The 57,099-nt window shown below is 62.6% G+C and carries 54 protein-coding genes and 1 other annotated feature (1 of these 55 only partly in view); of the genes, 30 read left to right on the plus strand and 24 right to left on the minus strand.

The window, feature by feature from the left end; translation table 11 throughout:
• The coding region (locus M3P36_RS05840; RefSeq protein WP_349630544.1) for an EAL domain-containing protein at positions 1-838 on the plus strand (838 nt) is incomplete at its 5' end.
• Positions 839-1,085: 247 nt separating this feature from the next.
• Here M3P36_RS05840 and M3P36_RS05845 read toward each other — a convergent pair.
• Both M3P36_RS05845 and M3P36_RS15315 read right to left on the minus strand, forming a co-directional pair.
• On the minus strand, positions 1,086-2,384 hold the full coding sequence (locus M3P36_RS05845; RefSeq protein ID WP_249702315.1) for an HD-GYP domain-containing protein: 1,299 nt from the start codon (positions 2,382-2,384) through the stop codon (positions 1,086-1,088).
• Between the two features lie 269 nt (positions 2,385-2,653).
• Positions 2,654-3,136 carry a hypothetical protein gene (locus M3P36_RS15315; protein WP_502798364.1) on the minus strand — a complete coding sequence of 161 codons (483 nt, stop codon included), beginning with the start codon at positions 3,134-3,136 and terminating at the stop codon, positions 2,654-2,656.
• Between M3P36_RS15315 and M3P36_RS05855 the strand changes: the two genes are divergently transcribed.
• From M3P36_RS05855 to M3P36_RS05865, 3 genes are all read left to right on the plus strand, one after another.
• Positions 3,126-4,730 (plus strand): sensor domain-containing diguanylate cyclase, encoded by a 1,605-nt coding sequence (locus M3P36_RS05855; protein ID WP_249702316.1) that lies wholly within the window; start codon positions 3,126-3,128, stop codon positions 4,728-4,730. The genes M3P36_RS15315 and M3P36_RS05855 overlap by 11 nt on opposite strands.
• A gap of 262 nt (positions 4,731-4,992) precedes the next feature.
• The gene (locus tag M3P36_RS05860) at positions 4,993-7,776 is read left to right on the plus strand and encodes a bifunctional diguanylate cyclase/phosphodiesterase (RefSeq protein WP_249702317.1); all 2,784 of its coding nucleotides are present in this window, start codon (positions 4,993-4,995) and stop codon (positions 7,774-7,776) included.
• A 72-nt stretch (positions 7,777-7,848) separates the two neighbouring features.
• Entirely contained in the window at positions 7,849-8,460 is a 612-nt protein-coding gene (locus M3P36_RS05865; protein ID WP_349630545.1) for a glutathione S-transferase, read from the plus strand.
• Between the two features lie 945 nt (positions 8,461-9,405).
• Here M3P36_RS05865 and rnk read toward each other — a convergent pair.
• The 3 genes from rnk to gdhA all read right to left on the minus strand — a co-directional run bounded on the left by rnk (position 9,406) and on the right by gdhA (position 12,549).
• The gene (gene rnk / locus M3P36_RS05870) at positions 9,406-9,810 is read right to left on the minus strand and encodes a nucleoside diphosphate kinase regulator (protein ID WP_249702319.1); all 405 of its coding nucleotides are present in this window, start codon (positions 9,808-9,810) and stop codon (positions 9,406-9,408) included.
• A gap of 243 nt (positions 9,811-10,053) precedes the next feature.
• Entirely contained in the window at positions 10,054-11,058 is a 1,005-nt protein-coding gene (locus M3P36_RS05875) for a rod shape-determining protein (protein ID WP_249702320.1), read from the minus strand.
• 141 nt (positions 11,059-11,199) lie between these two features.
• Positions 11,200-12,549, minus strand: coding sequence for an NADP-specific glutamate dehydrogenase (gene gdhA, locus M3P36_RS05880; RefSeq protein ID WP_249702321.1), 1,350 nt, complete (start codon positions 12,547-12,549; stop codon positions 11,200-11,202).
• Here gdhA and M3P36_RS05885 point away from each other — a divergent pair.
• Positions 12,518-12,790 (plus strand): helix-turn-helix domain-containing protein, encoded by a 273-nt coding sequence (locus tag M3P36_RS05885; protein ID WP_249702322.1) that lies wholly within the window; start codon positions 12,518-12,520, stop codon positions 12,788-12,790. The genes gdhA and M3P36_RS05885 overlap by 32 nt on opposite strands.
• 193 nt (positions 12,791-12,983) lie before the next feature.
• On the opposite strand, the gene M3P36_RS05890 is transcribed toward M3P36_RS05885, so the two are convergent.
• The 3 genes from M3P36_RS05890 to M3P36_RS05900 form a co-directional block, all read right to left on the minus strand.
• Positions 12,984-16,223, minus strand: coding sequence for a PAS domain S-box protein (locus tag M3P36_RS05890; protein ID WP_249702323.1), 3,240 nt, complete (start codon positions 16,221-16,223; stop codon positions 12,984-12,986).
• Positions 16,224-16,464: 241 nt separating this feature from the next.
• Positions 16,465-17,316 carry a PRC-barrel domain-containing protein gene (locus tag M3P36_RS05895; protein WP_249702324.1) on the minus strand — a complete coding sequence of 284 codons (852 nt, stop codon included), beginning with the start codon at positions 17,314-17,316 and terminating at the stop codon, positions 16,465-16,467.
• Positions 17,317-17,411: 95 nt separating this feature from the next.
• Positions 17,412-18,623, minus strand: a complete 1,212-nt coding sequence (locus M3P36_RS05900; RefSeq protein ID WP_249702325.1) for a S8 family serine peptidase — start codon at positions 18,621-18,623, stop codon at positions 17,412-17,414.
• Positions 18,624-18,775: 152 nt separating this feature from the next.
• Between M3P36_RS05900 and M3P36_RS05905 the strand changes: the two genes are divergently transcribed.
• Entirely contained in the window at positions 18,776-19,228 is a 453-nt protein-coding gene (locus M3P36_RS05905) for an RNA polymerase sigma factor (protein WP_502798365.1), read from the plus strand.
• Positions 19,225-19,923: an anti-sigma factor family protein gene (locus tag M3P36_RS05910; protein ID WP_249702326.1), complete on the plus strand. Its 699-nt coding sequence runs from the start codon at positions 19,225-19,227 to the stop codon at positions 19,921-19,923. The genes M3P36_RS05905 and M3P36_RS05910 overlap by 4 nt, the downstream gene beginning before the upstream one ends.
• Before the next feature lie 134 nt (positions 19,924-20,057).
• Here M3P36_RS05910 and M3P36_RS05915 read toward each other — a convergent pair whose 3' ends face one another.
• From M3P36_RS05915 to M3P36_RS05925, 3 genes are read right to left on the minus strand one after another with little or no spacing between them, the layout of a single operon-like run.
• The gene (locus M3P36_RS05915) at positions 20,058-20,753 is read right to left on the minus strand and encodes a class I SAM-dependent methyltransferase (protein WP_249702327.1); all 696 of its coding nucleotides are present in this window, start codon (positions 20,751-20,753) and stop codon (positions 20,058-20,060) included.
• Positions 20,750-21,373 (minus strand): DUF1826 domain-containing protein, encoded by a 624-nt coding sequence (locus M3P36_RS05920; RefSeq protein ID WP_249702328.1) that lies wholly within the window; start codon positions 21,371-21,373, stop codon positions 20,750-20,752. Before M3P36_RS05920 ends, M3P36_RS05915 begins: the two co-directional genes overlap by 4 nt.
• Positions 21,373-23,487 carry a TonB-dependent siderophore receptor gene (locus tag M3P36_RS05925; protein ID WP_249702329.1) on the minus strand — a complete coding sequence of 705 codons (2,115 nt, stop codon included), beginning with the start codon at positions 23,485-23,487 and terminating at the stop codon, positions 21,373-21,375. Before M3P36_RS05925 ends, M3P36_RS05920 begins: the two co-directional genes overlap by 1 nt.
• 141 nt (positions 23,488-23,628) lie before the next feature.
• Here M3P36_RS05925 and M3P36_RS05930 point away from each other — a divergent pair, with 141 nt between their 5' ends.
• The 5 genes from M3P36_RS05930 (at position 23,629) to M3P36_RS05950 (ending at position 27,966) form a co-directional block, all read left to right on the plus strand.
• Positions 23,629-24,360: an ABC transporter ATP-binding protein gene (locus M3P36_RS05930; RefSeq protein WP_249702330.1), complete on the plus strand. Its 732-nt coding sequence runs from the start codon at positions 23,629-23,631 to the stop codon at positions 24,358-24,360.
• Positions 24,357-25,802, plus strand: a complete 1,446-nt coding sequence (locus M3P36_RS05935) for an ABC transporter permease (RefSeq protein ID WP_249702331.1) — start codon at positions 24,357-24,359, stop codon at positions 25,800-25,802. The genes M3P36_RS05930 and M3P36_RS05935 overlap by 4 nt, the downstream gene beginning before the upstream one ends.
• Positions 25,802-27,073 (plus strand): DUF3526 domain-containing protein, encoded by a 1,272-nt coding sequence (locus tag M3P36_RS05940; RefSeq protein WP_249702332.1) that lies wholly within the window; start codon positions 25,802-25,804, stop codon positions 27,071-27,073. Before M3P36_RS05935 ends, M3P36_RS05940 begins: the two co-directional genes overlap by 1 nt.
• A gap of 239 nt (positions 27,074-27,312) precedes the next feature.
• Positions 27,313-27,477, plus strand: a complete 165-nt coding sequence (locus M3P36_RS05945; protein WP_249702333.1) for a hypothetical protein — start codon at positions 27,313-27,315, stop codon at positions 27,475-27,477.
• Between the two features lie 15 nt (positions 27,478-27,492).
• Positions 27,493-27,966: a hypothetical protein gene (locus tag M3P36_RS05950; RefSeq protein ID WP_249702334.1), complete on the plus strand. Its 474-nt coding sequence runs from the start codon at positions 27,493-27,495 to the stop codon at positions 27,964-27,966.
• 10 nt (positions 27,967-27,976) lie between these two features.
• On the opposite strand, the gene arsB is transcribed toward M3P36_RS05950, so the two are convergent.
• The 4 genes from arsB to M3P36_RS05970 are packed head-to-tail and all read right to left on the minus strand — an operon-like array spanning position 27,977 to position 30,346.
• The gene (arsB, locus tag M3P36_RS05955; protein WP_249702335.1) at positions 27,977-29,041 is read right to left on the minus strand and encodes an ACR3 family arsenite efflux transporter; all 1,065 of its coding nucleotides are present in this window, start codon (positions 29,039-29,041) and stop codon (positions 27,977-27,979) included.
• Positions 29,042-29,044: 3 nt separating this feature from the next.
• Positions 29,045-29,479 carry an arsenate reductase (glutaredoxin) gene (gene arsC / locus M3P36_RS05960; protein ID WP_249702336.1) on the minus strand — a complete coding sequence of 145 codons (435 nt, stop codon included), beginning with the start codon at positions 29,477-29,479 and terminating at the stop codon, positions 29,045-29,047.
• The gene (locus M3P36_RS05965; protein WP_249702337.1) at positions 29,476-29,991 is read right to left on the minus strand and encodes an arsenate reductase ArsC; all 516 of its coding nucleotides are present in this window, start codon (positions 29,989-29,991) and stop codon (positions 29,476-29,478) included. Before M3P36_RS05965 ends, arsC begins: the two co-directional genes overlap by 4 nt.
• A gap of 10 nt (positions 29,992-30,001) precedes the next feature.
• Entirely contained in the window at positions 30,002-30,346 is a 345-nt protein-coding gene (locus tag M3P36_RS05970; protein ID WP_249702338.1) for an ArsR/SmtB family transcription factor, read from the minus strand.
• 163 nt (positions 30,347-30,509) lie between these two features.
• On the opposite strand from M3P36_RS05970, the gene M3P36_RS05975 reads away from it, so the two are divergent.
• Positions 30,510-31,217, plus strand: coding sequence for a polyamine aminopropyltransferase (locus M3P36_RS05975; protein ID WP_249702339.1), 708 nt, complete (start codon positions 30,510-30,512; stop codon positions 31,215-31,217).
• A 30-nt stretch (positions 31,218-31,247) separates the two neighbouring features.
• Here M3P36_RS05975 and M3P36_RS05980 read toward each other — a convergent pair whose 3' ends face one another.
• The gene (locus M3P36_RS05980; RefSeq protein WP_249702340.1) at positions 31,248-32,099 is read right to left on the minus strand and encodes a universal stress protein; all 852 of its coding nucleotides are present in this window, start codon (positions 32,097-32,099) and stop codon (positions 31,248-31,250) included.
• A 14-nt stretch (positions 32,100-32,113) separates the two neighbouring features.
• Positions 32,114-33,598, minus strand: coding sequence for a SulP family inorganic anion transporter (locus M3P36_RS05985; RefSeq protein ID WP_249702341.1), 1,485 nt, complete (start codon positions 33,596-33,598; stop codon positions 32,114-32,116).
• A gap of 94 nt (positions 33,599-33,692) precedes the next feature.
• Positions 33,693-33,747 (minus strand) — a sequence feature (sul1 is cis-regulatory element that is thought to sense ions involved in sulfur or methionine metabolism; They are found in Alphaproteobacteria).
• 124 nt (positions 33,748-33,871) lie between these two features.
• Here M3P36_RS05985 and M3P36_RS05990 point away from each other — a divergent pair.
• A complete protein-coding gene (locus M3P36_RS05990) occupies positions 33,872-34,801 on the plus strand; it encodes a DUF8021 domain-containing protein (RefSeq protein ID WP_249702342.1) in 930 nt (309 codons plus the stop codon).
• Between the two features lie 20 nt (positions 34,802-34,821).
• Here M3P36_RS05990 and M3P36_RS05995 read toward each other — a convergent pair whose 3' ends face one another.
• Complete coding sequence (locus M3P36_RS05995) at positions 34,822-35,241, minus strand: hypothetical protein (RefSeq protein ID WP_249702343.1); 420 nt, start codon at positions 35,239-35,241, stop codon at positions 34,822-34,824.
• Between the two features lie 59 nt (positions 35,242-35,300).
• Complete coding sequence (locus M3P36_RS06000; RefSeq protein ID WP_249702344.1) at positions 35,301-36,548, minus strand: lipopolysaccharide biosynthesis protein; 1,248 nt, start codon at positions 36,546-36,548, stop codon at positions 35,301-35,303.
• Between the two features lie 83 nt (positions 36,549-36,631).
• Here M3P36_RS06000 and M3P36_RS06005 point away from each other — a divergent pair, with 83 nt between their 5' ends.
• Positions 36,632-37,021, plus strand: a complete 390-nt coding sequence (locus tag M3P36_RS06005; RefSeq protein WP_249702345.1) for a VOC family protein — start codon at positions 36,632-36,634, stop codon at positions 37,019-37,021.
• Between the two features lie 4 nt (positions 37,022-37,025).
• Positions 37,026-38,342, plus strand: a complete 1,317-nt coding sequence (locus tag M3P36_RS06010) for a sulfatase family protein (protein WP_249702346.1) — start codon at positions 37,026-37,028, stop codon at positions 38,340-38,342.
• Positions 38,343-38,449: 107 nt separating this feature from the next.
• On the opposite strand, the gene M3P36_RS06015 is transcribed toward M3P36_RS06010, so the two are convergent.
• From M3P36_RS06015 to M3P36_RS06025, 3 genes are all read right to left on the minus strand, one after another.
• The gene (locus tag M3P36_RS06015) at positions 38,450-39,826 is read right to left on the minus strand and encodes an MFS transporter (RefSeq protein WP_249702347.1); all 1,377 of its coding nucleotides are present in this window, start codon (positions 39,824-39,826) and stop codon (positions 38,450-38,452) included.
• A 761-nt stretch (positions 39,827-40,587) separates the two neighbouring features.
• The gene (locus tag M3P36_RS06020; RefSeq protein ID WP_249702348.1) at positions 40,588-41,967 is read right to left on the minus strand and encodes a class II 3-deoxy-7-phosphoheptulonate synthase; all 1,380 of its coding nucleotides are present in this window, start codon (positions 41,965-41,967) and stop codon (positions 40,588-40,590) included.
• Between the two features lie 122 nt (positions 41,968-42,089).
• Complete coding sequence (locus tag M3P36_RS06025) at positions 42,090-45,047, minus strand: M16 family metallopeptidase (protein ID WP_249702349.1); 2,958 nt, start codon at positions 45,045-45,047, stop codon at positions 42,090-42,092.
• 140 nt (positions 45,048-45,187) lie between these two features.
• On the opposite strand from M3P36_RS06025, the gene M3P36_RS06030 reads away from it, so the two are divergent.
• The 13 genes from M3P36_RS06030 (at position 45,188) to M3P36_RS06090 (ending at position 55,386) form a co-directional block, all read left to right on the plus strand.
• Positions 45,188-45,769 (plus strand): NifU family protein, encoded by a 582-nt coding sequence (locus M3P36_RS06030; protein ID WP_249702350.1) that lies wholly within the window; start codon positions 45,188-45,190, stop codon positions 45,767-45,769.
• A complete protein-coding gene (locus M3P36_RS06035) occupies positions 45,769-46,374 on the plus strand; it encodes a malonic semialdehyde reductase (protein WP_249702351.1) in 606 nt (201 codons plus the stop codon). Before M3P36_RS06030 ends, M3P36_RS06035 begins: the two co-directional genes overlap by 1 nt.
• A 12-nt stretch (positions 46,375-46,386) precedes the next feature.
• Positions 46,387-47,013 carry a tRNA (adenosine(37)-N6)-threonylcarbamoyltransferase complex dimerization subunit type 1 TsaB gene (gene tsaB, locus M3P36_RS06040; RefSeq protein WP_249702352.1) on the plus strand — a complete coding sequence of 209 codons (627 nt, stop codon included), beginning with the start codon at positions 46,387-46,389 and terminating at the stop codon, positions 47,011-47,013.
• Positions 47,010-47,483 (plus strand): GNAT family N-acetyltransferase, encoded by a 474-nt coding sequence (locus M3P36_RS06045; protein ID WP_349630546.1) that lies wholly within the window; start codon positions 47,010-47,012, stop codon positions 47,481-47,483. Before tsaB ends, M3P36_RS06045 begins: the two co-directional genes overlap by 4 nt.
• 162 nt (positions 47,484-47,645) lie before the next feature.
• Positions 47,646-48,083 carry a Ros/MucR family transcriptional regulator gene (locus M3P36_RS06050; RefSeq protein ID WP_249702353.1) on the plus strand — a complete coding sequence of 146 codons (438 nt, stop codon included), beginning with the start codon at positions 47,646-47,648 and terminating at the stop codon, positions 48,081-48,083.
• 114 nt (positions 48,084-48,197) lie between these two features.
• Complete coding sequence (locus M3P36_RS06055; protein ID WP_249702354.1) at positions 48,198-48,623, plus strand: Fur family transcriptional regulator; 426 nt, start codon at positions 48,198-48,200, stop codon at positions 48,621-48,623.
• A gap of 7 nt (positions 48,624-48,630) precedes the next feature.
• Positions 48,631-49,386, plus strand: a complete 756-nt coding sequence (locus M3P36_RS06060) for a lysophospholipid acyltransferase family protein (protein WP_249702355.1) — start codon at positions 48,631-48,633, stop codon at positions 49,384-49,386.
• Positions 49,387-49,398: 12 nt separating this feature from the next.
• Positions 49,399-50,742: a tRNA (N6-isopentenyl adenosine(37)-C2)-methylthiotransferase MiaB gene (gene miaB / locus M3P36_RS06065; RefSeq protein ID WP_249702356.1), complete on the plus strand. Its 1,344-nt coding sequence runs from the start codon at positions 49,399-49,401 to the stop codon at positions 50,740-50,742.
• Positions 50,743-50,853: 111 nt separating this feature from the next.
• Positions 50,854-51,900: a PhoH family protein gene (locus tag M3P36_RS06070; protein ID WP_249702357.1), complete on the plus strand. Its 1,047-nt coding sequence runs from the start codon at positions 50,854-50,856 to the stop codon at positions 51,898-51,900.
• 26 nt (positions 51,901-51,926) lie between these two features.
• Positions 51,927-52,415, plus strand: coding sequence for an rRNA maturation RNase YbeY (ybeY, locus tag M3P36_RS06075; protein ID WP_249702358.1), 489 nt, complete (start codon positions 51,927-51,929; stop codon positions 52,413-52,415).
• A gap of 23 nt (positions 52,416-52,438) precedes the next feature.
• Positions 52,439-53,386 (plus strand): hemolysin family protein, encoded by a 948-nt coding sequence (locus M3P36_RS06080; RefSeq protein WP_249702359.1) that lies wholly within the window; start codon positions 52,439-52,441, stop codon positions 53,384-53,386.
• Between the two features lie 81 nt (positions 53,387-53,467).
• On the plus strand, positions 53,468-54,346 hold the full coding sequence (locus M3P36_RS06085; protein WP_249702360.1) for a LysR family transcriptional regulator: 879 nt from the start codon (positions 53,468-53,470) through the stop codon (positions 54,344-54,346).
• Positions 54,347-54,432: 86 nt separating this feature from the next.
• Positions 54,433-55,386, plus strand: coding sequence for an SgcJ/EcaC family oxidoreductase (locus M3P36_RS06090; protein ID WP_249702361.1), 954 nt, complete (start codon positions 54,433-54,435; stop codon positions 55,384-55,386).
• Positions 55,387-55,398: 12 nt separating this feature from the next.
• Here the strand turns inward: M3P36_RS06090 and M3P36_RS06095 are convergent, their stop codons facing one another.
• Both M3P36_RS06095 and M3P36_RS06100 read right to left on the minus strand, forming a co-directional pair.
• Positions 55,399-55,710 carry a hypothetical protein gene (locus M3P36_RS06095; RefSeq protein ID WP_249702362.1) on the minus strand — a complete coding sequence of 104 codons (312 nt, stop codon included), beginning with the start codon at positions 55,708-55,710 and terminating at the stop codon, positions 55,399-55,401.
• Positions 55,710-56,174 carry a peptidylprolyl isomerase gene (locus M3P36_RS06100; protein WP_249702363.1) on the minus strand — a complete coding sequence of 155 codons (465 nt, stop codon included), beginning with the start codon at positions 56,172-56,174 and terminating at the stop codon, positions 55,710-55,712. Before M3P36_RS06100 ends, M3P36_RS06095 begins: the two co-directional genes overlap by 1 nt.
• Before the next feature lie 113 nt (positions 56,175-56,287).
• On the opposite strand from M3P36_RS06100, the gene mgtE reads away from it, so the two are divergent.
• Positions 56,288-57,099, plus strand: partial view of a magnesium transporter gene (mgtE, locus tag M3P36_RS06105; protein ID WP_249702364.1) — the 5' portion only. 631 nt of this gene lie beyond the right edge of the window; only the first 812 of its 1,443 coding nucleotides appear in the window; it begins with the start codon at positions 56,288-56,290; the stop codon falls past the right edge of the window.

The following is a 57,099-nucleotide window of genomic DNA, read 5'->3' on the forward strand; positions in this document are numbered from 1 at the left end:
GTATCGCCACGTGGCGTGGCCCTCAAGGACTTTAATTCATACCAAGCACAATGGAGCGGAAGGGATTCCATTGATGTCATGTGCTGCCTGTCGAGATGGTGCCGCTTTCGACCTGCCGATTACGATGGCGTTCCAGCCAATCGTCGACATCGAAACCGAGCGGGTGTTCGCTTATGAAGCACTGGTGCGGGGAATGGATGGCCGTGGCGCGGGAGCAATTCTGGCCGAGGTTTCGAGCGATAATCGATACGCTTTCGACCAGCTCTGCCGGAAGACCGCGATTGAGCAAGCGGCGGCATGCGGATTAGCTTCGGCTGGAGCAAACCTGTCTATCAATTTCCTTCCCAACGCGGTTTACGAGCCCAGAGCGTGCATAAGGGTTACGCTGGCCGCCGCGATGCAGACCGGCTTCCCGTTGAACAACATCATCTTCGAATTTACCGAAAGCGAAGAGATCGACGTCAACCACACCCTACATATCCTCAGAACCTATCGCGCAATGGGGTTCAAAACCGCGATCGACGACTTCGGTGCGGGCTTTGCCGGGTTGGGATTGCTGAGCAAATTCCAGCCGGACATCGTCAAGCTGGATATGGAACTCATCCGCGAGATCGACACAAGTCGAGTCAAGCGAACGATCGTCAGCAACACGATCAGGATGCTGCGCGAGCTCGACATAGAGCCTGTGTGCGAGGGAATCGAGACCGCCGGCGAGCATGACGTGCTACGTGATCTCGGGGTGGTCCTGATGCAGGGTTATCTGTTTGCCGAACCAGCTGTATCGGCACTGCCTCCTGTATCATGGAGCCGTTCGATGATACTGGCCCAAAGCGCCTGATCGAGCCATGTCGATAGCCGTCCACCGTATCCAGGGGTCTGAACGTCGGCAATGGGGTCGCTAGCCGAATGGCAAAAAATCGTCGCGATTGGGAAAATCTGCCTTTCAGGTGCCGACCCCGATTGCGAACATCCGGTGCCTTCATTTCTGCGGACGATAGTGGTTTCACCTGTTGAGGGATGGGCTGAATACTCGAGAGACAAGCTGATGCTTCGGCTGCTACTCACACCATTTCCCGGGGCGGCTGTCACTTAGCAAGCTGATGGGCGCCCAGAAAAATCAACTCTCTCAATTGAGCTGCTTCTGGCAGGACCAGTCCAGACAGATCAGCCACACCTATGATCTTATCGTCGACCGAAGAAGACGCGAGATCGACCGTGTGCTCGATTACCCGCTGGTGATTGACGAGTGAGTAGAATACCCTGACCACTGGCGTTGTCATCTGGCTGCTTTTGTGGTCGATCACCATTGCCAGCCGTTTGCTGCGCAGATGGACAAATGATCCGACCGGATAGATGCCGATACATTCGATGAAAGCCCGCAGGATGTCCGGGTCAAATGCGCCGTCCATGTCTTGCAGTCTGACGATTGCGGCCGCCGGATCGAGTCCCCTGCCTTCGTCACTGTCGGTCAACAGATAGTCGAACGTATCGCAAATAGCCGCCATCCGCGCGATCTGGGCAATCTCATGTCCGGGCAAGCCTTGCGGGAAGCCGGTTCCATCCACCCGCTCATGATGTTGTAGGCATGCATCGAGGACAGGTTGGGTGATTCCGCCTGCACGTTCCAGCGCAAAGTGGCCCAAGCCTACATGCCTTCGCCAGATCTGTGGATCGACATTGCGGAAGTCGCCATTGGGCGGCGTCAAATCTTGCGGCAGTTGCATTGTGCCGATATCCAGGAACATTCCGGCTAGGCCTGCATCGCGGATCTGGTTGGGCGTCAGTTTCATCCGCATGGCCAACGATACCATTAGCGCGCTGACAGCCATGGAATGGCGATAAACGAACGCATTGTTCAGTTTGCAGCGCATAAGCCCGCTGAAGGCCTGCCCGTTGCGTTGCACGGAGGCGAAGATATCCTTCACCACCGGTTCTATCGTATGCATGTTAATCGCCTTGCCCAGACGTGCGTCGAGGAAGACTTTGCCAACCTCCATTTGCGCCTTGTCAGCGATGACCTGGGAATTTCCGATCTCGTTTTGCAGGCTGACCGGATCGGTTGATTGCAGATCAATCGGAGTTCGGTTCTTGAGAGACGCAGCACGCGAGGCGCTCTGCTTCACTTCAGGCTCCCTATACCTGGAGATCAAGCTGCCGCGGTCACCAGCCTGCAATTCGCCGGTGGAGGCCGTAGGTTTGAAGTCTTTCCCTTTCGCCGTATTGATAATAACGCTTTCGAGCTCACTCGATTTGAGGTCTTGCAGGACTTGCGGATCGTCCAGCATGAAGCGGAATTTCCAAAATGGATGCTTGAGCCAGCTGCCCTCCATTTTGTGCACGAACATACCCAGTTCTACATCCGAAATCGGGATACGTTTCAACATAGCTTGGTCTCTCGTCGTTGCTTTGAGCATACCCCGGTGAAATATATATCTTAGGATCTGCATTTTCCCGATATACGTGTCACCTCGGGGGAGGTCGCCAGCGCACCTCCTCAAACGGTGCCGTCAGTCGAACCGCAACTTGTCTCCAAATGCCAGATCTCTGCGGTCAGTCGGCCAATCCGGACATCGCGCTGATCGCAGCCTTGCGCAAATCCAACACTCTGATTGATAGGCAGCGTGGATTGCCGATGGTGACCACCACGGCGTTATCACCCTACGAACGCAAGATCCTGCCTCTCGTCTTCCTCGGATTCGATCTCCGGCGTGACAGCCTCAACGGACATTAGCCTCCTTTCTTCAATCTTGAACGGCTGCGCCAGATCGAGATCCGGCTGTGCTAGAAGCAGCAGCGCGAGCTTTTCGGATGGACTTCTCCACCAATAGGCTGATGTGGCGGGGGTGAAATCACCATCAGCTTTCCAACAGCTGGACTTAGTGGCGAGCAGCCTTGTTGCGCATGAGCGCGGATGAAACATTGGGCTGCGCAGCGGAGCTAGTAGGGCGTGGCGAAGCAGGCCCTTGCTGATCCAGTTCGACGGCGAACCCCGCCGAGGTTGCGTAGCCATGGGAGGTGTGCGGACTCGCCCGGTTGAACTCATCCACCCAGCCTTCGTGCGATGCACCGCATTAATACGGGTGGCAAGATGATACTCAATTAACCTGCGCGGGTTATCAAAACTGATGACCATCATTGCCCCTGAAACGGATGAACTGCTCGCCAATCTCGAACATGCGCGGCTTGCGACCTTGGATAGCTTGGGACTGCTGGATACGCCACCTGAACGCGAGTTCGATGCAATCGTCCAACTCGCACAGTCCCTTGTGGGCTGCAAAATCGCTCTAGTCTCTCTCGTCGACAAGCATCGGCAATGGTTCAAGGCCAAGGTCGGTCTCGATGTGGATCAGACCCCGCGCGAACTGGCGTTTTGTGCCCACACGATCGCTTCCGATAGTGTCATGATCATCCCGGATGCCAGCAAAGACAGCCGATTTTCCAGCAATCCCCTGGTTACCGGTGCACCCGACATCCGCTTCTATGCAGGCGTTCCGATACGTGCAGACATGCTTGGCTCTGAGTCATCGCGCGCAGTATTGGGAACTCTATGCGTGATTGATGACGAGCCCCGCGAAATCGATCCCGCTGACTTAAAGCAGCTGGTTCAACTCGCGCAATTGGTCGAAGCACTAATCGCCGCAAGATCGTCTTCCACAGCAGCAGTCCGCTTGGCTGAGGAACGGGGTCGCAACCTTCAGATGTTGAATCGAAAGCACCGTCAGCTTCGGCAAGCAGAGCGCATGGCGAACATGGGATCTTGGCGCCTGACCCTGGCGGATAATCAAACTGAATGGTCCGAGCAGACCTATGCGATTCACGGTCTGCCAGTAGGCAACGGCCAGCCGCTCGTTGCAGCGCTTGACTTCTTCCCCCCCAAAGCACGCATGATAATCACCAATGCACTTGAGCAAACCATACGGAGCGGCGAGCCGTTCGATGTGGAGACAGATTTCAACACTGCCCAGGGACACTATCGACGGGTCAGAAGCATGGGCGAAATTGAGATGGAGAACGGGCAGCCGGTTGCTCTAATCGGTGTATTTCAGGATGTCACCGCTCGTTTCACAATGGAGGAGGCGCTCCGAACCTCCGCGCAAACCGACGATTTGACGCAAATAGCGAATCGCGGGAGATTTAGCGAATTTGCTGACGAACGAATCCGGGACGCCGGATCCTCTAGAGAGCGCTGCGCGATATTACTGCTTGACCTGGACCATTTCAAATCGGTCAATGACAAATTTGGTCACCATGCAGGTGACGACGTTCTTCGAGTGATGGCGTCACGTCTGAAGGCCGAATATCTTAAGGACTGCTTCGCAGCACGGCTTGGAGGGGACGAGTTTGTATTGCTAGTCTCAAACCAACATATCTTAAAAGATATAACAAGCTTCCTTCGTCGGCTTCTATTTGAATTGCAATACTCTGTTTGTTCAAATGGGCTCACAATCAATGTGTCGGCAACGATCGGGGCATGCTGGCTTGGGGGAGAGGCTTCCAATCGCAGCGAGATCCTGCGCCAAGCTGATGCGGCTTTGTATGAGGCCAAATCAAGGCAGCGCGGTTCGGCCATGATCGCCGGCCAAGACGAACTGATCCTTCCGTTTGACGATCGGCTTGGCCGACCGAACTCCGGACCCGCGATTATCCCTTCCCTAGCCCTGCGATCACCCACCCCAACACCTTACATTAAGGCTGTGCCGAAGTTGGTTGGACGTTCCTCCCGCGCCTAGTTGCGCATAAGGTGCGGGCAAATTTTACGCAGCAAAATGTTGGGGTTCGCATGCCTGGCCACCCAATCTAGCTACTAACTGCTCGGAGCTGCGAAACATCAAACGGGCAGCTGCAGAAATGCATGCGCTAAACACAAGGTGTCTAAAATTTGCAATCATTTATTATAAGTAATTTACACAGTCTTGGGTCATTACCCATAGGCAGCGTTTAATTTCTCTTAAGTATGATTTTGGCACAATAGAGCTCAATAGGAGCCGCCCATTGTTCGATATCTTTGCTTGCCTACGAGATGACCACGATCTCCGCCTCGTCGTGCTGGCAGCGATCATTTGTCTACTGTCAACGTCGACTGCGGTGCTGATGGTGCGCCAGACTCCTCGACACGGAATAGCACCACTCCACAAGTGGGCAGCGCTGGGAGGGATCGCAACCGGTTTCGGGATATGGTCGACGCATTTTATTGCCATGCTGGGATACGATCCAGGTGTGGTGATCGGCTACCGGCCCGTTCTGACCTTAGGTTCCCTTGCCATTGTCTTGGCGACGACAACCGGCGCTTTTACATTTCTTGTAAGGAGGCAATCGGTTGCGGCTACGACTGTGGCTGCCGTAGTCACGGGCAGCGGATTTGCGGTCATGCACTATGCGGGGATGGCTGCGCTCGAAATGCCGGCTAGGATAATTTGGGACTGGCGTTATGTCGCGGCTTCAGTGGCCTTGGCGATTGCGCCGCTGATCCCTGCACTACATCTTGCAGCGGGCCGCCGAGATAGGTTGAGCGGGGTTACCAGTGCCATTCTGTTGGCTGGCTCTGTGATCGGCCTGCACTTCACCGGTGTTGCTGCAATCAGTCTCGTCCCCGAACGCATGCCGGAAGGCCTCCTGTTGCTTTCCCCACAAACGATGGCTGGCGTCGTCACCGCGGTTTCTCTGGCGTTGCTTGCTTTATGCATCGCGAGTTGGTGGTTATACCGCCAAACGGCGGCGGTGATCATAGTCAGCGAGCGCCAGTTCTCCGCATTGGTGATGGGCATAACCGACTGTGCCATTTATATGCTGGACAGCAACGGTCGCGTCGCCAACTGGAACATGGGCGCGCAACGCCTCACAGGTTTTGGTGCCGACGAAGTCGTTGGCCGACTAGACCTCTCCCGCTTCTATACCGACGAAGAGCGCGCTGGTGACGGGCCCAAGCGCGCGCTGGCTCATGCAAAAGCTTCGGGCAAATATACGGGGGAAGGCTGGCGATTACGCAAGGATGGATCTCGCTTTTGGGCCCATGTTACGATCGAGCGTGTAGCGGACGAGGAAGGACGCCTGATCGGCTATGCCAAGATCACTCGCGATATGACTCAGTTCAAGGATAATCAGGATCAGATGAACGAAGCGCGCCGTCATTTGGATGCCGCGCTCGAGCATATGCATCAGGGGCTTTGCCTTTTCGACGCCGACGAAAGGTTGATACTTCATAACAGTCGCTTTGCGCAGATATGGAAACTGCCGCCGGACAGTTTTTTACCAGGCATGAGCATGACAGAACTTGCGCGAATATCGCTCGAAGCGCGAACAGGAACTGAAGTGTCCGAGGAACGTCTGGCAGCAGCCTGCGACATGCTTCGCCAAACTCTTGTTGGCGATAATCCTTCCCCGCTAATCCATGAATTCAATGAAAATTTCGCGATTTCGATTTCAAGCAGGTCACTGCCTGACGGCGGCTTGGTGTGCACGCACGAAGACATTACCGAACGCTGTCGATCGGAGGCGCAGATTGCATACTTGGCCCATCATGATGGACTGACTGGCCTCCCCAATCGCAGCAAATTCACCCGCTGGTTGGATCGGGAGATCGAAAATGCCGGCCTCCGCAATCGCCGCGTCGCTTTGGTAGCAATTGATATCGACCGGTTTAAGGAAATCAATGACATCCATGGCCACGGGGCTGGTGACGACGTGCTACGCTCGTTTGCTCTATCTTTAACCGATGCACTGGAGGACGAAGAATGCGCAGCGCGAATTGGCGGCGATGAGTTTGTAGTAGCGAAAATTTTTGACAGCCAGGCGCAGTTGGATGATTTTGTCGCCCGAATTGAAGGATGCTCATCACCCCGACATGGGCATATGCCACTCTTCCAGGTTGCGGCTAGCCTTGGCATTGCAGTTTATCCTGCCGATGCCCAATCGCGCGATGCGTTGCTCAATAACGCCGACCTTGCAATGTATCGTGCCAAAGCAAGTCCAACCGAACAAATATGTTTTTACCAATCGGGGATGGATGAGCACGCAAGATACCGGCGTCAGCTCGCCAACGACCTTCGTCAGGCGATCGACCGATCCGAATTTCATGTTGCCTACCAACCGCAAAAACTGCTGCAATCCGACAAGATTGTCAGTTATGAAGCGCTTCTCCGCTGGACCCATCCTCGACTAGGGTCAATTTCTCCCGATGAATTCATTCCTTTGGCTGAAGAAACCGGCGAGATATTTAGGATCGGCGAATGGGTTTTACGCCAGGCTTGTGCAGAGGCTGCGCAATGGGATGAAGAAATCGGAATCGCCGTCAACCTTTCTTCAGTTCAACTTATGCAGCCAGACCTTCCCGAGACGATTGCGTCGATCCTACTGGAAATGCGGCTGCCGCCGCGCCGTCTGGAGCTTGAAATCACCGAGACAGCCTTCATTACTGACAAAGTGCGTGCGCTCCACATCCTCCGTCGCATCAAGAACCTCGGCATCCGCATCGCTATGGACGATTTCGGAACTGGCTATTCCTCGCTCGACACGCTCCACTCTTTTCCATTCGATAAGATAAAGATCGATAAGTCTTTTCTTTTGGGGGCTGAACAAAGCGGCCAGGCTCGCGCTATCATCCGTGCCATATTGGGGCTGGGTCGCAGTCTTGACATTCCTGTGCTGGCAGAAGGTGTGGAGACAGAGGGCCAGTTGCAGCTCCTTCGCGATGAGGGGTGCGAGGAAGCGCAGGGATACCTGCTTGGAATGCCGTTGATAGCGCCACGCGGACAAGCATGTGCTGCAATTCTTGGGTAAGCATATACGAAAACGACGAGGGGATGAGCATGCGATTTGGTCGGGCGTCCGCGTTCGGCTACGGTGCCCGCAGTGCCGGATAGCCCCATCCTCTACAGCTTTCGTCGCTGTCCCTATGCAATGCGGGCCCGGATGGCGATGCTGGCAAGCGGGATAGCCTATACCCATCGCGAGGTGCTGTTGCGCGATAAGCCGCCCGCCATGCTCGCTGCGTCACCCAAGGGAACAGTTCCGGTGCTCGTGCTGCCGGACGGGACGGTGATTGACGAAAGTATCGACATCATGCGCTGGGCATTGGCGCAGCACGACCCCGAGCTTTGGCTGCCGCACATTGACGCGGGTTTGATCGAGATTTTTGACAGCGCATTCAAACATCATCTCGACCGCTACAAATATGCCAACCGATACGGTGCCGATCCGCTGGTGCATCGCGCAGCGGGACTAGTATTGCTGGCGGACCTGGATGAGCGGCTGGCGGGACAGAACTATCTTGGCGGCGCAACGCGTGGGTTTAGCGATATCGCGCTGTTTCCGTTTGTTAGGCAGTTCGCTGCAGTAGATGCAGACTGGTTCGCAACCCGCGCACCAGTCGCAGTGCGCAAATGGCTGGAGCTTCTGACGGCGTCCGAACTGTTCCAGCGTGCAATGGTCCCTACCGCTCCATGGGCAGAAAAGCTGAACTAACATGCAAAGCGGTAGATGACCGATGAAGTCCCTTGAACGTCAGGCAACCCAGCATCGCTCCCGGAACCTGCCGGTCAGCTACCGACCCAATGGCTGCACTTCCTAAATGCGCCTTCTTTGCCGTCATGACTTGATGACATCTTCGCGCCTCAAAACACTCCCACTTCTCCCGGGCATTTGTAATAGAATTGTTACTCAAACCATGCGTCAGGAGACTGGATATGAAATAAACGGAATGCCCTTGAACGCGACATCGTCGAAAAGGCCATTCCTCACCGCTTCAGCCTGAGTATTTCCTTACTCATGCCCAGAACCAAGATGTCCGGGTTGGCACTGCCTCAGAGGCCAGGATCCCGGATCAGTCTTGCGCTGCCAGTTCCTGCAAATCATCGCTCATGCCCTGCCAGCAGCGACGGCATGCAAGGGGCCGTGGCGGGTCACAGCTGCTCTCCGGATGGATCACACTTTTCCGGTCGAATCAGGCTGGCTGGCGCTTTGCCGGCAGCCGACATGCGAATGCCCCAACCATTCGCATGAGCCGCATCGCAGGCCTCTTTAGCTGTCGCGTAACGCCGCTGCGATTCCTTGAACCGGTCCGGGCTGGCCACGAACGTTCCATCCTTGTGTCGGTGGGGCGTCAGAACCGCACCTCTGTTGGCGCCACGCTTAACTACATACTTCAAGGACATCGCCTTACTCCATCAATAGAAATTGGTGCCGTCTCTCCGAGCTGTCACGCTGGTTCCCACGTTTGGAGGCTTACCCGGTCGGAGAAAGGTGAAAAACGACCACGGTGCCAGCCGGTGCAATCGACCACCCGGCAGGCCGGAACGACTTGCTCCGGCCTGCTGGACAGACCGCCAATCCCACCCGTGCTTGCCTAAACGGCGGTTCACGCATCTGCGCCGAAGGGAAGATCGGGTGCAGCGGAAAAACCGTAGGCTTTCATCCCTGCGTGACCTCGATGATACGCAAGGGCCGCTCTTCGCCAACCCGGTTAGGCCAGGAGATCGCCTGACCGGGGCGCAAGCCGAGTAGTCCAGCTCCGACCAGGGACATGATGGAGATGCGGCCGGCTTCGATATCTGCATCATGCGGATAGACCAGTTGCAATGTCCGTTCGACACCGCTCGCCTCATCGACGAATGTAACGGTAGATTGCATCGCCACCACGTCTGGAGGGAGGCGGGCATCGTCCACCAGTTTGGCACGGCTGATCTCTGCGAGAAGCAGGTCGGCGACTCCCGGCATGTGTTCCTTCCTGTCGAGCACGAGATTGCTGATCCTTTCAGCATCGGTTTCGCGGATTTGGATGGGCGGCCGTGCACGGCCCTTGCGATTGGTAGTCATCTGGAAAACTCCTTCGGCACCGAACAGGCGGTGTAATGCGCAAAAATTGCGCTAGGAAACTTGGAATGTGAAATGGTTGCCCCGGACAGCGCGCCGGTCGAGAAGTCGTTGCCCGGGGCTAGGTGCCTACGAGAAGCGAGTTTCCGTGGCAGCAATAGTGCTGCTGGTTGGCAAGCATGAACATTGTTCGCTGATGGCCCTTATCTGATAGCAAGTCAAAGGCAGGCATCGACGCTGCGCGATTCAGTGCGCAAGTCCTCTTTGAAGCCCCAACGCAACGCAATGCGGATGGTTGTCAGCCACTGACACATTCAGTCCCGTCGCGTCTGCAACAGCCTTGCCGACCAGTCCAATGGCCGCACTGCCGCCGGTTAGGATAATCCCGGAACCGTAAATGTCCCGGCTCAATTCCGGGGTGACCCGCGCCAGCAGAGCGACGACCATGTCGGCGATCTCGGCAATCTGCTTTTCAACCACAGGGGCCAACTCATTGGCAGAAATCGTCATTGCTCCTGGAAGCCCAGTGACAAGGCTCCGCCCCTTGAGCGAAACTTCAACACTTGCGCTCGTCCCGTTCTCCAGAATTCTGACCAGGTCGCATTTGACCTGCTCTGCCGTGTTCGCGCCAACGAGGAACTTGTGCCTGATATGGAGATAATCGGAAATCGCCGCGTCAAGGGCATTCCCGCCCCCGCGAATTGATGCAGCTTCGCACATACCACCGAGCGATATAACGGCGGCTTCAGTGACACCCGCACCGCACTCGATGATCATGCAACCCTGCGGTCGGTCAATCGAAAGCCCAGCACCAATGGCGGCTGCGAGCGGTTCGGCCACCAATTCAACCGATCCCAGTCCAGCATCCTTTGCCGCCGTCAGCAACGCGCCGCGTTCTGCACCAGTCGCGTCAGCCGGTACGCCGATGACGGCGCGGAATGAACGAAGTCGGCGCTGGCCGACACTCGATCGCACGGCGTAAGCCAGGTAATCGCGAGCCGCTGCAATATCGCTGAGGACCCCGCGATGAAGGGGCCGGACAATCCTCAGTGCACCTGAAGTCCGGTTGACCATGGATCTGACCGTCGTTCCGGCAGCAATGAGCTCGCCCCCTGATATGTCACCCGCGAAACAGCAGAGTGATGGCTCGTCAAACAGCACCCCGCCACCTGACGTCACCACACGGGTATTCGCTGTTCCGAAATCAATCGCCAGATCGGCTTTGCCGACCCCCATCAATAATCTTCTCATGGCGGTCCGGTAGCAGGCGTTGTTTGGGATGTCTCCTGTACCCGGTAAGGGAGCTACACCCGCCGCAACTAGTCGCGCGAAGATAGCTCAAGGGAATCCCGAAACGCATCGCCAGCGCGGTCTGCCCGTCCGATCCAGAACCTATATGACCCCAAAGGCTGTCATGGCGGCAGCTACACGCTCAAACCCCACGATGTTGGCACCCAGGACGTAATCACCTGGCGCGCCATACTCCTCGGCAGTTTCGGCACAGTTGTCATGAATGTTGCGCATGATTCCGGCGAGGCGTTCCTCAGTCTTCTCGAAGCTCCAGCTATCGCGTGAAGCGTTCTGCTGCATTTCCAAAGCCGATGTCGCAACGCCGCCGGCATTTGCTGCCTTGCCCGGTCCGAACAGTACGCCTGCTCCCTGGAATATTCGTACCGCCTCTGGCGTACACGGCATGTTCGCGCCTTCCCCGACCGCTATCACGCCGTTCTTGACCAGCGTGCTTGCATCCTTGCCGGTCAGTTCGTTTTGAGTTGCCGAGGGCATGGCTACTTCGCAGGGAACATCCCAGATCGACCCGTCTTCGACATACCGGGCACCCGCGCCCTTCATTTGCACATATTGGGAAATGCGCTCTCGACGCACTTGCTTGATTTCCTTCAGAAGTTCGAGGTCTATGCCATCCTCATCAATAATATAGCCGCTGGAATCAGAGCAAGCGATGACGATGCCGCCGAACTGCCGGATCTTCTCGATTGTATAGGTCGCCACGTTGCCGGACCCCGATACGACGCATTTGCGGCCTTCGAAATCCATGCTCCTTGTGGCGAGCATGCTGGAAACGAAATAGGTGGCGCCGAAGCCGGTGGCTTCAGTGCGGGCACGCGAGCCGCCGTAGACCAGTCCTTTCCCAGTCAGTACCCCGGCCTCGTAACGGTTGGTCAAGCGTTTGAATTGGCCGAAGAGATACCCGATTTCTCGCCCGCCTACGCCAATGTCGCCAGCGGGCACGTCGGTATACTCACCCAAATGACGTTGCAGCTCGGTCATGAACGACTGGCAAAAGCGCATGATCTCGCCTTCCGAGCGCCCTCTCGGATTGAAGTCCGAACCGCCCTTGCCGCCACCGATTGGCAAGCCAGTCAGTGCATTTTTGAAGATCTGCTCAAAGCCCAAGAACTTGATGATACCCAGGTTCACCGAAGGGTGAAAACGCAAGCCGCCTTTGTAGGGGCCAAGGGCCGAATTGAACTGGACGCGAAAGCCCCGGTTGATCTGTACCTGCCCGGCATCATCGACCCACGGCACGCGAAAAATGATCTGGCGCTCAGGCTCGCACAGTCGCTCAATAAGGGCGTGATCGGCATAATGGGGCTTCTTGGCAATCACACGGCCAAGACTTTCCATTACCTCAATGACGGCCTGATGGAACTCCAGTTCGCCTGCATTGCGGCGCAGCACCTCGGCAAGGATGGGTTCGAGCTTCTCATCGATTTTCGTCATTGAGGTTTCCTGGATCCTGCGCGGCGATCATAATCGGTGCGAGATTTGCGCGAGAGAGTGCCCGCCACTGATATTCGGCAGGGGCCTAGCGTACTCGGCGGGATGGGCAACCCCACTTGAAACCATAGATGCATCGCAGGTGCGTTCTCTGCGCGACCAAGGACTCGGAGGGACCGAGATCGCGAGCAAGCTCGGGATTGCGCGTGCGAGCGTCTATCGCATTCTTGCGAGCGTGTCATAGCCGAGCCACGGCTCGATTTGCATATATGACTGAGGAGTTGGAAGTCCTAGACGGCACCGAGACCTTTCACCCGGGTATTGCCTATCAGGCGAGAATTTTGGGTATGTGCCATCCAAAGCAGAAGTGCACTCCAATCGGCAGGGGGCTGGAATCAGAAATCGCGACAGGTGGGAATCCCTGTCGTCTACACGTTCTATAGAGAACTCAAAGCCCGCTCGATGTCGGCGATCTCGAACGGCTTGACCAGCCATTCGACGTCCAGGCCAAGTTCGGGCGCTTCTCCCAGGGAAGAAGGCGAATTGCCCGAAGCAATCACGATCCTTATTGCGGGCCACCGCTCCCTGACCTGTTCGGCCAGTTCCAGCCCGGATCGGTCTGGAAGCCCGACATCGGAAATCAATACGTCGATTACGTTGGATTCCAGGATTTCCAGCGCTTCCCCAGCGGAGCCCGCCTCAAAAACAGTGTGCCCGAGATCAGTCACCATGTCGCAGGCGGCCAGGCGGATCAGAATCTCGTCCTCGACCAGCAGCACCGTCAGCCCCTTCGTCCCGGTAACCGGCACTTCGATCCCGGATACAGGCTCGTTCCCAGAGGTGCTTCCCTTCTCAAGGCAGGCCCGGACCCGGTGAGCGAGCGTTTCGCGCGTGTAGGGCTTGCTGAGGAAGTCCACGTCATCGTCCAGGCGTCCCCCATGGACGATGGAGTTTTCGGTGTAGCCCGACGTGAAGAGCACGGCCAATCCGGGAATGCGCTCCTGTGCCCGGCGCGCCATGTCCCGGCTTTGCAGCGGACCTGGCATGACCACGTCGGTAAAAATCATGTCGATGGGAATGCCACTTTCGACGATTGCCAAACCGCTGGCCGCATCGGTGGCTCGCAGGACCCGGTAGCCCAGCTCGGACAGGAGCTCGACAACCGTGGCGCGCACGTCATCGTCATCCTCGACCACCAGTATCGTTTCCGACCCTCCCCTGACCGGACCCTCCAGTGTGCTCGCCTTGGCCGCCTCGTCCTGCCTGGTACGGGGCAGGTAGATACGGATCGTGGTTCCCTGGCCAAGTTCGCTGTACACCCGGGTATGGCCATTGGACTGCTTTATCAGCCCATAGACCATGCTCAATCCGAGGCCGGTGCCTTTGCCCACCGGCTTGGTGGTAAAGAACGGCTCGAACACCTGATCAATGATGTCAGGGGGAATCCCGCATCCGGTATCGGTTACTGCCAACATCACGTAATGGCCTGGCTGAACTTCCGGATGCTGGCGGGCATAGAGATCGTCGAGACTGGCGTTGCCCACCTCGATTGTCAGCTTGCCATTACCGTTCATCGCATCGCGCGCATTAATCGCCAGATTGAGCAGGGCATTTTCCACCTGGGTCTTGTCGACGAGCGTATTCCATAGCCCACCGGAAGCCACGGTCTCGACCTCGATCCCTTCGCCCAGTGTCCGTCTGAGAAGATCATCCATTCCGTGAACAAGGCGCCCCAGGTTGACGGGTTCGGGTGCGAGCGGCTGTTTGCGGCCGAATGCCAGAAGCTGCGATGCCAGTTTGGCCCCCCGGGAAACCCCCGCGATCGCATTCTGGGCGCGCTGCTCGGCACGGACATTGCCGGATACATCGCGCAATAGCAGATGGAGATTGCCGCCGATAACCTGCAACAGATTGTTGAAATCGTGCGCGACGCCGCCCGTCAGCTTGCCCATCGCCTCCATCTTCTGCGCCTGTCGCAGTTGCGCTTCGATAGCTTCGCGTTCGCTGATCGATTCATCGATCCGCTTCTGCAGTGCATTGTTGAAATCGGCCATCGCCTCGCGCGCAAGAATATCGTTGGTGATATCGCGCGCTTCGACAACAGTTCCGACCGATTTGCCATGGTCATCGCGTATAGGACTTGCGGTGTAGGCTACCGGATAAAAAGTGCCGTCCTTGTGGACGAACATTTCCTCGCCCTGCACCTGGTTCTCTTCGGGGAAAGCGCGATCGATCGCGCACTCGTGCAACGGAAATGGTCGGCCATCGGGATAGGAATGGTGGATCACATCGTGGAGCGGGCGACCCAGCGTCTCCTCGAAGCGATAGCCTGTCAGCCGCTCCGCCGCCGGGTTCATGTAAACGCACTCCTGACGCTGATCCATCAGGAAAACCGCCATCTTCGTGTTGGTCAGCACCGTGTCGAGCCGCTGCGACACCTCGGTAAGAGCGCGCAAGGCCGCATCCCGCGCGGTGGTGTCTTCGATGGCGGCAAAAAAGACCGGTCGCGCTTCGTCTTCCAGGAGCTGGAGGGTAACCGAGACGTTGTAATCGGTCCCATCCTTGCGCCGATGGACGGTCTCGAAGTTGCGGACCGTCTCCCTGCCCGACCTGAGGGATTCGACGACCTCCATGAAGCTCTCGGTCGTCATGTTCGGCTTGATTTGCAGGGGGGTCATGTCCTGCAGTTCAGCCATAGTATAGCCGAGATTTTCCCGTGCCCCGCGGTTGACGAGGATGAATTTCAAGGTCTGGGCATCGAACACGAATGTCTCGCTGGCGGCATCTTCGACGATGCGACCAAGTCGCTCATTGGCCGAAGCCGTCAGGACGCGCTGCAACTCCGCGGATGCACGCCCCGCGAACAGTTCAAGGGTTTCTTCCGGGTGGAGGGCAGGGGACAGGGGTTTGTCGTCGAGCACGGCCAGCAGGCCCAGGCTTCGCCCGTCACTTCCCCGCAGCGGGACGCCGAGATAGCTCTGGGCGCCCATATCGGCCAGAAGTGCATCATCAGGAAATAGGCTCGCGACATCGTTGGGATAGAAGCAGATCGTATCGCCAAGCACGTTCGCACACGGGGTTCCGCACAGGTCGTATTCGAAAGGATCCCCCTGGCGTCCGTCGCTCCAGCAGGACAGAACGCGCGCCCGCCCGCGGTCCTGGGGGTGGAGATCACACAACAGGACCCAACGCACGTCGAGCGCCTGTGCCAGGGCTTCGACCACGGCATCCATGAATTCGCGGCCGACGAGCCGTGAACACTCGATAAGCTTCTGCCGGGCGATTTCGTTGCGTTTGCGGGCGGAAATGTCCCGCGCGATCTTCGATGCACCGACGATTGTCCCCGCTGCATCCTTGATCGGAGAGACGGTGATAGAGATGTCGAGGCTGTGCCCGTCCTTGTGAACCCTTCGTGTCTCGAAGTGACTGACTCTCTCGCCCGAGCTTATCCTGCGGAGGATATCGACTTCTTCCTGAAGCCGATCCTCGGGCAGGATCCGGGTTATCGACTGCCCCGTCATCTCGCTGGCCTCGAAACCGAACAGCTTGGTTGCGCCGAAATTCCAGCTGGTGACTATTCCATCAAGTGTCAGGCTGATGATGGCATCTTCGCAATGTTGGACAATGGCCGCAAAACGATAGTCTCCGGTACTCGCAAAATCCGACACTCGATTCATGATGCAGCCCCATCCCATTCCGCGCCATCGCGCGGCTCCCCACCTCCACAAGAATTCCCGAAAGACGGATAAGTTCCGTCACCGTGATGCCCCCGGCCATCAGGCGCATTTTGCGCCATCTGCGGCCTTGAGGCTGCGCGTTACGGGCCAGTGCTGGCGCGGGGTGGAAAGAAAGAGGGAGACCGGCATGGCCTCCCTCTCTCGATCGGATGCTATATGAAGAGCACCCACAGTCTCGCAGTCAGTCCACCTGGCCGCTGCCATCAAGGGCGAACAATGCCGACCCATTTCCGCGGAGGTCGGCTGCTGGCATAGCGACCTCGCGATCGCCTTGTTCGACGATCACCTCGCTAATCCTGCCGTTCGCATCTGCGATCACCTGACTGACCTCGCCGAGCTTTTCACCACCAGGTACAAGCACGTCCATGCCCGGCTGGACGGCAAAGGCGCCGTCTCCCGATGCAGCTGCACTACCCGCAGTTGCGAGCATGGCGTCGGCCAGGCTGCCACCCGCGCTGCCGGTTGCAGCACCATTTCCGCTGGCCGATCCGCCGAGACTGCCGGTAAGCCGCAGCGACGAACTGGCTGCCTCACCTGCCGTCGCTTGTCCCTGGCTCGCCAGGCCGGTCGCAGCAGACTGCGTGGCTTGGGCAGCACTGCTTGCCTGGGACGCTCCCTGCCCTGCGAGGCCGCGCACGGCATCGGTGCCGACAAGTTGCGCACTGGCATTGCCTTCTCCCCCAGCGCTGCCCGATGCCGACGCATCGCCGGTGAGCGGAGCAATGGGGTTGTCAACGACCTGCCCTATGCCGGCCGACCCGCGTGCATCGGCGCGACGATTGGCGTCCACGCGACCGGACCGGCGATCAACCCGCTGTTCGCCGGAAGTTGAAGCGGCGGAATCGAGCGTTCCGCGGGTGGAACTGCGCGTGCGTTCGAGCGTGCCGCCGACATCGGGGAAGCTGCCCGAAGCACCGCCACCGATCGTGCCGCCCACGACACCACCGAGACCCCCGGACCCGCCGAGCAGCTGGGCCTGTGCCGGGGTTGCAAACAGGGCGACCGACGAAACCGCAATCAGAAACTTTTTCATGATCTTCATCCTTTCAATGGGGCGGGCGCCTGTGCTGGCCCGCATGAAAGGGAAACGGATGGCCGGGACGGCTTAATTCATGCGCATCGGTTTTTTTAAGATTTGCCACAGCCGCCGCAAATCAGACCACGACCAAAGACTTCATCGTGACCGGGCTCGCCCAGATCCTCTGCCTCGGCATCCAGGGCGATGCGCCAGTTCGCGCCCCGCTCCATCGCGGCAGCAATCCGGGCGGCCACCAGGGGAGTGGCATAGGAGGTACCGCGCAGGCGGACGCGGCTGCCGCGCACATTGCGGCCAGACAGGTCTGCACCGGGAGCGGAGTAATCGAGGTGGAGCGCACGGCCAGCCTCGATCAGCGCCCGCTTGCGGCCATCGACTCCGGTCACGGCGACCACTCCTTCGTAGGACGCGGGGTAGGCAGGCGGGGCAGCCGGTCCGTCGTTCCCCACGGCGGCGACAACCACGGCGCCCCTGCTGCGAGCCGCGCCGATCGCGCGTTCGACCACGGGGTTCCGCGGACCCACCAGACTGATCGTCACGACCCTGCTGCCGTCCTCCACCAACCAGCCAAGCCCGCGCGCGATGGCCAGTGCACCGCCACCTGCCGGATCGGTCCCGTAAACATCGGCAACCCTGATGTCGCGGACGCCCGTCTGCATCAACAGGTGGGCGATGGATGTACCATGATCGCTCGGCGCGGGCGCTCCGCGCGCGAAGCCGCGCATTGCGAACTCGCCAATCCTGGCGGACGGGGCCCCGTCAATCATGCCGACTGGAACGCGCGTTGCGGTCGATGCCGTTCTGGCCTGGACGGAAGCCTGCGCCGCAAGTGGCCCGGCGTTTGTCCCGCTCTGGAAATGGATGTTGTCCGGCGCAACCGTGGCGGACGGCGCAAGGGCGGCGACCACGCCCTGGGCCTCTGCCAGGCTCATGCGCGCAGGCACCGCAAGGCGGGAGACGATAAAGCCCAGACCCGCGATATCTTCCTGCGCCAGGAGCGCAAAGCCCTGCTGCTCCAGCACCCGGGCCGCTTCGGGGGTGAGGTCCATCAGCAGCAATTCGCCCCGGCGCGCTGGCTGTCCCGTCCGGTCCACTTCTACAAATTCGCTGTTCTGGCGCAGGAACCTGAATAGTGTCCGTTCGCGGTCACGCAGCAGGTCGCGGGCAATACGAGAGGTGTCGCGCTCGATCCTGCCCAGGGTCCGGTCCAGCGGATCGAGGACCTGACCCGTATCGGGCAGGCCCAGGCCGGGCAGGCCGATTTGTGCCGATGCCGGACCTGTGGCGATCGGGAGAACCGCCATCAGCGCGAAGAGGATCAGCAAGCTGCGCATTGTCATCTTTCGAATAGTTGACCTAAGCATGGATGAAACGGCGATGGCCAGTCGTTTAATCCGTGAAAGCCGGGAAAGGCACAAAACTGAACCCAACTTTCGAACAGCAGGCACTGACCTTGTTGCCCAAACTGCGACGCTTCGCAGTCGGTCTGGCCGGACACCCGGCCGATGGCGACGATCTGTGCCAGATGACAATCGAACGGGCGCTGGCCAAACGCGACAAGTGGCAGGATGGCACGCGGCTCGACAGCTGGATGTACAGGATCATGCGGAATATCTGGATCGACGAACAGCGGGCGCGCACGCGGCGGGCAAAAACCTTCGTGGGGGAAGACGCCGGGTTTGCGGTGGGCTCCGATGGCGGACAGGAAGCGCAGGTCGAACTCGGCAATATCGATCGTGCCCTGGCAACCCTGCCCCCGGAACAGCGCGAAGCCGTGCTGTTGGTCATGGTGGAGGGGTTTTCCTATCGCGAGGCGGCCGAAATCGTCGGCTGTCCGGTGGGCACGCTGAATTCCCGGCTGGTGCGCGGCCGTGACGCGCTGATGGCCTTGCTGGAGCCGGACAGATGACCATTACCGACGAGGAACTGGCTGCCTTTGCGGATGGGGAGCTTTCTGGCGAGGAGGCTGAGCGCGTGGCCGCCGCCGTGAGAAATTCGCCGGAGGTCTCAGCAAAGCTGGAACAGCACCGCGCCCTCCGCGCCAACCTGGCGGCCCACTTCGCCCCGATCCTCGACCAGGAGGTGCCCGGTAGACTGAGCGACCTGCTCAAACCGCAGGCCAATGTCGTCGACCTCTCGTCGGCCCGCGAGACTTCAGTTCAGAAGCGGAGCGTGGCACGATGGGGCTGGATTGCCGGGCCGGCGCTTGCGGCATCGCTCGCCATTGTCCTGCTGTTTCCGCGCGAAAGCGACCTGCCGGGTGACTACGCCGACCAGCAACTTGCCGCGGTGCTGGAACAGCAACTGGTGGCCGAGCAGGATGCAGCCGCAGAAACGCGCATCCTGCTCAGTTTCGAACGTGAAGACGGAAACCTTTGCCGCGCGTTTGCCAGTTCAGCCATGAGCGGCATCGCCTGCAAGGACGAGCACGGGTGGGCTTTTGTAGAGCAGATGGAAGGTATCGCGCCGACGGTTCCGGGATATAGGCAGGCAGGAAATGCCCAGTCAGAGCTGATGGCTGTGGCACAGGAAATGGCCACCAAAGGCGCACTCGACCAGGACGGCGAACGCGCTGCCCGAAGCAGGGATTGGCAAGCGCCTTAGCGTTCCTTCGCTGCTAATGCACCCGCCTGGATTGACTGGCGCGCTCTGCTGCGGACCTTCACTCGACCATCAATATGCAGAGCGAGAAGGGTGGGCCAAGGCAGGAGTTGGAAGGAGGATCAGCGCGGCAATCGTCAGACGGCGCATGTGGTTGCTTCCCAGCCGTGGATCCACAGGCCACGATAGAACAGGCCATCCAAGCGGAAGCCAGCCTGCACCAGCAATTCCGCTTCGCGCTCAGGGGTGAGAATGTGAATGCCGGTGCGGTTGACCGAAACCGCAGTGTCGATCACCTCCGGCTCTGCCCCACGCAGGCGGGCGTGTTCGGCGAAGCGGGCAAAGTCACGCTCGATCCGTGCGGGCTCACTCGCCGCGTGGATCATCAGGAACGGTGCGCCGGTCTTCAGCCGCTGACGGATGGCGCGCAATTGCTCCAGGCGCGAACCGTCATCCGGCACGAACGACAGGCACAGGAAGGCCGTTGCCGCGTCGAACGGACCTTCGGGCGCATCGGCGGCAGTGCCCTGGACCAGTGACCATTGTGCCTCCCCTGCCTCGGCATCGAGACGCGCCGAGGCGAGATCAAGCATCGCTTGCGAGGGATCGACGCCGGTGAAGCGCCATCCTTGAAATTGCCGGGCGAAGCGGGCGATCTCGATCCCGCCGCCCGCGCCGATGACAAGCAGCGATGCCTGCGTGCCAATGCGTTCGGACAGGACGGCTGCTGCCATGGCGTGGCTCGCCTCGTATCCCGGCACAAACAGCGGAGGAAACTCGTCATACCGGCGCACATGCTCGGGCATGTGGTCGAAATCGTAGGATGTGGTCACGGTTTTGTCGGTTCCGCCTGATGCTGCCCGCGAAGCAGCGCGGCGAGTTCCGGTTTCAGGGGCGTGTCGATCACCAGCACAAGGCGGGCCACATCCATATCGGCGGCTGGCGGCGAGCGGTGAAGGCAAAACGCGTGTGCGGGATCGAAGGAGCGTCCCTTGAACAGCGCTACCCAGCCGGTGGGGATGCGCTGCAGGTTGCGCTCTTCGGGTTCCATGTCGCGCGGGATGTAGTCGGTGCCAGGGCCGCAATAGGTGGTGATCAGCCGCACATCGGTGTTGTCCGAATGGATCTTGCGACAGGCATTGCTGACAACCCCTTCCAGCCGGATGCGGACCGTGGGGACCGCCATCAGGGCGGCGAAGCGGTTGGCCAGCCGCTGGATGTCTTGCCGCAGCTGCAGAGGCAGGTCGCCAAGCCCTGCTACTGCCTCGGCCACGGCGCCCTCGGCACGGAGCTCGAACGGGGCGGTGCTCGCCAGGCCTTCTGACAACGCTTCCAACCCAGCCAGGTCGCGCGGTTCGAGCACAAGCGGACAATCGGCATCACGGATCGCCTCCCAGTCCGCGGGCGGCGAAACAATAGTTTCGGATGCGAGGTGTCGGGGCAGCGACGCCATCAGAACCCCGCCCTGATGCCAATCGAAGCCGTGCGCGGCGCACCGGGCTGGACCCACAGGCTGGCGAAGCTGTTGGCATACCATTCCTCGTTGAAGAGGTTGCGGACCTCGCCAAACAGTTCGAGGTTTTCCGACGGCTGCCAGCTCGCGAAGGCGCGGACCAGGGTATAGGCGGGCAGGTCGAAAGTGGTAGCCGTCTCGCCCAGGCGCTTGCCGACATGCTGCACGCCGCTGCCAAGGCGAAGGGTGCTGTCCCCCAGCATGAATTCGCGTGCCAGTTGCAGGTTTAAGCTGTGGCGCGGGATGTTGATCAGCCGGTCGCCGCGATTGATCTGCAGCGAGAAGTTGGGATCGAGCACGTCGGCGCGGGCTTCGGCATCGACATAGGCATAGGACAGCAGCACTTCGACGCCGCCAATCTCGCCGTTCACATCGACCTCGAACCCGCGGCTGCCGGCCTTGCCGATCGGCAGCGCGAAGCCGGGATTGGCCGGGTCGGAGGCGAGCACGTTGGACTTGGTGAGGTCGAACAGTGCAACGGTGCCGGTCAGCCTGTCTGCCAGATCGAACTTCGCGCCCACTTCCATCGAGCGGCTGATTTCGGGATCGAACAGCTGGCCTGCCGCATCAGCGCCGAGGTTCGAGCGGAAGCCTTCGCCATAGGCGGCATAGAGCGACAGGGCCGGTGCGGCTTCCCACACGATCCCGGCCTGCGGATTGATGCGACTGCTCGACCGGGTCTGGAGGGCCCCGCTGGTGCGGTTGAGCGAAGTGACGGTGACATCGTCATAGCGTGCACCAAGACGGATCTGCACAGTGTCGGACAGCGAGATCTGGTCCTGCACGTAAAAGCCAACCGCCTCCTGCGTATCGAGCCGGTTGGTCTGCGGCCCCGGCGTCGGCGAGGGGAAGCGGCCATAGACCGGGTTCAGAATGTCGATCACATTGGCTGCCGCATCGGACGGGTTGCCGCTGACAGCCGGCGGGCGGAAGCGCAGGAACAGCTGGCTGTGCTCGAACCGGTCGAAGTCGCCGCCAACCAGCAGCCGGTGGCGCATGGAGCCCAGCTCGAAATCCCCTGCGAGTTCGGCGCGGACGACGTAGTGTTCCGCTTCGTAGCTGCGGTAACGGCGCTGGCGCGACAGCGAACGGCCATCGACGAACAGCTTCTGGCGCGAGCCGGCCAGTTCGGGCTCGGTCGAAAAGCCTTCGAGCGAGGTCTCGCGATAGCTGCCGCCCACGAGCAGGCTCCAGTCGGCGCTGAATTCATGCTGCAACTGCACCTGGTGGCCAGTGGCATCAGCCTCGATCGGGCCATCCCCCGGTTCGCCCAGGAAGGTATTGCGGGCGATCAGGTCGAGCTGTCCGCCCGGTGCCACGATCCCGCGATCGAACGGCACGTCCTGCCGGATCAGCTCAAGTTCGTAGGTCAGGGTGGTATCTTCGCCCAGCCTCACGCCGACAGACGGCGTCATCCCCCAGCGCTCGCTCTCGATGGTTTCGCGGAAGCTTTCGGCATTCTCGTAGAAGCCGGTGACGCGCACGGCGAAGGCTTGGCCCAGCGCCAGGTTCAGGTCGCCGTCGGTGCGGAAGCTGTCGAAGCTGCCATAGCTGGCGGAGAACTCGCCCGCAGTCTCGCCGAACAACGCGCGCTTGGTGACGATATTGACCGTGCCCCCCGGCTCGCCCCGGCCGAACAGTGCGGCGTTCGGGCCCTTCAGCACCTCGATCCGCTCAATGCCGGAAACATCGCGCGGACCGCCGAAGCCGCGGCCGCCGTTGAAGCCATTGACAAGATAGCCGCTCGGCAGGTTCTCATCGCCCGAGAAGCCGCGCACGGCAAAGGCATCCCACAGGCCGCCGAAGTTGTTCTGCCGCGAAACCGAGGCCGTCAAGTCGAGCGCATCGGTCAGCCGGGTGATGTTGTTGTCCTGCAAGGTCGCGGCCTCGATTACGGCAATCGAGCGGGGAACCTCCCGCTCCGCGAAGTCGCCCGAATAGGCCTGCCGGATGGTGGTGACCAGGATTGTATCCTCTCCAAGCTCCTCCTGCGCCAGCGCGGGCTGGGCAACGGCGAGGAAGCTGGCGGCGAGCAATGCGGAGCGGATATTCATCTGTGTTGGACCCCCTGACCCGATTTTCGTGATATATTATATCATCGGTTGACGGGGCCAATGCCGCACTGCAATAGACATGTCAATATAACAGTATAACATTACATTTTTCGCCTGCTTGGTGGCTGGAGACCTGCATTTATGAACGAACAAGCTGGGCCCGGACCCGTGATCGAGATTCGCGATCTGGAGGTATCACGCGGCGGCTCGCGCGTGCTCGACAGACTGTCGCTGTCAGTGGCGGCAGGAGAAACCTATGCCCTGCTGGGCGGCAACGGTTCGGGCAAGTCTACCACCCTTGCAACCTTGCTGGGCCTGCTCCGGCCGGACGGCGGACATATCAATGTGGCTGGTGCCGACCCTGCTGCCGAACCCGAAGCGGCCCGCCGGCAGATCGCCTACCTGCCCGAGAACGTGGCGCTTTATGAACAGCTGTCGGCCTATGAGAACATTGCCTATTTCATGGCGCTGGCCGGGGCCGAGCCGGACGCCATGCGGATGGACGAGGCGCTCGACGCGGCAGGCCTCCAGCCTGAAGCGCGCGAGCGGCGGGTGGGTTCCTATTCCAAGGGGATGCGCCAGAAGGTCGCCATCGCCATGGCCGTGCTGCGGGACGTTCCCGTCCTGCTGCTCGACGAGCCGACCAGCGGCCTCGATCCGCGCGCCACGGCCGATTTCAACCAGCTCGTCACCCGGCTGAAGCAACGCGGCACGGGGATCCTGATGGTGACGCACGACCTTTTGGGTGCAGCCGATTGCGCCGACCGGATCGGATTCCTCGCCCAGGGCCGGATTGTCGAGGAAATCGTGCCCAGTGCAGGGATGGACGTCCTTGCACTGCACCACCGCTATACCGAGGCAGCCGCAGCATGAGCATTGTTCGCCGGATCGCCGCCAACGATATCGTGCAGATGCGCCGCAGCCGGGTGGCGCTGGTTTCGCTGCTCATCCTGCTTGCGCTGTCGATCGTGGCGGCGCTCACCTCCATCGCCCACCGCGATGCGAGCGACGAGCTGCGTGCCCGTTTCCAGGCCCAGGCCGATGTCGAGTTCGAGGGCCAGCCAGCGCGCCACCCGCACCGCATGGTCCACTATGGCCATTTCGTATTCCGCCCCCTGCCCCCGCTCGCCGCTTTCGACCCGGGCGTGGACAGCTTTACCGGCAACACGATCTTCCTTGAAGGGCACCGCCAGAACAGCGCCAATTTCGGCGATGTGCGCCAGTCCTCGCTACTCGCCCGGTTCGGCCAGTTGACCCCGGCCTTCGTGTTGCAGGTGTTGGCGCCGCTGGTGCTGGTGTTCATCGGCTTTGGCGCCATCGCCCGCGAGCGCGAGCAAGGAACCCTGCGCGTGCTTGCCGCCCATGGGGTGAGCGCACGGGCCATGCTGGGCGGCAAGGCGGCGGCTCTGGGCGTCGTCGCGGCGATCATGCTCGCCCCGGCGGCGCTGGCGATGGCCTGGCTGGTGGCGGCGGGCGGCGCACCGATCCTGCCCGCCCTGGCCCTGCTGGCTGCCTATGCCGCCTATCTTGCGCTGTGGGTTCTGGCCGTCGTGACCGTGTCGAGCCTGTTTTCCAATGCCCGGTCATCGCTGGTGGCCCTGCTGGGCCTGTGGACCCTGACCACGATCCTGCTGCCGCGCATCGCGCCTGACATCGCGCTTGCCGCCAACCCGCTGCCTACCCGGCTGGAAACCGACATCGCGATCCAGCGCGACGTGCGCGCCACCGGCGACAGCCACAATCCCGACGATCCCTATTACGCCGACTTCAGGGCTGGCGTGCTGGAGCAATATGGCGTGGACGATGTGGCGGACCTGCCGGTCAATTACAGCGGCCTCCAAGCCATGGTGAGCGAAGAGCTGACGTCCAGCATGTTCGACCGTTATGCCGAACGCCAATTCGCGCAGCAGCGCCAACAGGGCAACACCGCTCTTGCTTTCGGCCTGCTCAGCCCGGCCATCGCCATGCGCGACCTGTCTATGGCTGCCGCCGGAACCGACCTTGAGGGTCATCGCCGGTTCCTGACCCAGGCTGAAGCCTATCGTTTCGGGATCGTCCAGCAACTCAACCAATTGCAGGCCGAAGCGCTGACCTATGCCGACGATCGCAGCCGCAACACCGATCCCGAGGCCGCACAGCGTGTCAGGATCGATCCGTCGCACTGGCACGACGTGCCCGAGTTTTCCTATCGCAGCGCCACGACGGCCGAAAAGCTGACAGCCGCCGCGCCCGGCTTGTTGCTGGTTCTGGCATGGCTGCTGGCCATGGTGGCGGCCTTCCGTATCGCCGCCCGTCGCCTGGGGAGGGCCCTGTAATGGCAATATGGCTCCACGAACTGAAGCTGTTCCTGCGCCAGCGCATGGCACTGCCACTGCTGCTGCTGACCCTGGCAGTAGCCAGCTCCGCAGTAGTGGCAGGCGTAGCCGAGGTATCGCGCCAGCATGACGTGATCGAGCGCATCCAGCCGCAGCAGGCCGAAGACGAGGCTGCCGTCGCGGCCTTCGTCACCGTCAGCGGTGATCCCGGCAGCGCGGCCTATTACACCTTCCACGCCACCTGGGACGAGCCCTCCCCGCTCGCCTTTGCCGCTCTCGGCCAGCGCGACGTGGCACCCTATGTGCTGCGGGTGCGGGCGCTGTCGCTCGAAAGCCAGATCCACGAAGGCGAGAACTACAATGCCGAGACTGCCTTGCCCGGCCGGTTCGACTGGGCCTTCGTGCTGATCTACCTCGCGCCGCTGTTCCTCATCGCCCTGCTCCATGACCTGCGTTCGGGCGAGCGGGAGGCGGGGCGCATGGCGATGATCCAATCGATGGTCCGCAGCGAACGCTCCTTGTGGCTGCGCCGCGTGGCATGGCGGGTTGGCCTGACTTACCTGGCCCTGAGCACTCCGTTCGCGATCGGGGCCGCGATCATGGCGGCGCCGGCAAGCGAGGTGCTGGCCATGCTCGGTCTCGCCGCACTCTATGTGCTGTTCTGGGCCGTGCTTGCCCTGCTGGTGGCGCGGCTGAAGTTCGGCTCGGTCACCAATGCCGCGAGCCTGGCTGCGACATGGCTGGTGTTGACTCTGGTCCTGCCGGGGCTGGCCCTGCTGGCAATCAACGCAGCAATCCCGGTGCGGCAGGGGGTCGAACTGACCCTTGCCCAGCGCGAACTGGTCCACGCCGGTTGGGACCGGCCGAAGGAGGAAACCATGCAGGATTTCTTCCAGGTCCATCCGGAATGGCGCGATACGCCGCCCGTCGGGCTCGGCTTCCACTACAAATGGTATTATGCCTTCCAGCACATGGGCGATGTTGGCGTCGCCGAGCAGACCACAGCTTACCGCGCCGGTCTGGAGGCGCGCGACGGCTGGACGCGGCGGATCGGATACCTGCTCCCCGCCGTGGGCGTGCAGGTCGGCCTGCACCGCCTGGCCGAGACCGACTTAGCCGCGCAAATGGCCTATCAGGATCGTATCCGAGCGTTCCATGATCGCCTACGAACCTTCTATTACCCATACGTCTTCAACGACGTGACCTTCACGATGGACGATTTTGCCCGGGCACCGCGCTGGGGGCAGACGACGACAGGTGATCCTTCGTGATGTGTTGCGGCAATAACGCCAGCTTGTAGGGCGCTTTGCTCGCAGAGAGCCGCCATCCTTCTTTCGGCAACGCGCCTGGCGCATTGTCTCGCACTGCTACTTTTGCGGGCGCCGATACCGCCATCGTCGGTCCGGATTGACCTAACCAGGAGAACCGTTGGCGAACAGAAGGCGTGCTTGACAGTCGCATGAACAAGTCTACATTGCTAATGCGAGGCGTTCGCATCAATGGAGGCAGCATGGCCTATCGTAATCCCGTCGGACCGGAACCGCGCGGCAATTGCAGCCGCTGGCTGCCCGATCCGCAGCAGGGCGGCATCTATGCCTGGCCCGAGTGCGCCACCCTGGCGCGCGCCTTTGCCCGATGCGCCGCCACTCCGCCCGCGTCACCGCCAGCCCGCTAGAACAGGACGAACCCGATGTATGATTTTCTCGACCGGCCGGTGGCCTCGCTCAACGTGGGTGGCCGCGTGCTGGTCTGGGCCACGCGCCAGTGGGTGTTGTCGGCTGCGGCGGGGCGCTGTCCATGCAGCGATGTCGGCCCGGCCTTCCATCACTGGGGCCTGCTTGCCGGGCTGTCGCAGTTCCAGTTGATGATGGTGAAGCTGGCCCGCCATTCGCGCGAGAAGATGACCTTCTGCGATCCCGCCTGCACCTGCATCGGCGAGAGCGAGGCCCTGCTGCTAGAGTTGTTCTGCACCATGCGCGAGCGCGGCGATGCGGCTTTCCGCCAGACCGCCGCGCTGGTCGTTCATGACCGCGCCGTGACAGCGCTTGCCACCGCCGTGGCCGCGCTGGGCCGGGCGCTGGAGAGCCGCGAGATCTATCCCGAACGGGTCCAGCGGGATGACGTGTTGCGCGATGCGTGGCGGGGAAAAAGCACCGGAGGCTGATGCTCCGCTGCTAGATCGCCGCACCACCCGGAAAGCGGCTACGCGTGCGGTTGGCAAAGGCGACCAGTGACAGCATCACCGGCACTTCCACCAGCACGCCCACCACTGTCGCCAGGGCCGCCCCGCTCGACAGGCCGAACAGGCCGATCGCCACGGCCACGGCCAGCTCGAAGAAGTTCGACGTGCCGATCATGGCGCAGGGCGCGGCGATGTTGTGCGGGACTTTCCAGGCAAAGGCCCAGGCATAGGCAATGGCGAAAATGCCATAGGACTGGATGATGATGGGAATGGCGATCAGGCCGATCAGCAGCGGGTTGGCGGTGATGACTTCGGCCTGGAAGGCAAACAGCAGCACCACCGTCGCCAGCAGGCCGATGACCGACCATGGTTTTAGCCGCGCGGTGAACGCATCGACGGCGGCCTCGTCCCCGCCATGCGCGGCAATCACCCGGTTGCGGGTCAGGGCGCCTGCGACCAGCGGGATCACCACATAGAGCCCGACCGACAGCAGCAGCGTTTCCCATGGCACCACAATGTCGGTCACGCCCAGCAGCAGCGCAACGATGGGCGCAAAGGCCACGATCATGATCAGGTCGTTCACCGATACCTGCACCAGCGTATAGGCCGGATCGCCCCGGGTCATCTGCGACCAGACGAAGACCATCGCAGTGCACGGGGCCGCGCCCAAGAGGATCAGCCCGGCGATATATTGCTGCGCGTCGTCGGCGGGCAGGAACCCGGCATAGATGTAATCGAAGAACAATACGGCGATGGCGGCCATGGTGAAGGGCTTGACCAGCCAGTTGATCACCAGGGTGATGACCAGTCCCCTGGGCTTGCGGCCAATGTCCTTGATGCTGGCGAAATCGACGCCGACCATCATCGGAAAGATCATCGCCCAGATCAGCACGGCTACCACCAGGTTGACCGAGGCGAACTCCAGCCCGGCCAGCAGGCCCACCGATCCCGGCGCCATATTGCCCAGCACCATGCCGACCACGATGGCCAATGCCACCCACAGCGACAGCCAGCGTTCGAACAGGCCGAGAGGTGACTTGGCGGTTTCATGTGTCATCGCTCAGCCTTCCTGCTTAACGCGGTTTCCAGCTGCATCGATCACCTGCTCGCCATCTTCCTTGGCAAAAGCGGCGCGCTGGCCTGCGGGGATGAGGCCCAGCACTTCTTCCGACGGGCGGCACAGCTTCACGCCAAGTGGCGAGACGACCAGCGGGCGGTTGATCAGCACCGGGTGCGCCATCATCGCGTCGATCAGTTCCGCATCGGTCAGGTCGGCATTGTCGAGGCCCAGCTCGGCATAGGGCGTGCCCTTTTCGCGTAGCAGGGCGCGCGGGGTAATCCCGGCGCGGGCGATCAGGCTTTCCAGCATTGCGCGCGACGGCGGGGTCTTGAGGTATTCCACCACATGCGGCTCGATCCCGGCATTGCGGATCATCGCCAGCGCATTGCGCGAGGTGCCGCAGTCCGGATTGTGATAGATCACAATGTCGGTCATTCACTCGCCCCCTTGCTGGCGCCTTCGGACTGCCCGATGGCTGTCAGCTTCTGGCGCATGGCCAGTTCGTCAATGCTGGCGTGGGGCAGCATGAGGAACAGTTCGATCCGCTTGGTCAGATAGCCCAGGGCATCGATAAAGGCCTTGCGCTGGCCCTCGCCTTCCACCGCCGCAGGATCTTCAAGCCCCCAGTGCGCGGTGAGCGGCTTGCCCGGCCAGACGGGGCAGGTTTCGCCTGCGGCATTGTCGCACACGGTGAAGATGAAATCGAACTGCGGTGCGCCCGGTCCGGTAAACTCGTGCCAGTTCTTGGAATAAAGGCCGTCGGTCGGATAGCCGAAGTCCGTCAGCACTTCGAGCGACATGGGGTGAACCTCGCCCTTGGGCTGGCTGCCAGCGCTGAAGGCCCGGAAGCGCCCGGCACCCAACTTGTTCATCACCGCCTCGCCCAGCACCGAACGGGCAGAATTGCCGGTGCAAAGGAACAGCACGTTGTAGCTTGTGTCGGTCATTGAAAAGCCCTCAACCGTTGCAGGTGATTTCGCCGAGCAGGTCGGCGCACATTTCGGGGGCGCCCTGGCAGCAGTCCTGCATAAGGAAGGCGAGCAGGCGGCGCATGGCGGCATAGTCGGTGCGGTAGCGGATCAGGCGGCTTTCGCGAGTCGATTGCACCAGCCCGGCGCGTTCCAGCGTCGCCAGGTGGTGCGACATGGTGGACGGCGGCACTCCGGCTTCTTCCGCGATCGCCCCGGCGACCAGACCATCCGGCCCCGCCGTCACCAGCATGCGGAATACTGACAGGCGGGTGTCATGCGCCAGGGCTCCAAGGGAATCGACAGCCCAGTTCTGTGCATCGGGTCCGCTCATGGTCCGTCCTTCCGGGGCTCTCGATTAGTCGCACTCCCCGCAGTGTCAATCGACATTTCGAGAATTATGGAAATCATGCCCGCCTGCATAGAGCAATCGCCCGCCCGCCCTTTTTTGCAGCAAGCCTGTTCCATTGCCGCTAGACCTTCAGCCCATGAACCCGATGTTTGAAGAGATCGCCTGGGAACAGACCCCCATCGGGGAACTGATCCTGCGTCGCCGCCGGTTGCAGGCGGATGGCGAGGATATCTGGGAAATCAAGCTGAACGACGGCTACCTGATGTCCAGCCAGTTCGTGGACGGGGAGATCGCCCTGGCCGAGATGGCCCTGGCGCTGGCCGGGGGAGATGCCCTCGACGTGGTGGTTGGCGGCCTGGGCCTTGGCTATACCGCCGAGGCAGTCCTGCGTGATCCGCGGGTGGGACAGCTTGTCGTGATAGAGCTGATCCCCGAGGTTATCGCCTGGCACCACCAGCGCCTCCTGCCGCTGGGCGAGGCAGTGGCGGGCGATCCGCGCTGCACCTTGCGGCAGGGCGATTTCTTCGCTCTTGCGGTCCGGCCTGGCGGATTCCACGAAGCCGATCCCGACAGGCTGCACGATGCGATCCTGATCGACATCGACCATTCCACCACCCATTTCATCGACGATGCGAGCGCGGGCTTTTACAGCGAGGCCGCGATTGCGGCGCTGGTGGCAAAGCTGAAGCCGGGCGGAATCTTCGCGCTGTGGTCAACCGATGCCGAGGATCCGGCCTTTGTCGCCGCGCTGCGCAGGATCCTGCACGAGGTGCAGGTGGAGCGGGTGGAATTCGATACCCCCTACCGCGAGAGTCCGGCGTTCAACCTGATCTACCTTGGGCGCAAGCCCTGAACCGCTGACCGGTCCACCCGATCTGACAACCTACCGCACAAGCAGGACCGGCACCCGCACCGTGCGGATCATCGTGGTGGTGGTGCTGCCCACGATCAGGGTGCGGATCGGCGAGTGGCCATAGGCGCCCATGACCAACATGGCTCCCGGCGTCTGTTCGACCACTCGTGCGATCACCGCTTCGGGCTTGCCGCGTTCGAGCGTGGTGGTGACTTCCCGCTCTACACCGAGGCGGGCAGCAGCGTCGTCCAGCGCCCGGCGATGCGCCTCGTTTTCGGTATCGGCCATCACGATAGTGACCGGCAACCCGTTGAACAGCGGCGATTCGACCAGCCGCACCAGGGCGCGTTCGGCGGCCGGACTGGCATCATAGGCGAAAACCAGCGCCTGCGGTTCGACATAGCTGCGCGAGGCGACGAGTACCGGCCTGGTGCTGGCCCGCACGACCCGTTCGATCTTCGATCCGATATGACCAGTGGCAAATTCGTGGCTCGCCCCGCGCTTGCCGATGACGACCACGCGCGCCCCTTCCTCGCGTTCGAGGATCGTCTCGACGATACCGCCATGGCGATGCAACGTGCGCACATCGAAGGCTCCGCCATCCCGCAGGCGCTGTTCGCCAGCCTCCAGCAGCAGCCGCCCACGCTCCACCTTCAATTTCGCGTCTGCCGCTTCCAGTTGCACCAGTTCCTGCATCAGGCTGGTCTTGACCCCCAGTCCGATCGCGCCCGACAGGTCACCGCGCGCGGCCACCGCATCGCTGCGCTGGACCACGTGGAGCAGTTCGACCGGCATCTGCAACCGGCGCGATGCCCAGGCGGAGAGGTCGCATACGCTGTCGGCGTAGCTCGATGCGTCGATGCACGCGAGGACGTGTTCCATTGTCATGCTCCCTCTCAATGTCCGCCGAGACCGGCTTCGGCACCCGGTTTGTCATGCGTGGCGAAGCGATCGACCATCGCCGCGCTGGCTTCGTTGAGCCCGATCACTTCCACTTCAGTACCTTCGCGGCGGAACTTGAGGATCGCCTTGTCGAGCGTGCCCACCGCCGAGATGTCCCAGAAGTGGGATTGTGACACGTCGATCACGACCCGGTCCAGCACTTCGCGGAAATCGAATGCATCAACGAAGCTGTCGGACGAGGCGAAGAACACCTGGCCCGAGATCCGGTAGGTCCGGGTCCGTCCATCGACAGCCAGCTCCGATTCCACGGTGAACAGGCGCTTGACCTTGCTGGCAAAGAACAGGCCCGACAGGACGACGCCCGCCAGCACGCCCTGTGCCAGATCGTGCGTCCAGACCACGATAACCACGGTCACCACCATCACCACCGACGACTGCCAAGGGTGGTGGCGGATGTCGCGGATCGATCGCCAGGAGAAGGTGCCGATCGACACCATGATCATCACCGCCACCAGTGCAGCCATCGGAATGATCGCCACCAGCGGCCCCAGCACCAGGATCAGGAACAGCAGGAAGGCGCCCGCCACGAAAGTGGACAGGCGCGTTTCGCCGCCGGACTTCACGTTGATGACCGACTGGCCGATCATCGCGCAGCCGCCCATGCCGCCAAGGAAGCCGGTGAAGAAGTTGGCAATGCCCTGCCCCTTCATCTCGCGCTGCTTGTTCGACGGGGTATCGGTCAGGTCGTCAACGATCTGCGCTGTCAGCATCGATTCCAGCAGGCCGACTGCCGCCATGGTCAGCGAGAACGGCAGGATGATCTGCAGAGTTTCCAGCGTGAACGGCACGTCGGGAATCAGCCATGCGGGCAGGGTGCTTGGCAGTTCGCCCATGTCGCCCACCGTCCGCACATCGAACCCGGTGTAGAAGACCAGCGCGGTCAGGATCGCGATGGCGACCAGTGGGGACGGGATGGCCCTGGTCAGGCGGGGGAACAGGTAGATCACGGCAAGACCACCCGCCACCAGGGCATAGGTCATCATCGGCACGCCGATCAGTTCGGGCAATTGCGCCATGAAGATCAGGATCGCCAAGGCGTTGACGAACCCGGTGATGACCGAGCGCGAGACATATTGCATCAAAAGGTGCAGCCGCAGGTACCCGGCGCCGATCTGGATAACGCCCATCAGGATCGTGGCGGCGAACAGGTAATCGAGGCCATAGTCGCGCACCAAGGGGATCACCAGCACGGCCACGGCCGCCGTGGCGGCCGAGATCATCCCCCGCCTGCCGCCGACCAGCGAAATGATCACCGCGATCGAGAACGAGGCATAAAGGCCCACGCGCGGATCGACGCCCGCGATGATTGAAAAGCCGATTGCCTCCGGAATCAGCGCCAGCGCAACGACGATCCCGGCCAGGATATCGCCCTTGGGATTGGCCAGCCATTCCCGCTTGATGGTTTCGAGATTGAACATGAGTGATCTTGTGACCTGCCGATGCCAGACTGCCCGCGTAACGCCTGTCCGATGGAGGGGACTGCGTATCGGGCGGTGTAAATCAGTAGCGAAAGGTTATCCCGGGGATAGGCGCCGGGCCGAGCCACCCGGGAAGTCCCGGGTCCGGCGAAGTGGCGTGCTCCTAAGCGAATGCATGCAATGCTGCAAGTGCGAAGGCAAGTCAGGGGTGGCGCGGTCCTGTCTATACACTTCGCCATTCACGGCTAAACTCCGGCGCAGGGAGAAAAAACCATGAGATTCGTGCTGGCTTTGAGCCTTGTCCTATCACTGCCCGCTGCCGCCACCACCGCTGCACAGGCGCAGTCCGCCACCGCGGCAACGTCCTGCGATCGCGAATGCCTGCGCGGCAAGGTGACCGAGGTGCTCGATGTCCTGATCAAGGACGATGTCACCGCGCTCGATGTCGCCCCCACCCTGCGGGTCACCGAAGACGCGGTCGAAAAGCCACTAGCCCAGCTCGGGCTGGTGCGGTCCGTCACCCGGTTGCGCGGCTACCGGCAGGACATCATCGATGTTGCCGCCGGGGTTGCCGTGTCAGGCGTGATGGTCGAGGAATCGGGAGCGCCAGTGATCCTGGTCGTGCGGGTCAAGGTGGACGGGGAGCAGCGGCTGGAGGAGATCGAGCTGGTGGCCACCCGCGGGCGGGCCGACGGCATGCTCTATTCGATCGATACCTACAGCGGCGTGCCCACCGCCGCGCTCAACTATGCGCCGCGTGCAGAACAGCTCGGTACGCGTGACGAGATGGTGGCCATTGCCATGCTCTACCCGCTTGGGCTGAGCAATGCCGAGACCTTCAACGACGTGGGCACGCCCTTTGCGCCAGAAGCCTACCGGATCGAGAACGGCGCCTACATGGCGGGTCCGGGCTGCACGATCATTCCGGGCTGCGCGGATATCGGCAACCAGTCGCTGGCGGTGTTCAACCAGCTTGGCCGGGTGACCATCCGCGACATCGTGGTGGACGAACGCATGGGCATCGTGATCATGCGGCTGTCATGGAACCAGAGCGGCGCGCCGGATTCCAATCGGCTGACCGCCTGGGAGATGTTCAAGATCCATGACGGCCAGATCCACGCGGTCGAAGCTTACATGAAGCTGTTCCCGCCGGAGTTGGATCTTGGCGGCTGGCCGATCGCACCGGGGATTACCCAGCCCTGACCGGCCAGCCCTGAGCGAGGTTACTCGAAAGAATCGACCGGGCGCACGGTGGACATCTCGCCGCCGACGCCCCTGACCTGCATCGTGCCATCCTCGTCCACGTTGGTGGCTTCGAAGCACTGGTGCTCCTCGACACCCTCGGTGACAAAGCAGTTCTGCCCGTCCTGGGCAAAGATGGTGCCGCCGGTGGCGTTGCCGTCGGCCGAAACCATGGCCCAGGTCATCCCCGGAAGGATGGTAAGCTGGTTCACCACGCCATCGGCGCTGACGACCTCGTAATTGCCGGGCGCGACGGCCTCGAAACCGGCATCGGCTTCGGGGTCGATGCCTTCCGCCGACACGCTGTTGGCATCGGCCACATCGACCTCGCCCGTGTCTGCCGCATCGTTGCTGCAAGCGGCGAGTGCGCAAATCGCTACCAGTGCTGTGAAAGTCCGCATGATCCATCCCCTATTGTTGCTGTAGCCGGATCAACGGTCGTGCGCTCGATGCGTTCCTGTCAGGTAGCTTGGCTCTGCCCCCGTTCCAGCCGCCGGTTGACGAAGAAAAGCCCGGTCACCGTTGCCACGCTGGCCCCCAGCACGGCCATGCCGGCCGCAGCCGCGCCGTGATCGTCAACCAGGAACACCAGTGCCAGCAGGGCCAGGCCGGTTGGCACGGCGCGCAGGACGAAATTGGTCAGGGCCCGCCCGCGCGCCACCAGCAGGGCTTCCAGGCTGGCACCGCCGAGTTCGATCGCGGCGGCAGCGGATAGCAGGATCATCGGCGTATAGGCGGGCAGGAACTCATCCCCGGCGATCACTCCGATCACCCAGCGCCCCGCAACCAGTGCCAGGACCACCGCAGCCATGCCGGTGGCGACCGCAATTCGCCCGATACGCGCGGCGATGGCCTTGGCCGCCGCGGGTGAGCGGACCAGTTCGGGATAGACCGCCTTGAGCAGCGCCTGGGCCAGTTTGAGCACGCCTTCGCCCAGTTGCGATGCCACGCGGTAAAGCCCCGCCAGCGCTGCCCCGCCGAGCGAGCCGAGTACCAGCACCAGCACCTGGCGCGACGTGATCGACAGCATCCCCGACAGGGTAGTGCCCGTAACGAAGCGCCACACACCCGGCTCGCTGGCAGGCACCCGCCGCAGGCTCATGTGGCGCCAGTAGAGCGGCTGGCTCTTGCGTGCGAAATACCAGTAGGTCGCCGTTGTCGCCACTTCGCCCAGCGCCCAGACCAGCAGGAAGGCGGGGATCGACGGGGCCAGCAGCGCCACCAGCCCCGCCCCCGTCACCCGCACCACACTGGTAACCGAATCCGCCGTGGCAGCCCGGGCATAGCGATCGTGCAGGCGCAGGATACCCGTCGGCGTGGAACGCAGGGTCAGCAGCAGTACCAGGGCATAGGCAAAGGCCGTCAGCCTCAGTTCGGGCGGCAGCGGCAACCACGATCCCGCCAGCCACAGGATCAGCGCGGCAGCGACAGCGCCCACCGCCATGCTGGTCATATCCAGCGCCAGGGCAAAGCCGGTGGCATCGCCCAGGGTCTCTTTCGACTGGCCCCAGCGCACCACCACCTGCCACGACTGGAACGACACGAAGCCGACCAGCGCCTGGGCAAAGGTCACCACCAGGATGAACTGGCCGAAGCCCGCCAGTCCCAGCGACCGGGTGGCAAGCGCGAGGTAGGCCAGGCTTAGCACCGCGTTGACGCCGCGCGCGCCCATCAGCCATCCGGTATTGGTCAGCGCGCGCTTGATCATGGTTCGCAGCCCCTGCCCCAGAAAGCGCACGATTGCAAAAGTGGAGTGCGGCTGTAGCACTGAGAACCACAAAGGGAGAGACCATGGCCGACAGTTCCATCCGCTTCAGCTTCGTCAAATTGCAGGTCGAGGACATGGGCGAAGCCCTCGCCTTCTGGCAAAACGCATTCGGCTTCACCATTCGTGGCACCTATGACGAGCCGACCTTCTTCGAGCAGATATTGTCCCTGCCGGGAGAGGATGGCGGGTTGAGTCTGATGCTGGTCCAGCCCAAGCCCGTCGGCCACCTGGCAGCGGGCACGGCCCACGGCCCCATCGGCTTCCAGTGCAGCGATATCGTCACCGCGCTGGAAAATGCGCTGGCGGCGGGCGCGACAAAGACGATGGACATTACCGAGGTGGCTCCGGGCGTGAAGGTCTGCCTGTTCGTCACCCCGCAGGGTCACGAAGTGGAACTGGTCCAGGCGGGCTGATCGGGTGGCACAGCGTCCCAACGTGGTCTTCATCATGGCCGACGATCTCGGCTGGGCGGACCTGTCGTGCTATGGGCGGGAGGACTATGCGACGCCGGCCATAGACGGGCTGGCGGAACAGGGCATACGCTTCACCCACGCCTATGCCAATTCCGCCGTCTGCACGGCCACACGGGTGGCGCTTATGACCGGGCGCTACCAGTACCGCCTGCCCATCGGGCTGGAAGAGCCGCTGCAGGGCCGCGCCGTGGGCCTGCCGCCGGAGCATCCCACCCTGCCCTCGCTACTGCGCCACGCCGGATATCGCACGGCGCTGGTCGGCAAGTGGCACCTTGGCGACCTGCCCACCTTCTGCCCGCTCAAGTCCGGCTTCGACAGCTTCTGGGGCATCCGCGGCGGCGGGGTGGATTACTTTACTCACGAACTGAACGGCACGGGCGACCTGTGGGATGGCGAAAGCAACATCCGCGAGATCGGCTACCTGACCGACCTTCTGGGCGAGAGGGCCGTGGCGGTGCTGGAAGACTTCGCGGCGGGCGACGCGCCGTTCTTCCTCAACCTCAATTTCACCGCCCCGCACTGGCCCTGGGAGGGGCCGGACGATGCAGCGGAGAGCGCCCGCCTCAAGGCTGTTACCGACAATGAAATGCCGATCCAGCATTGGGACGGTGGCGACATGGCCACCTATGCCGCGATGATGGTCAATATGGACCAGAACGTGGGGCGCGTGCTCGATGCGCTCGACCGGCTGGGGCTGGCGGACAACACGATTGTCGTCTTCACCAGCGACAACGGGGGCGAGCGGTTCTCCAAGATGTGGCCGTTCTCGGGCCGCAAGACCGAACTGCTCGAAGGCGGGCTGCGGGTGCCGTGCCTGGTCCGCTGGCCGGGCGTGGCCGAGCCCGGCTATGTCAGCGATGCCCAGGTGATGACGATGGACTGGCTGCCCACCTTCCTCGCCGTCGCCGGAACCGCGCCCGATGCGGGCTATCCCTCCGATGGCGTGGATATTGCCCCGGCCATCGCGGGCGGGGCGCTGACGGATCGCACGCTGTTCTGGCGCTTTGCCAACCATGACCAGAAAGCCGCACGGCTGGGGCAGCACAAGTACCTGGAAATCGGCCCCAACGCCTTCCTGTTCGACATCGTGGCCGACCCGATGGAGGCGGCGAACCTGAAAGCCCGCCGCTCCAGGGTTTTCGCTGACCTGCGCGCGCGGTGGCAGGCGTGGAACGCCGATATGCTGACGCCCGATCCACTCGCCGGGCGACACGGCTTTTCGGCCGACAAACTGGCGGCCTATTACGGGCTGGATAGCTAGGCTCTTACGCAACCTCCGTTCGCATCGAGCGAAGTCGAGAGACCAGTGCGCGGCATCTCGACTTCGCTCGATGCGAACGGGGTTTGCGCAATTTTGCGGGTTAGAGGTTAACCCCTATCCGGCGCATCCATCGCCGCGCCGCCGATGCGGCCCTTGTTGGCAATCCCGAGCACGGTAATCAGCACGGCAATGATCAGTGCCGGAAGCGCCGCGATCAGCATGATGGTCTGCAGGTCCAGCGCATAGACCAGTGCCAGCCCGCCCAGCCAGGTGAACACGATCCCGCCGAACCGCCCGACCGCGCCTGCCCAGCCGATCCCGCTGCTGCGCATTTCCGGCGGATAGCCCAGCGTGGCGAGGTTGTTGATCCCGGTCTGTCCGCCCACCTGGCAGAAGTTCCACACGATCAGCGCCGTCACCAGCATGATCGCCGCGCCCGGCGGGACATAGCCGATCGACACGATCGCAATGGCATCGAGCACGAAATAGCCCGCGATGATCCAGTAGGGGTTCATCCGGTCCATCAGCCAGCCCATCGCCAGCGTGCCCGCAGCCCCGCCGAAATAGCCGTAGATCATGTAGAGCGCGAAAGTCTCGATCGGCAGGTCGGCCAGTTCGAACATGAAGGCCGCCAGCCAGCTCGACAGCAGGGCGATATTGCCCAGCGAGAAGAAGCAGATGCACCACAACAGAGCCGTCTGCACGCGGAAGCGCTTGCCGAACATGGCGAGGGGTCCGGCCTTCTCGACCTCGGCCTGGTCGCCCATCGCGAACACCTCGTCACCCTTCAGCACCAGGTTCCTGTCCATCCGCCGCAGCACGCGGGGGATTTCGGGATCCTTGGCATCGCGGTTGACGCGGAAGGATACGCTTTCGGGGATCAGCAGCAGCAGCAGGATGGCCGCCAGCGGCACCACGCCGCCGGCAATGAAGAAGCCTTCCCAGCCGATCTCCTCCAGCCACCACGCGGTCATCGCCCCGCTGGCGAGGTTGCCGCCGGAAAAGCACACCAGCGCAATCGACATGAACAGCGCGCGGCGGCGGCGCGGGGTCGCCTCGCTCAGCAGGGCAAGGCCCACCGGCAGCATGGCGGAAAAGAAGATGCCCGATATGCCGCGCAACCAGGCGAGCATCTGGAAACTGGTGGCAAAGGCCGCCCACAGGCTCAACGATCCGAACACCAGCAGGCACATGGCCAGCACCGGCTTGCGCCCGATCTTGTCGGCCAGCGGCGGCATGATGATCGCGCCCACCAGCATGCCGATCTGGGCATATGTAAGCACCGGCTGCATATCGACCGAGGCCCCGCCCAGCCCCACGGCAATGGCGGGCACGATCTTGCCGACGAAATACATGTCGAACCCGTCGAGGAACAGCACGATGGACACGATCACCAGAGTCATGATCTCGCGCCGCCCGATGGCCCGCTCGTCGATAAAGGCAGCAACGTCAAAACGCGGCGCCGAAGCGGTGGCAGCTGCCATGCATCCCCTCCCAAGGATCTGTTATTGGGCTGCGAGAGTGGCGGGTGCCGGGGGCCGCGTCAATGCGCTGGTTTGGGTGGGGTGTGGAGGCTGGCGTATGGGGGGAACGGGTGGGCTTTGCGCGAGGTGCTCGGCCCACAAGTTATCGCTTGAGTGCTCGAGAGTTGCCTGGCAGCAAACGACCCCAATTTGGACGTCACTTACCGCATCAAATTTCCCAACGATCCATTTCAAAACCAGCCGAATTGACTTCACTGTTGGAAATGAGAACATTGATCGATATGAGCCGTTAACATCACTCTTGGTTGTTCAGAAACCTCTTGGTTCAGTTCGGTTTAGCTTGCGTCGCTTCTGCGTTGTTAGTGCTCGAGAGCGTGAACTCCTTCGGCATAGCAATCGCAGTCGGGATTCTACTATTCGTGCGAGCTATCAGGAATTCCCAAGATAACATCGGCCTTATCTGGCGAATTGCGCTTTTGTTCTGGTCCACATTCGGTTTCTTTGTGACTGCGATCTTCGCAATGTCATTAGGTCATCGCAACTCCTGCACCTCCAAGTTCGGAGCTGATTATTGTGGCAATAGTACGTTGGCGCCATTGCAATGGAACAACCCGCGCCGCCCATTGGTGATGCCGGATAGCTAACCAATTGGGAGACCAAAGTGAGTGAGCTCGCTTTAGTCGCAAACCACCCTCATTCAGGAGGTATCGCACCTCATCGCCGAAACCTGAAAGCAGACTTGGGGAGGACCACCCAACTCCTCAGGCCGCGTCGGCGCGCCGCTCGGACAGTTCCAGGTTCAGCATTTCAGCCAGCGTGAACGCGATCTCCAGCGACTGCGCCGCGTTCAAACGCGGGTCGCAGTGGGTGTGATAGCGGTCGGCGAGGCCGGCATCGGTGATCGCCACGGCGCCGCCGGTGCATTCGGTCACGTCCTGCCCGGTCATTTCCAGGTGGATACCGCCAGCGTGGGTGCCTTCGGCGCGGTGGACGGCGAAGAAGCCCTTGATCTCGGCCATGATCCGGTCGAAGGGCCGCGTCTTGTAGCCACTATCGCTCTTGATGACGTTGCCGTGCATCGGGTCGCAGCTCCACACCACCGGATGCCCCGCACGCTCGACAGCGCGGATCAGCGGCGGCAGGCCGGCTTCCACCTTGTCGTGCCCGAAGCGGGCAATCAGCGTCATCCGCCCGGCTTCATGCGCGGGGTTGAGTGTGTCGAGCATGCGCAGCAGCGCGTCCGGCTCCAGGCTGGGGCCGCACTTCATGCCGATGGGGTTGTTGATGCCGCGCATGAATTCGACATGGGCCGAATCCGCAAAGCGCGTGCGGTCGCCGATCCACAGCATGTGGGCCGAACAATCGTACCAGTCGCCAGTCAGCGAATCCTGCCGGGTCATGGCTTCCTCGTAAGGCAGCAGCAGGGCTTCGTGGCTGGTGTAGAGGCTGGCCATCTTGAGCTGCGGCTGGTCCTCGATATCGATCCCGCAGGCTTCCATGAAGTCGAGCGATTCGCCGATCCGGTCGGCGATCGACTTGTACTGGTCGGCCCAGGCGCTGCGGCCCATGAAATCCAGCGTCCACTGGTGGACCTGGCGCAGGTTGGCGTAGCCGCCCGTGGTGAAGGCGCGCAGCAGGTTGAGCGTGGCCGCCGCCTGGCTGTAGGCGCGGATCATCCGCTGCGGATCGTTGCGGCGGCTGTCGGGATTGAAGTCGATCCCGTTGATGTTGTCGCCATAGTAGCTGGGCAGTTCCACCCCGCCGATCGTCTCGGTCGCGGCGCTGCGCGGCTTGGCGAACTGGCCCGCCATGCGCGCCACCTTCACCACCGGCATCTTGCTGGCATAGGTGAGGACAGCCGCCATCTGCAGGATTACGCGCAGCGTGTCGCGGATGTTGTTCGGCGTGAATTCGGCGAAGCTTTCGGCACAGTCGCCGCCCTGCAGCAAGAAGGCATTGCCCGCCGCCACATCGCCCAGCTTGGATTTCAGCGCCCGCGCCTCGCCCGCAAAGACCAGCGGCGGGAACCCAGCGAGCACGCGCTCGGCCTCGGCCAGCTCGGCCGTGTCTTCATAGTGGGGCAGGTGCTTTGCGACGAAGGCATCCTGCTTCCAGCTATCGGGGTTCCATTTGTGTGCCACTTTATGCGTTCCAATAATGCCCCGCAGTTCCGGCAAAGCCGGTTCCCGCGATGGTAGTGCTAGGGGAAAGTGGCCTCTAGTCGCGACTCGTCAAGGGCGCAAAGGTTACTTTGGTTATGGTTTCACCGGCCACTTGGGACATTCGCTGAACCTGCCACGTCTGCAGGACGCGGCAGGACCACAACCTTGTAGCCATCGTGCGCTGTCAGGTAGCGCTGCGCCAGTGCCTGCATTTCCTCTGCCGTGGTGAGGATATAGTCCGCCGCCAGCGTCGGCAGGTGCGCCACCCGGTATGGATCGAACGCCGAACCCTCTATTTCGTTGAGCCAGAAGCCGTGCCCGGTCTGCGCGCGGAAGATATAGTTGCGCATGGGCTCGATCACACGGTCCAGTTCGTCCCGGGTCGGGCCGTTGGCGGCAAGATCGGCGACGATCTCGTCCACGATGGTGTAGAACGCGGGAATGTCCTGCGGGGCCATCTGCACCAGCGCCAGCACATAGCCGCCGCCTTCCATGTCGAGCGGCCAGTTGGATATCGCCGTGGGCGTGTAGGACGATCCGCCGGTTTCGCGCAGCCCGTCGAGCAGGCGGTTGCCGACCAGTTGCGACAGCACTTCCAGCTTGCGGGCTTGCGGCAGCCCGGCCGATCCGCCGCCGGTGGGCCAGGCGATCAGGGCCGCGCCCTGGTCCGCGTCGCCGCCGTGATAGAGTTCGACCGGCACTTGATTGGCCGCAGCAAAGCCTGGCGGATCGAGCACGGGCAGTTCATCACCGCGCGGGTCGAGCGCGCCGAAGGTACGGCCCAGTGCCTCGATCGTGGCGGCAGGGTCGATATCGCCGAACACGGCCACTTCAATCGGTCCTTCGGCCAGCATACGGCTCCACACCCGGCGGAATTCGCTGGCAGTTGCGGCGCGCAGCACATCGGGCGTGGCGCTGCGGAAGCGCGGATCGCCATCGCGCAGCAGCGTTTGCAACTCGCGGCCCAGCACGCTCATCGGATCTCCGTCTTGTGAATCGTAGCTCAAGAGCGCGCTCGCCTTGGCGCGCTCCACCGGAGCGACGTCCCACCGCGGATTGTCGAGCTTGGCGGCAAACAGGTAGAGCTGGTCTTCCAGATCCTCGGCGCGGGTGATGCCTTCGAAGGTGAAAATCCCCTCCTCGATACCGAAGCCGAACGACAGCTTGCGGCCCGCGCCGATGCGGTCGAGCTCGTTCTGGCCGAGCGGACCTAGGCCAGAATTGACCAGCGCGCGCTGGCCCAGTTCGGCATAGACCGCCTCCTCGGAGGTAAAGCCCGCGCGGCCATGTCCGAAGCGCACCCGCACGGTTACGCGGCCCGGCTCGTTATCGCCGCTGGGCCGCATCAGGGCGCGCACGCCGTTGGGAAAAACGATCCGCTCGGTCGAGCTAACCAGCCCCGGCCCCAGCGGCTCGCGCAGCATGGGCAGGCTGGGAGTGCCGATCGGCGGCAGATCGGCGAAACTCACCGCCGGGCCGTCGTTGCGCGCCAGCATCGCCGTTTCCACCGGGGCGAGCAGGGCATCGCGCAGGTCTGCCGGAGTGGCCTCGCCCACCTGCGGGGTCAGCAGCACGCCGCGCACTACATCGCCGGTGAACAGTTGCCGGGTGTGCTGCAGCAGCAGTTCTGGGGTGAGCCGGTCGGTCATCGAGCGGAACACCGAGAGGAAAGTCTCGGGCGCTGCCACGGCCTCGCGGATATCGACCGCGCCGACCAGGTTGTCGGCCAGCCGCGATCCGGCCTGGATCCGTTCCTGCCCGACCATGTCCACGAAAGCCACATCGAGCTGGGCCACGGCCTGATCGATCTCGGACTGGGCCGGTGGGGTCTCCAGCGCATCGGCGATCACCGCGCGCACTTCGGCCAGGGCGGTCTTCCAGTCGTCGGTCAGGGGCGTGACCGAAATGAAGGTGGCATCGGCCGAACGGCTGGTCTTGTCCTGCTGCACCTGGGCGTAGAGATAGCTCGATCCGGCGCGGGCCTGTTCTTCCAGCCGCCGGTTGACGATCGCCTGGGCGATGGAATCGGCCATCAGGCCGCGGTTGTATTCAAGGTTGTCCAGCACCTCGACCCACGGGCGCATTACGGCAAAGGTGAGCGAGCGCGGCTGGCCCGCTTCCACGATCACGGCAGTCTCGCCCACAGGGTTGGCCGGATCGGTCCCCGCCGGTGCCACAGGCTGGCCGAAATCGGGTTCGGGCGTCACTTCGCCCGGCACTTCCCAGTCACCGAAATGCCGCTCCACCATTGCCGCGAGCACTTGCGGGCTGGCATCGCCAACCATGACGACCACGGTGTTCTGCGGGCGATACCAGCGCTGGTGGAAAGCGCGGACGCTTTCTGCCGAAGCGCCTTGCAGGGCTTCAACCGTACCCATCGGCGCGCGCTGGGCGAGCAACTGGCCGGAATAGAGCAGTTCGCGCATGGCCACGGCGATGCGCAGGTCCGCCCCCAGCCGCTCGCGCCGCTCGGCCAGCACTACCGGCACGTCGGCCGCGAGGTTTTCCGCCGACAGGGTGGGTTCCTGGATCATGCCGGCAAACAGCATCATCGACTGTTCCAGCCGGTCGCGGAAGGCGTTGGGCAGGTCGAGCTGGTAAACCGTCTGGGTAGGCGTGGTGACGGCATTGGTATCGAACCCCAATGACGCGCCCCAGCGCTGGAAATGCGGGATGGCCTCGCCCGGGCCGAAATGGCGCGACTGGCGGAAGGTTAGGTGTTCGACCAGGTGGGCATAGCCCAGCTCGCTATCGCTTTCGTGGAGCGATCCGGCATCGATCCGCACGCGGATCGACACCTGGCACGGCGGCACTTCGTTCTGCCGCACGGCATAGCGCACCCCGTTGGGCAGTTCGCCCATCAGCCATTGGCTATCGATCGGAATATCCGTGCCGCGATAGATCCACGGATCGTCGGGCATGGCAAAGGCGGGCACATCGGCAGCGCTTGCCACACCGATGGAGCAATCCTCCTGTGCCAGCAGCGGGGCCGGAGCGAGCAGGACGAAGGGCAACAGTGCACGCGCAAGGAATCGCGGCAGCGGGGAATGGAAGGTCATGGGCGCACTATAGGCCAGCCAAGGGATGAAGGCTTGGTGAATATGCGCCCCAGTCCGTCAAAGCCCCCCCCAAGCGGGACTTGTCGGTACGACAGTTTTGCCGCCTTGTGATGCATCGGCGAGGCTCCTACATCGGGACCATGTTCATAGAAACCGAAACCACCCCGAACCCCGCCACGCTGAAATTCCTGCCCGGCCAGCAGGTCATGCCGTCTGGCACCCGCGACTTCGCCTCGCCCGAAGATGCCGAGGCCTCGCCGCTGGCCCAGGCGCTGTTCGACACCGGCGAGGTGAGCGGCGTGTTCTTCGGCTCCAGCTTCGTGTCGGTCACTGCCGCACCGGGCGTCAACTGGAGCGACCTGAAACCGCAGGTCGTGGCCGTGCTGCTCGACCATTTCGTGTCGCAGGCTCCGCTGTTCAACGCACCCAGCGCCGGCGGCATCGCCGTTCCGGCGGAAGAAGACGCGCTGCTCTATGCCGACGATCCGGCCCAGGCCGACGTGGTCGAACAGATCAAGGAACTGCTCGAAACCCGCGTCCGCCCGGCCGTTGCCAGCGACGGGGGCGATATCCGCTACCGGGGCTTCCACGAAGGCGTGGTCTATCTGCAGATGCAGGGCGCCTGTTCGGGCTGCCCCAGCTCTACCGCCACGCTCAAGCAGGGGATCGAAGGGTTGCTGAAGCATTATGTCCCCGAGGTGAGCGAAGTAAGGGCCGCCTGATGGCCGCCCCGCTCGACAATCACGCGCTCGACCAGTTGTTCCGCGAAGCGCAGACCCATCAGTGGTTCGATGGCCGTCCGGTCAGTGTGGAGCAGATCCATGCCATCTGGGACCTGTTGAAGATGGGTCCCACCTCGATGAACCAGCAGCCGGTGCGGATCGTCTGGTGCCACAGCCAGGAAGCCAAGGACCGGCTGGCCGCCCATGCCGCCAAGGGCAATGTGGACAAGGTGAAGAACGCGCCGGTCTGCGCCATCGTGGCAATGGACACCGAATTCCACGAACACATGGCCGAGCTGTTCCCCCATGGCGACGGCAAGGCCGCGTTCGGCGGGACCGAGCCTGCCCGCGTGGAAGCGCGCCGCACCAGCGCCTTCCGCAACGGCACCTTGCAAGGCGCCTACCTGATCCTGGCGGCGCGCGCGCTGGGCCTCGATTGCGGGCCGATGTCGGGGTTCAACAATGCCGCGGTCGATGCCGATTTCCTGGCCGACCAGCCGAGCTGGAAAAGCAACTTCATCTGCTCGATCGGTTATGGTGATCGGGCCAAGGCGCATCCGCGCCTGCCCCGCCCGTCCTTCGACCAGTTCAACCGCCTGCTCTGAGCACCCGCTTCCATGCGCATTCTCGCCATCGAAAGCGCGACCGAGGCCTGCTCGGTGGCCCTGTTCGACAATGGCAGCCTGCTCGGGCATTTCCACGAAGTGCTGGGCCGCGGCCATGCCGAACACCTTGTCCCGGCGATTGCCGCCCTGCCCGGCAAGGGCCGCGCCGACCGGATAGTCGTCTCGCTTGGTCCCGGCAGCTTCACCGGCGTGCGCATCGGGCTGGCAGCGGCGCGCGCCCTGGGGCTGGCGTGGACCTGCGAAGTGCTGGGCTATCCCACGCTGGCGCTGGTCGCCACCATGGCCCGCGCCGCGCATCCGGGCGAGCCCGTTACCGTGTGCATGACCGGAGGGCACGGAGAATGGTTCGTGCAGCCGTTCGGCCCATCGGGCATGCCTGATGGCCCATGGGCATCCGTGACACCGCAGGCGGCCCTGGCTTCCGATGACAACCGCCTTATCGCGGGTAACAAAGCACGCGAGCTGGCGGAACTGGGGGATGGCAACAAGGTTGCGCTCGACCTGCTGCCCGATGCGCGCCACGCCCTGTCCCTCCCCCCTGCCCTGTTCACGGCGGACCTTGCGCCGATCTATGGCCGGGCGCCCGATGCGAAATTGCCGGGCGGATTGGCGGCGTGATCGCCGTCCCGTTCGATCCGGTCGATGCCATAATGGCGGTAATGCATGCCGCTTTCGATCCGGCCTATGGCGAGGCATGGAACCGTCGCCAGATCGGCGATACGCTCGTGCAGGAAACCAGCCATTTCCTTCTGTTCGATGCCGATGGACGCGTGCCTGCCAGCGTGGAACAGACCGCCGGGTTCACCCTCAGCCGCAAGGTGCTGGAAGAAGAAGAAGAACTGCTGCTGATCGCTGTCGTCCCGCAGGCGCGCGGGCGCGGAGTAGGCAGCGCTTTGCTGCGGCAGTTCATCGAAACGGCAACGGCGCGCGGCTCCAACCGGTTGTTTCTGGAAATGCGGGCAGGCAATCCGGCGCAGGCGCTCTACCTGCGGCACGGGTTCGCACCGGTCGGTCGGCGGATAAACTACTACCGCACGGGAACCAACGGCCCCTGCGACGCTATTACCTATGCCAGGTCGGCCAGTTAGAGTAAATTTGGAGGAAATTTCCTTCGTTCGTGCTTCTACTGCCCTTGCATTGTGAAATTCGCTGGTGCAGTGCCGTAAACGGTACCGACTCCAACAGCTCTTTGCCGAACGGGTTTGTGCCCAAAAAACAACGTCGCAGAACAGATTTATTCCGAGGTAACAATGGAAAACCTTCAAAACGACATGAACGAAATGCTGATCACGCTGACAGCGGATATCGTTACCGCACATGTCGCCAATAACGATGTCGCCGTGGCCGATGTGGCTTCGCTCATCTCCAACGTACACGCCGCTCTTGCCGCACTGGGCAATGAAGCGCCCGCGCCAGCCCGGCCCGAACCGGCGGTTTCGATCCGCGCTTCGATCAAGCCGGAATACATCGTTTGCCTCGAAGACGGCAAAAAGATGAAGATGCTCAAGCGCCACCTGATGACGTCCTATGGCCTTACGCCCGAACAGTATCGCGAGCGTTGGGGCCTGCCGGCCGACTATCCCATGGTCGCGCCCGACTATGCTGAAAAGCGCCGCGAACTGGCCAAGAAGATCGGCCTCGGCCGCCAGCCGGGCCAGCGCCGTGGACGCCGGAAAAAGGTCGTCTAAGCAATAGACCAGACAGGGCTTTGGCCCAAGCCGGTTGAAAATGCGCCCCGCCCCTTTCATAGTGGCGGGGCGTGTTGCATAACGACGCCTGAAACAGGGCGCAGGATCAAACTATTGTCTAACTCCAGGATTGACCTCGAAGCATTGTGTGCCGAACGCGGGCTGCGCATTACCGAGCAGCGCCGCGTGATCGCGCGCGTCTTGTCCGACAGCCAGGACCACCCCGATGTGGAAGCGCTGCACGCCCGCGCTGCGGCTATCGATTCCAAGATCTCGATTGCCACGGTCTATCGCACCGTGCGCCTGTTCGAGGAGGCGGGCATTCTCGACCGGCACGATTTCGGTGATGGCCGCGCGCGCTATGAAGCTGCGCCCGAAGCCCATCACGATCACCTGATCGATGTGGAATCGGGCAAGGTCCTCGAATTCGTCGATCCCGAACTTGAAGCCCTGCAAAAAGTCATCGCCGAAAAGCTGGGCTACCGGCTGGTCGATCACCGGATGGAGCTGTACGGCGTCCGCATCGACCGGGAGGACTGAGCAGCAGGTGTCGGGCGATCGGCTCGGCTGGCGCTGGCTGCTCGTCTATGGGCGGGTGTCCCTGTGGGTGCTGCTGTTTGCGCTGGTCATTGTCCCCCACCTGTTACTGAGCCTGCTGGGCCGGCGCGACCTGTTGCCGCCCCTGTTTCTGGGCGCACTGGCCCGCATTGCCGGGGTCCGCACGCGCGTGGTGGGCAAGCCGCTGCCCCATGCCCTGTTGCTGGGCAATCACCTGAGCTGGATCGACGTGCTGGTGCTGGCAGGCGCCAGCCGCACCGCCTTTGTCGCCCATGCCGGGCTGTCGGACCACCTGGCGCTCGAATGGCTGTGCCTGCAGAACGACACGCTGTTCGTCACCCGCGACCAGCGCGGGACCGTGGCGGCGCAAGTGGGCATGGTGGTGGAACGGCTGGGCAGGCGGCGGCTGACGATCTTTCCCGAGGCAACCACCGGCGATGGCCGCACCCTGCTGCCCTTCCGCTCCAGCCTGCTGAGCGCGGTGGAGCGCCTGCCGCACGATATCACCGTCCAGCCCTTCGCGCTCGATTTCGAGGATGCGAAGGCCATTGCCTGGGTAGGCGATGAGCCGGGCCTGACCAATTTCCGCAAGATCATGGCCCGCACCAAGCCGATCCTGCTGACGATCCGCTTCCTCGAACCGCTGAACGGCGCGGAGCTGACCAATCGCAAGACGATGGCGGCGGCGGCCCAAGGCCGCATCGCCGCCGCGCTGGGTCTGGAAATCAGTGCGCCGCTGGCGTAAGGGGCGCGCTCCATGACGAACCCCGCTTCCCCCAAGACCTACAGGGTCAAGAGCTTCGGCTGCCAGATGAACGTCTATGATGGCGAGCGCATGGCCGAACTGCTGGCCCAGCAGGGCATCGCCCCTGCGCCCGAAGGCGAGGAGGCGGACCTGGTGGTGCTCAACACCTGCCACATCCGCGAGAAGGCGGCTGAGAAGGTCTATTCCGACATCGGCCGGCTGGTGAAGGCGGGCCGCGCGGCGGGCAGGGAACCGATGATCGCGGTGGCCGGCTGCGTCGCCCAGGCCGAGGGCGAGGAGATCATGGCGCGGGCTCCTTCCGTGTCGATGGTCGTCGGCCCGCAGGCCTATCACCGCCTGCCCGACATGATCGAACGCGCCAGCCGGGGCGAGCACGCAACCGATACCGATATGCCCGAGGACGCCAAGTTTGCCGCCCTGCCCAAGCGGCGCAAGGTGGGCCCGAGCGCCTTCCTCACCATCCAGGAAGGGTGCGACAAGTTCTGTACCTATTGCGTGGTACCCTATACCCGAGGCGCGGAAATATCGCGTCCATTCAGCGATTTGCTGCGCGAAGCGGAGACACTGGTTGCAGCAGGCGCGGTCGAGATCACGCTGCTGGGGCAGAACGTCAACGCCTGGACCGGGACCGACGATGCAGGCCGGGACATCGGGTTCGACGGGCTGGTGAAAGCCGTTGCCAAACTGCCCGAATTGCAGCGCATCCGCTATACCACCAGCCACCCGATGGACGTGACCGATGGCATGATTGCCATGCATGGCGAGGTCGACAAGCTGATGCCCTACCTCCACCTGCCGGTGCAGAGCGGGTCCAACCGGGTGCTCAAAGCCATGAACCGGAGCCACGATGCGGCAGGCTATCTCAAGCTGCTCGACCGCTTCCGCGCCGTGCGGCCCGATCTTGCTCTGTCGGGCGATTTCATCGTCGGCTTCCCGGGCGAGACCGAGGCAGAATTTGCCGAGACCCTGGCGCTGGTGGACGCAGTGAAATATGCCGCCGCCTTCAGCTTCAAGTACAGCCCCCGCCCCGGCACCCCTGCCGCATCGATGGACGGACAGGTGGCGCAGGAAGTGATGGAAGACCGCCTCGCCCGCCTGCAGGCCTCGCTCAACCGCGACCAGCTCGCCTTCAACCAGGCCACCGTGGGCCGCACCTGCGAGGTGCTGGTGGAACGCAAGGGCAAGCTGCCCGGCCAGTGGCTCGGCAAGTCGCCCTGGCTTCAATCGGTGTGGTTCGCAGGCGATGTGGTGATCGGCGACATTGTGCGGGTGGAACTGGCCGAGGCAGGTCCGAACTCGCTCGAAGGACGGCTGCTGGAACGCGCGACAGCCTGAACGGCCGTTTGTGGCAAACGGGTTACTTTCCACCGCAGACTGCGCCAAGCCATCTTGCCAGCGGGCGGGTGCGGCCTACCTTGGTGTCACCTGACCACCCGAAAGGAATCGATGGCCCGCAAGACTCCCAGCGCCGACAGGACGAGCGCCTTCGTCCATCCCGAAGACCGCCGCGATCATGCGCGTCGCGCCAGGGTGGAGGTGGAGTTCGAGGAGCAGACGATGCTCGGCGCACTGTTCGGTGAATTCGACGCCAACCTGGTGCTGCTGGAGAACCGGCTAGGCGTTTATATCGGAGCGCGCGGCAACCGGCTGGTGATCGAAGGGGCAGAGGATGACGTCGCCCGGGCCCGCGAAGTCCTGCAGAAGCTGCACCAGCGGCTGCAAACCGGGCAGGAAGTGGACAGCGGCCTGATCGAATCGCTGATCACCATGACCAACGAACCGGTGTTCGATGGCATCATCCCCGAAGGCAGCGCCGCCCTGCCTCCGATCATGATCCGCACCCGCAAGAAGACCATCGCCCCGCGCACCGCGATGCAGGCCGATTACATGCGCCAGCTTGCCAGCCGCGAGATGATCTTTGCGCTTGGTCCGGCAGGCACCGGCAAGACCTACCTCGCCGTGGCCCAGGCGGTCAGCCAGCTCATCACCGGCAGCGTGCAGCGGCTGATCCTCAGCCGTCCGGCGGTGGAGGCGGGCGAGAAGCTGGGCTTCCTGCCGGGTGACATGAAGGAGAAGGTCGATCCCTATCTCCGTCCGCTGTATGATGCCTTGTTCGACTGCATGCCGCCCGAACAGGTGGAACGGCGGCTGGCTTCGGGCGAAATCGAGATCGCGCCCATCGCCTTCATGCGCGGCCGCACCCTGGCCGATGCCTTCGTGATCCTGGACGAGGCGCAGAACACCACGCGCGAGCAGATGAAGATGTTCCTCACCCGCTTCGGCCAGAACAGCCGCATGGTGATCTGCGGCGATCCCAAGCAGGTCGACATCCCCGGCGGCGTAGGCATGAGCGGCCTCGCCGATGCGGTGGCCCGGCTTGAAGGCGTCGAAGGCATCGGCGTGACCCGCTTCACCGTGGCCGACGTGGTCCGCCACCCGATCGTGGGGCGCATCGTGGAGGCTTATGAAGGCGAAGGGCGGGCTATACCCTGAGCCTGTTTCACGGCTAGGGGCCGCTGATGAACCTCGACATCGCCATCGAAAGCCCCTGGCCCGACAGCTTCGACTGGGAGGCGCTGGCGGCTCGTGCTGCCACTGCCGCTGCGCAAGTTGTGACCGAACTGGCCAATGGGCGCCTCGAAGCCAGCCTGCTGTTTACCAGCGACGCCGAAATCCACGCGCTCAACCGCGAATGGCGGGACCGCGACAAGCCGACCAACGTGCTGTCGTTCCCCATGCTCGAACGCGACGAGCTGCTATGCCTGGCCACCGATGGCCCGCCCGAAATGCTGGGCGACATTGCGCTGGCCCATCAAACCTGCGCCCGTGAAGCGGCGGAAAAGGGCGTGTCGCTGGAACACCACGCCGCCCACCTGATCGTCCACGGACTGCTCCACCTGGCCGGGCACGACCACGAGATATCCCCCGCCGATGCCGAGGCGATGGAGGCGCTGGAAGTAAAGGCGCTTGCGCTGATGGGGGTACAGGACCCATATGGCGACGATTGACAACATGAGGAATCACAAGGGCGATGCCCGACAATAGCAGAAGTGACGACACCCAACCGGGAGACGCGGACAGTAGCAGCAATGGTGGCGGCCTGTGGAGCGCCATCCGGTCGCTGTTCGAGGAAAACGAAGGCCCGTCCCTGCGCGAGCAGCTGGAAGAGGCAATCGACGAGCACGAGGACGAGAAGGCATCGGGTGACAAGCCCGAGAAGAAATCGCCCGGCGACCTGTCCTCTGCCGAACTCACCATGCTCAGGAACCTGCTCCATTTCAGCGAGCATGACGCCGACGACATCGCCGTGCCGCGCGGACAGATCATTGCCATCGATGCCTCGTCGAGCTGGGACGATCTGGTCGCGCTGTTTGCCGAACATGGCCACTCGCGCATCCCGGTCTATCGTGACCAGCTCGATGATGTGATCGGCATGATGCACATCAAGGATGTCTTCGGCTTCCTGGCCGAGAAGCGCGATCCACCGGCCGACTGGACCACGCTGATGCGCCAGCCGCTCTATGTGCCGCAGGCACGCGGGGCGCTGGACGTGCTGGCCGACATGCGCGCCCGCAAGACCCACCTGGCCATCGTGCTCGACGAATTTTCCGGCACCGACGGCCTCATCACCATCGAGGACCTGGTCGAGGAAATCGTCGGCGATATCGAGGACGAGCACGACGACGATCCGATCGAACTGGTGGTGTCGCTGGGCGATGGTATGTGGGATGCCCATGCCCTAGCCGAGCTGGAGGACGTGGCCCGCACCGTGGGCGATCCGCGCATCGCCGAAGTGGACGAGGCGGTCGATACCCTGGGCGGTCTCGCCTTCGTGCTGGCGGGGCAAGTGCCGCAACCGGGCGCCATGCTGGCTCACCCCAGCGGCTGGACCATCGAAGTGGTCGAGGGCGACGAAACCCACGTCACCCGCCTCCGCCTTCATGCACCTGTGGCCGAAGAGTTGCGAAACAGCGGATAAGTCCGCTTTTCCTCCATCCTGGTTGCAAGGCTCCTCGACACAAGTTGCATCTTTTGCAATTATGGATTCGACGGGATCACAATGCGTAGACTGCCACCCTTGCGTGCCCTTGAGGCATTCGTGCGCACCGTGCGGCTGGGTTCCGCGCGCGCGGCGGCGACAGAGCTCGGCCTCAGTCCGTCGGCCCTGTCACGCCGGATCAGCAATCTGGAGGATTTCACCGGCAAAAAGCTGTTCTCGCGCTCGGGCCAGGTGATGAAGCTGACCGACGAGGGGCGGACGTTCTACGATGCCGTCAGCCCTCATCTTGAAACGCTGGCCGCCGCGGTGGAAGCCCAGTCCGAAAGCCTGCAGACGCTGCGGCTGCGGCTGGGCGTGATGCCCCTGTTCGGCACCCAGCGCCTGTTCCCCAAACTGCCCGAACTGCGCCAGTTGCATCCGCGCCTGCACCTCGACATCGATACAGGCCCTCACCTGGAGGACCGGGTGGGTGATACGTTGGACGCGGCGATCGCGCTGTGTACCACGCCCGACAAGAGCTTCCACGCCGTGCGGCTCGACGAGAACAGCGTCCACGCCATCTGCTCGCGCCCACTGGCGGAAAAGCTCGGGACGGTGCCCGACCTGGATTTGCTGGAGAAGCAGACATTCCTGGTCCACACCGACATGGAGCTGAGTTTCGATGCCTGGAAAAAGGCGCTTGGCCTGCAGAAGCTGCAACCCGTGGCAGTGGACCATTACGATTCGGGCCAGCTGATCCTGGAAGCGGCGGCGCAGGGGCTTGGCATTGCGATCATGCATGACGATCACATGGTGCGGAACGCCGATCCGCGGATCGTGGGGCTGTATGACCAGAAGATTGCCAGCCCCTATTCCTACTGGTTCCTGTGCAAGCCGGTCGATCTGGACGCGCGCCCCTTGCGGATTTTCCATGACTGGATCGTCAATGCCGGGCTCTGAATCCGGGCTCTTTCCCTAGCCTGCCATGCGAAATTGCGGCACAACTGCTCCCTCAAGGATTCGCGACAAATCCAAAGGGGAGAAACATGAGGATTTCGAAAAAAGTATTGGCCGCCCTGCTGGTGGCCGCCAGCTCGTTTGCCGCCGTGATGCCGGCCAGCGCGCAGATGATGCCGCTCAACGATCCGGTGGTCGCCCACCCCGATCCCGAAAGCCTGTTCACCAGCAGCGATCCGCACCTGCACCGCAACAAGCAGGCAGCGCTGCACATCATGCGCGAACTGCTGCAATGCGGGCAGTGGAGCCGCGCGGGCGAATGGCTGACCGATCAGTACATCCAGCACAACCCGCTGGCCGGATCGGGCCTCGACAGCGTGATCCATTACTTTGTGAATGTGGCCGGCGTGCAGCCCACGCCGACCTGCGACCGGCTGACCAGCCCGATCGTTTCGGTCCAGGCGGAAGGCGACTATGTGACCGTGGTGATCGGCCGCACCCTGCCGATTCCGGGTGATCCCAATGGCGGCACCTACACCACCACCTGGTTCGATTCGTGGCGCTTTGTCGATGGCAAGGCCGACCAGCACTGGGATCCGGCCACCCTGCCCAACTTTACCCCGCCCGCCGTGGCTGCCGACACCGCCCTGCGCGAGGCGCAGGACCGCATCGCCATCGAGCGGCTGATGTGGAACTATGTCCGGGCAATCGATACGTGGAACGCGGATGCCTATGCCGGGGTGTTCACCGAGGACGGCAGCTTCGGCGAAACCCGTGGCCGCGAGGCGCTGCGCTCGATGGTCAGCACGATGGCCGGCAATCGCGCCGCCGATGCCCCCATGTTGCACCACGTGATGAGCAACCAGACGATCGAGTTCGTCAATCCCAACCGTGCCGTGGTCCGCTATTACTGGCAGACGGTATCCCGCGGCGGGCCGGGCGGCGAGCGTCCGAACCTGCTCGCGCAGGGCTGGGGTGAGGACGTGGTGATCAAGCAGAACGGCCGCTGGCTGATCCAGAGCCGCAACGTCGCTCCGGGCTGAGCCTGAAAGACCCTACAAACGACCGAAGAAGCGCGAGATGTCGAACCAGACGTCTCGCGCTTCTCCTGTTTCGGGGTTGGTGGCGATGATCACGTCGAAGGCCCTGCCATCGATTATATGAAGCGATTGCCGCTCGGGCCTGAGGCCCAGCAGGCGCAGGACTTCATATTCCTGCTCCACGCTGTAAACGACATAGGCGTCGTCAGGACCGGTGCCGCCAGCGCTGGCCAGCACGCTGGGCGCGTCGGGCGGGAGCAGGCAACCGGACAGCGCGGGCAGGATGGCCCCCGCCAGCAGCAGTGCCAGCCCCCGCCCCTTTTTCATCAGGCGACGGTCGCCTTGGCGATCTTGCCGGGTGCCCGCGGCGGCTCGCCCTTGGGCAGTGCGTCGACATGTTCCATGCCGCTGATCACTTCGCCCCAGACGGTGTACTGCTGGTCAAGGAAGCGGGCATCGTCGAAGCAGATAAAGAACTGAGAATTGGCGCTGTTCGGATTGCTCGAACGGGCCATCGAGCAGACGCCGCGCACGTGGGGCGCGGTGTTGAATTCGGCCTTCAGGTCGGGCTTTTCGCTGCTGCCCATGCCGGTGCCGGTGGGATCGCCGCCCTGGGCCATGAAGCCGGGGATCACGCGGTGGAACACCACGCCATCGTAAAAGCCCTCGCTCGCCAGTTCCTTGATGCGCTCGACGTGACCGGGGGCCAGGTCCGGGCGCAGCTTGATAACGACATCGCCGCCCTCGCCATTGCCGGTATCCAGGGTGAAGGTCAGCGTTTCGTCAGCCATGCAAATTCTCCTCTTGCGTTACGGGCGCCGGATATAGGGCAATTGCGGGCAAAGTCACGTCACGACGCGGCCCGCGCTTGCTTTTACGGGCGGCCCCATTAGGCCCCTGTTGCATGGCGCAGGACGATCTCCACGATCCGGAAACCGGCAACTCCATCGTGGGGGACGAGGTGCTGTTCGCGGAAGACCCGCGCGAAGACGAGCTGGACGAGGACAACCTGCTCAAGCCCGAATTCGTCAATGCCGTGCGCGCGGCCGTGGCGGCGGACGATACGGCGCGGGCCTATGACCTGGTCGAGCCGTTGCACCCGGCCGACGTGGCCGACCTGCTCGAACTGCTGACATCGGACGAGCGGCGCGACCTTGCCGCCGCCATCACCGACCTGATGACCGGCGAAGTGATCGCCGAATTGAACGACTATGTCCGCGAGGACATGATCGAGGCCCTGCCCGCCTCGGCCGTGGCCGACATCGCCGAACAGCTCGATACCGACGATGCCGTCCAGCTGATCGAGGACTTGGACGACGAGGACCAGCAGGCCGTGCTGGCCGAAATGGACGCGGAAGACCGCGCCGCAATCGAAAGCGCGCTGTCCTATCCCGAGGAAAGCGCCGGCCGCCTGATGCAGCGCGAGCTGGTCGCCGTGCCCGATACCATGACGGTCGGCAATCTGATCGATTATCTGCGCGACCACGACGGGCTGACCACCGAGTTCTGGGAAGTGTTCGTAGTCGATCACCGCCACCACCCGGTCGGCACCTGCCAGCTATCGTGGATCCTGCGCACCCCGCGGCATATCCCGCTGATGGACGTGATGAAGCGCGACCAGACGCTGATCCCGACCGACATGGACCAGGAAGAGGTGGCGCTGCGTTTCCAGAAATACGGCCTGATCTCCGCCGCCGTGGTGGATGATAGCGGGCG

This window comes from Altererythrobacter sp. KTW20L (assembly GCF_023501975.1).
In the GTDB taxonomy this organism is placed as follows: Bacteria; Pseudomonadota; Alphaproteobacteria; order Sphingomonadales; family Sphingomonadaceae; genus Alteraurantiacibacter.

Coding starts and splice junctions, on each gene's coding strand:
- M3P36_RS05845 (WP_249702315.1), bottom strand. CDS start 2,384: ATGTTGAAACGTATCCCGATTTCGGATGTAGAACTGGGTATGTTCGTG.
- M3P36_RS05855 (WP_249702316.1), top strand. CDS start 3,126: ATGACCATCATTGCCCCTGAAACGGATGAACTGCTCGCCAATCTCGAA.
- M3P36_RS15315 (WP_502798364.1), bottom strand. CDS start 3,136: ATGATGGTCATCAGTTTTGATAACCCGCGCAGGTTAATTGAGTATCAT.
- rnk (WP_249702319.1), bottom strand. CDS start 9,810: ATGACTACCAATCGCAAGGGCCGTGCACGGCCGCCCATCCAAATCCGC.
- M3P36_RS05875 (WP_249702320.1), bottom strand. CDS start 11,058: ATGAGAAGATTATTGATGGGGGTCGGCAAAGCCGATCTGGCGATTGAT.
- M3P36_RS05885 (WP_249702322.1), top strand. CDS start 12,518: ATGGGTTCGAGCTTCTCATCGATTTTCGTCATTGAGGTTTCCTGGATC.
- gdhA (WP_249702321.1), bottom strand. CDS start 12,549: ATGACGAAAATCGATGAGAAGCTCGAACCCATCCTTGCCGAGGTGCTG.
- M3P36_RS05890 (WP_249702323.1), bottom strand. CDS start 16,223: ATGAATCGAGTGTCGGATTTTGCGAGTACCGGAGACTATCGTTTTGCG.
- M3P36_RS05895 (WP_249702324.1), bottom strand. CDS start 17,316: ATGAAAAAGTTTCTGATTGCGGTTTCGTCGGTCGCCCTGTTTGCAACC.
- M3P36_RS05900 (WP_249702325.1), bottom strand. CDS start 18,623: ATGGCGGTTCTCCCGATCGCCACAGGTCCGGCATCGGCACAAATCGGC.
- M3P36_RS05910 (WP_249702326.1), top strand. CDS start 19,225: ATGACCATTACCGACGAGGAACTGGCTGCCTTTGCGGATGGGGAGCTT.
- M3P36_RS05920 (WP_249702328.1), bottom strand. CDS start 21,373: ATGGCGTCGCTGCCCCGACACCTCGCATCCGAAACTATTGTTTCGCCG.
- M3P36_RS05925 (WP_249702329.1), bottom strand. CDS start 23,487: ATGAATATCCGCTCCGCATTGCTCGCCGCCAGCTTCCTCGCCGTTGCC.
- M3P36_RS05930 (WP_249702330.1), top strand. CDS start 23,629: ATGAACGAACAAGCTGGGCCCGGACCCGTGATCGAGATTCGCGATCTG.
- M3P36_RS05935 (WP_249702331.1), top strand. CDS start 24,357: ATGAGCATTGTTCGCCGGATCGCCGCCAACGATATCGTGCAGATGCGC.
- M3P36_RS05940 (WP_249702332.1), top strand. CDS start 25,802: ATGGCAATATGGCTCCACGAACTGAAGCTGTTCCTGCGCCAGCGCATG.
- M3P36_RS05945 (WP_249702333.1), top strand. CDS start 27,313: ATGGCCTATCGTAATCCCGTCGGACCGGAACCGCGCGGCAATTGCAGC.
- M3P36_RS05950 (WP_249702334.1), top strand. CDS start 27,493: ATGTATGATTTTCTCGACCGGCCGGTGGCCTCGCTCAACGTGGGTGGC.
- arsB (WP_249702335.1), bottom strand. CDS start 29,041: ATGACACATGAAACCGCCAAGTCACCTCTCGGCCTGTTCGAACGCTGG.
- arsC (WP_249702336.1), bottom strand. CDS start 29,479: ATGACCGACATTGTGATCTATCACAATCCGGACTGCGGCACCTCGCGC.
- M3P36_RS05965 (WP_249702337.1), bottom strand. CDS start 29,991: ATGACCGACACAAGCTACAACGTGCTGTTCCTTTGCACCGGCAATTCT.
- M3P36_RS05970 (WP_249702338.1), bottom strand. CDS start 30,346: ATGAGCGGACCCGATGCACAGAACTGGGCTGTCGATTCCCTTGGAGCC.
- M3P36_RS05975 (WP_249702339.1), top strand. CDS start 30,510: ATGTTTGAAGAGATCGCCTGGGAACAGACCCCCATCGGGGAACTGATC.
- M3P36_RS05980 (WP_249702340.1), bottom strand. CDS start 32,099: ATGGAACACGTCCTCGCGTGCATCGACGCATCGAGCTACGCCGACAGC.
- M3P36_RS05985 (WP_249702341.1), bottom strand. CDS start 33,598: ATGTTCAATCTCGAAACCATCAAGCGGGAATGGCTGGCCAATCCCAAG.
- M3P36_RS05990 (WP_249702342.1), top strand. CDS start 33,872: ATGAGATTCGTGCTGGCTTTGAGCCTTGTCCTATCACTGCCCGCTGCC.
- M3P36_RS05995 (WP_249702343.1), bottom strand. CDS start 35,241: ATGCGGACTTTCACAGCACTGGTAGCGATTTGCGCACTCGCCGCTTGC.
- M3P36_RS06000 (WP_249702344.1), bottom strand. CDS start 36,548: ATGATCAAGCGCGCGCTGACCAATACCGGATGGCTGATGGGCGCGCGC.
- M3P36_RS06005 (WP_249702345.1), top strand. CDS start 36,632: ATGGCCGACAGTTCCATCCGCTTCAGCTTCGTCAAATTGCAGGTCGAG.
- M3P36_RS06015 (WP_249702347.1), bottom strand. CDS start 39,826: ATGGCAGCTGCCACCGCTTCGGCGCCGCGTTTTGACGTTGCTGCCTTT.
- M3P36_RS06025 (WP_249702349.1), bottom strand. CDS start 45,047: ATGACCTTCCATTCCCCGCTGCCGCGATTCCTTGCGCGTGCACTGTTG.
- M3P36_RS06030 (WP_249702350.1), top strand. CDS start 45,188: ATGTTCATAGAAACCGAAACCACCCCGAACCCCGCCACGCTGAAATTC.
- M3P36_RS06035 (WP_249702351.1), top strand. CDS start 45,769: ATGGCCGCCCCGCTCGACAATCACGCGCTCGACCAGTTGTTCCGCGAA.
- tsaB (WP_249702352.1), top strand. CDS start 46,387: ATGCGCATTCTCGCCATCGAAAGCGCGACCGAGGCCTGCTCGGTGGCC.
- M3P36_RS06050 (WP_249702353.1), top strand. CDS start 47,646: ATGGAAAACCTTCAAAACGACATGAACGAAATGCTGATCACGCTGACA.
- miaB (WP_249702356.1), top strand. CDS start 49,399: ATGACGAACCCCGCTTCCCCCAAGACCTACAGGGTCAAGAGCTTCGGC.
- M3P36_RS06070 (WP_249702357.1), top strand. CDS start 50,854: ATGGCCCGCAAGACTCCCAGCGCCGACAGGACGAGCGCCTTCGTCCAT.
- ybeY (WP_249702358.1), top strand. CDS start 51,927: ATGAACCTCGACATCGCCATCGAAAGCCCCTGGCCCGACAGCTTCGAC.
- M3P36_RS06080 (WP_249702359.1), top strand. CDS start 52,439: ATGCCCGACAATAGCAGAAGTGACGACACCCAACCGGGAGACGCGGAC.
- M3P36_RS06085 (WP_249702360.1), top strand. CDS start 53,468: ATGCGTAGACTGCCACCCTTGCGTGCCCTTGAGGCATTCGTGCGCACC.
- M3P36_RS06090 (WP_249702361.1), top strand. CDS start 54,433: ATGAGGATTTCGAAAAAAGTATTGGCCGCCCTGCTGGTGGCCGCCAGC.
- M3P36_RS06095 (WP_249702362.1), bottom strand. CDS start 55,710: ATGAAAAAGGGGCGGGGGCTGGCACTGCTGCTGGCGGGGGCCATCCTG.
- M3P36_RS06100 (WP_249702363.1), bottom strand. CDS start 56,174: ATGGCTGACGAAACGCTGACCTTCACCCTGGATACCGGCAATGGCGAG.